General features: G+C 70.6%; 54 protein-coding genes (1 of these 54 only partly in view). 27 read left to right on the top strand and 27 right to left on the bottom strand.

What is annotated here, in order from left to right; all coding sequences use genetic code 11:
• Positions 1-319: 319 nt before the first annotated feature.
• On the bottom strand, positions 320-964 hold the full coding sequence (locus DVK07_RS02415; protein ID WP_121595551.1) for a hypothetical protein: 645 nt from the start codon (positions 962-964) through the stop codon (positions 320-322).
• 251 nt (positions 965-1,215) lie between these two features.
• Positions 1,216-1,593 (bottom strand): hypothetical protein, encoded by a 378-nt coding sequence (locus DVK07_RS02410; RefSeq protein ID WP_121595550.1) that lies wholly within the window; start codon positions 1,591-1,593, stop codon positions 1,216-1,218.
• 169 nt (positions 1,594-1,762) lie between these two features.
• Between DVK07_RS02410 and DVK07_RS02405 the strand changes: the two genes are divergently transcribed.
• The 8 genes from DVK07_RS02405 to DVK07_RS02370 all read left to right on the top strand — a co-directional run bounded on the left by DVK07_RS02405 (position 1,763) and on the right by DVK07_RS02370 (position 9,545).
• On the top strand, positions 1,763-2,812 hold the full coding sequence (locus DVK07_RS02405; protein ID WP_121595549.1) for an MBL fold metallo-hydrolase: 1,050 nt from the start codon (positions 1,763-1,765) through the stop codon (positions 2,810-2,812).
• A gap of 74 nt (positions 2,813-2,886) precedes the next feature.
• Positions 2,887-3,831 (top strand): DUF4129 domain-containing protein, encoded by a 945-nt coding sequence (locus DVK07_RS02400; RefSeq protein WP_121595548.1) that lies wholly within the window; start codon positions 2,887-2,889, stop codon positions 3,829-3,831.
• Positions 3,832-3,898: 67 nt separating this feature from the next.
• Positions 3,899-4,450 carry a hypothetical protein gene (locus DVK07_RS02395; RefSeq protein ID WP_121595547.1) on the top strand — a complete coding sequence of 184 codons (552 nt, stop codon included), beginning with the start codon at positions 3,899-3,901 and terminating at the stop codon, positions 4,448-4,450.
• Entirely contained in the window at positions 4,447-5,958 is a 1,512-nt protein-coding gene (locus DVK07_RS02390) for a DUF58 domain-containing protein (RefSeq protein WP_121595546.1), read from the top strand. Before DVK07_RS02395 ends, DVK07_RS02390 begins: the two co-directional genes overlap by 4 nt.
• Positions 5,898-6,506, top strand: a complete 609-nt coding sequence (locus tag DVK07_RS02385) for a hypothetical protein (RefSeq protein ID WP_121595545.1) — start codon at positions 5,898-5,900, stop codon at positions 6,504-6,506. The genes DVK07_RS02390 and DVK07_RS02385 overlap by 61 nt, the downstream gene beginning before the upstream one ends.
• 100 nt (positions 6,507-6,606) lie before the next feature.
• Positions 6,607-7,302: a phosphoribosyltransferase gene (locus DVK07_RS02380; RefSeq protein WP_121595544.1), complete on the top strand. Its 696-nt coding sequence runs from the start codon at positions 6,607-6,609 to the stop codon at positions 7,300-7,302.
• 12 nt (positions 7,303-7,314) lie between these two features.
• Positions 7,315-7,989: an HD family hydrolase gene (locus tag DVK07_RS02375; protein WP_121595543.1), complete on the top strand. Its 675-nt coding sequence runs from the start codon at positions 7,315-7,317 to the stop codon at positions 7,987-7,989.
• Positions 7,990-8,141: 152 nt separating this feature from the next.
• Positions 8,142-9,545 carry an FAD-dependent oxidoreductase gene (locus DVK07_RS02370; protein WP_121595542.1) on the top strand — a complete coding sequence of 468 codons (1,404 nt, stop codon included), beginning with the start codon at positions 8,142-8,144 and terminating at the stop codon, positions 9,543-9,545.
• Between the two features lie 48 nt (positions 9,546-9,593).
• On the opposite strand, the gene DVK07_RS02365 is transcribed toward DVK07_RS02370, so the two are convergent.
• Positions 9,594-11,018, bottom strand: coding sequence for an HD domain-containing protein (locus tag DVK07_RS02365; RefSeq protein ID WP_121595541.1), 1,425 nt, complete (start codon positions 11,016-11,018; stop codon positions 9,594-9,596).
• Positions 11,019-11,145: 127 nt separating this feature from the next.
• On the opposite strand from DVK07_RS02365, the gene DVK07_RS02360 reads away from it, so the two are divergent.
• From DVK07_RS02360 to mtnP, 3 genes are all read left to right on the top strand, one after another.
• Positions 11,146-11,337 (top strand): hypothetical protein, encoded by a 192-nt coding sequence (locus DVK07_RS02360; RefSeq protein WP_121595540.1) that lies wholly within the window; start codon positions 11,146-11,148, stop codon positions 11,335-11,337.
• Positions 11,334-12,332 carry a YeiH family protein gene (locus DVK07_RS02355; protein WP_121595539.1) on the top strand — a complete coding sequence of 333 codons (999 nt, stop codon included), beginning with the start codon at positions 11,334-11,336 and terminating at the stop codon, positions 12,330-12,332. Before DVK07_RS02360 ends, DVK07_RS02355 begins: the two co-directional genes overlap by 4 nt.
• 104 nt (positions 12,333-12,436) lie before the next feature.
• The gene (gene mtnP, locus DVK07_RS02350) at positions 12,437-13,303 is read left to right on the top strand and encodes an S-methyl-5'-thioadenosine phosphorylase (protein WP_121595538.1); all 867 of its coding nucleotides are present in this window, start codon (positions 12,437-12,439) and stop codon (positions 13,301-13,303) included.
• Positions 13,304-13,652: 349 nt separating this feature from the next.
• Here mtnP and DVK07_RS02345 read toward each other — a convergent pair whose 3' ends face one another.
• The 4 genes from DVK07_RS02345 to DVK07_RS02330 form a co-directional block, all read right to left on the bottom strand.
• A complete protein-coding gene (locus DVK07_RS02345) occupies positions 13,653-14,897 on the bottom strand; it encodes a glycosyltransferase family 2 protein (RefSeq protein WP_121595537.1) in 1,245 nt (414 codons plus the stop codon).
• Positions 14,898-15,001: 104 nt separating this feature from the next.
• A complete protein-coding gene (locus DVK07_RS02340; protein WP_121595536.1) occupies positions 15,002-16,015 on the bottom strand; it encodes a ScpA family protein in 1,014 nt (337 codons plus the stop codon).
• Positions 16,008-19,592: a chromosome segregation protein SMC gene (gene smc, locus DVK07_RS02335; protein WP_121595535.1), complete on the bottom strand. Its 3,585-nt coding sequence runs from the start codon at positions 19,590-19,592 to the stop codon at positions 16,008-16,010. Before smc ends, DVK07_RS02340 begins: the two co-directional genes overlap by 8 nt.
• An 18-nt stretch (positions 19,593-19,610) precedes the next feature.
• On the bottom strand, positions 19,611-20,072 hold the full coding sequence (locus DVK07_RS02330) for a bZIP transcription factor (protein ID WP_121595534.1): 462 nt from the start codon (positions 20,070-20,072) through the stop codon (positions 19,611-19,613).
• Between the two features lie 160 nt (positions 20,073-20,232).
• On the opposite strand from DVK07_RS02330, the gene DVK07_RS02325 reads away from it, so the two are divergent.
• The 4 genes from DVK07_RS02325 (at position 20,233) to DVK07_RS02310 (ending at position 23,714) form a co-directional block, all read left to right on the top strand.
• Positions 20,233-20,838: a zinc ribbon domain-containing protein gene (locus tag DVK07_RS02325; RefSeq protein ID WP_121595533.1), complete on the top strand. Its 606-nt coding sequence runs from the start codon at positions 20,233-20,235 to the stop codon at positions 20,836-20,838.
• A gap of 216 nt (positions 20,839-21,054) precedes the next feature.
• The gene (locus tag DVK07_RS02320; RefSeq protein WP_004595187.1) at positions 21,055-21,234 is read left to right on the top strand and encodes a ribbon-helix-helix domain-containing protein; all 180 of its coding nucleotides are present in this window, start codon (positions 21,055-21,057) and stop codon (positions 21,232-21,234) included.
• 4 nt (positions 21,235-21,238) lie between these two features.
• The gene (gene ftsZ, locus DVK07_RS02315) at positions 21,239-22,474 is read left to right on the top strand and encodes a cell division protein FtsZ (RefSeq protein ID WP_121595532.1); all 1,236 of its coding nucleotides are present in this window, start codon (positions 21,239-21,241) and stop codon (positions 22,472-22,474) included.
• Between the two features lie 187 nt (positions 22,475-22,661).
• Entirely contained in the window at positions 22,662-23,714 is a 1,053-nt protein-coding gene (locus DVK07_RS02310) for a zinc-binding alcohol dehydrogenase (RefSeq protein ID WP_121595531.1), read from the top strand.
• Between the two features lie 10 nt (positions 23,715-23,724).
• On the opposite strand, the gene DVK07_RS02305 is transcribed toward DVK07_RS02310, so the two are convergent.
• The 3 genes from DVK07_RS02305 to DVK07_RS02295 all read right to left on the bottom strand — a co-directional run bounded on the left by DVK07_RS02305 (position 23,725) and on the right by DVK07_RS02295 (position 26,998).
• Entirely contained in the window at positions 23,725-24,495 is a 771-nt protein-coding gene (locus DVK07_RS02305; protein ID WP_121595530.1) for a CDP-alcohol phosphatidyltransferase family protein, read from the bottom strand.
• 74 nt (positions 24,496-24,569) lie between these two features.
• Positions 24,570-24,956, bottom strand: coding sequence for a hypothetical protein (locus DVK07_RS02300; RefSeq protein WP_121595529.1), 387 nt, complete (start codon positions 24,954-24,956; stop codon positions 24,570-24,572).
• A 62-nt stretch (positions 24,957-25,018) separates the two neighbouring features.
• A complete protein-coding gene (locus DVK07_RS02295) occupies positions 25,019-26,998 on the bottom strand; it encodes an aldo/keto reductase (RefSeq protein ID WP_121595528.1) in 1,980 nt (659 codons plus the stop codon).
• A 130-nt stretch (positions 26,999-27,128) separates the two neighbouring features.
• Between DVK07_RS02295 and DVK07_RS02290 the strand changes: the two genes are divergently transcribed.
• The 4 genes from DVK07_RS02290 to DVK07_RS02275 all read left to right on the top strand — a co-directional run bounded on the left by DVK07_RS02290 (position 27,129) and on the right by DVK07_RS02275 (position 30,585).
• Positions 27,129-28,004, top strand: coding sequence for a hypothetical protein (locus DVK07_RS02290; protein ID WP_121595583.1), 876 nt, complete (start codon positions 27,129-27,131; stop codon positions 28,002-28,004).
• Positions 28,005-28,106: 102 nt separating this feature from the next.
• Entirely contained in the window at positions 28,107-28,484 is a 378-nt protein-coding gene (locus tag DVK07_RS02285) for a 6-carboxytetrahydropterin synthase (protein ID WP_121595527.1), read from the top strand.
• Positions 28,481-29,590: a glycosyltransferase family 4 protein gene (locus tag DVK07_RS02280; protein ID WP_121595526.1), complete on the top strand. Its 1,110-nt coding sequence runs from the start codon at positions 28,481-28,483 to the stop codon at positions 29,588-29,590. Before DVK07_RS02285 ends, DVK07_RS02280 begins: the two co-directional genes overlap by 4 nt.
• Positions 29,587-30,585 carry a hypothetical protein gene (locus DVK07_RS02275; protein ID WP_121595525.1) on the top strand — a complete coding sequence of 333 codons (999 nt, stop codon included), beginning with the start codon at positions 29,587-29,589 and terminating at the stop codon, positions 30,583-30,585. The genes DVK07_RS02280 and DVK07_RS02275 overlap by 4 nt, the downstream gene beginning before the upstream one ends.
• 46 nt (positions 30,586-30,631) lie before the next feature.
• Here DVK07_RS02275 and DVK07_RS02270 read toward each other — a convergent pair whose 3' ends face one another.
• On the bottom strand, positions 30,632-31,666 hold the full coding sequence (locus tag DVK07_RS02270) for a TIGR00269 family protein (RefSeq protein ID WP_121595524.1): 1,035 nt from the start codon (positions 31,664-31,666) through the stop codon (positions 30,632-30,634).
• A 666-nt stretch (positions 31,667-32,332) separates the two neighbouring features.
• On the opposite strand from DVK07_RS02270, the gene DVK07_RS02265 reads away from it, so the two are divergent.
• Positions 32,333-32,851 carry a DUF4442 domain-containing protein gene (locus DVK07_RS02265; RefSeq protein ID WP_121595523.1) on the top strand — a complete coding sequence of 173 codons (519 nt, stop codon included), beginning with the start codon at positions 32,333-32,335 and terminating at the stop codon, positions 32,849-32,851.
• Positions 32,852-32,881: 30 nt separating this feature from the next.
• Here DVK07_RS02265 and DVK07_RS02260 read toward each other — a convergent pair whose 3' ends face one another.
• From DVK07_RS02260 to DVK07_RS02245, 4 genes are all read right to left on the bottom strand, one after another.
• Positions 32,882-33,646: a response regulator gene (locus tag DVK07_RS02260; RefSeq protein ID WP_121595522.1), complete on the bottom strand. Its 765-nt coding sequence runs from the start codon at positions 33,644-33,646 to the stop codon at positions 32,882-32,884.
• Between the two features lie 105 nt (positions 33,647-33,751).
• Complete coding sequence (locus tag DVK07_RS02255) at positions 33,752-34,702, bottom strand: alpha/beta fold hydrolase (RefSeq protein WP_121595521.1); 951 nt, start codon at positions 34,700-34,702, stop codon at positions 33,752-33,754.
• Between the two features lie 84 nt (positions 34,703-34,786).
• Positions 34,787-35,998, bottom strand: coding sequence for a methylmalonyl Co-A mutase-associated GTPase MeaB (gene meaB, locus DVK07_RS02250; RefSeq protein WP_121595520.1), 1,212 nt, complete (start codon positions 35,996-35,998; stop codon positions 34,787-34,789).
• Complete coding sequence (locus DVK07_RS02245) at positions 35,999-36,418, bottom strand: cobalamin B12-binding domain-containing protein (RefSeq protein WP_121595519.1); 420 nt, start codon at positions 36,416-36,418, stop codon at positions 35,999-36,001. It abuts the gene before it with no gap.
• Between the two features lie 133 nt (positions 36,419-36,551).
• On the opposite strand from DVK07_RS02245, the gene DVK07_RS02240 reads away from it, so the two are divergent.
• Complete coding sequence (locus DVK07_RS02240) at positions 36,552-37,499, top strand: VOC family protein (RefSeq protein ID WP_121595518.1); 948 nt, start codon at positions 36,552-36,554, stop codon at positions 37,497-37,499.
• A gap of 720 nt (positions 37,500-38,219) precedes the next feature.
• Here DVK07_RS02240 and DVK07_RS02230 read toward each other — a convergent pair.
• From DVK07_RS02230 to DVK07_RS02205, 6 genes are all read right to left on the bottom strand, one after another.
• On the bottom strand, positions 38,220-39,272 hold the full coding sequence (locus tag DVK07_RS02230; protein ID WP_121595517.1) for a sodium:calcium antiporter: 1,053 nt from the start codon (positions 39,270-39,272) through the stop codon (positions 38,220-38,222).
• A gap of 84 nt (positions 39,273-39,356) precedes the next feature.
• Complete coding sequence (gene phoU / locus DVK07_RS02225) at positions 39,357-40,058, bottom strand: phosphate signaling complex protein PhoU (RefSeq protein WP_121595516.1); 702 nt, start codon at positions 40,056-40,058, stop codon at positions 39,357-39,359.
• Entirely contained in the window at positions 40,059-40,892 is an 834-nt protein-coding gene (gene pstB, locus DVK07_RS02220) for a phosphate ABC transporter ATP-binding protein PstB (RefSeq protein WP_121595515.1), read from the bottom strand.
• Between the two features lies 1 nt (position 40,893).
• Positions 40,894-42,660 carry a phosphate ABC transporter permease PstA gene (pstA, locus tag DVK07_RS02215; RefSeq protein WP_121595514.1) on the bottom strand — a complete coding sequence of 589 codons (1,767 nt, stop codon included), beginning with the start codon at positions 42,658-42,660 and terminating at the stop codon, positions 40,894-40,896.
• Positions 42,660-43,634 (bottom strand): phosphate ABC transporter permease subunit PstC, encoded by a 975-nt coding sequence (gene pstC / locus DVK07_RS02210; protein WP_121595513.1) that lies wholly within the window; start codon positions 43,632-43,634, stop codon positions 42,660-42,662. Before pstC ends, pstA begins: the two co-directional genes overlap by 1 nt.
• A gap of 57 nt (positions 43,635-43,691) precedes the next feature.
• On the bottom strand, positions 43,692-44,681 hold the full coding sequence (locus tag DVK07_RS02205) for a PstS family phosphate ABC transporter substrate-binding protein (protein ID WP_121595512.1): 990 nt from the start codon (positions 44,679-44,681) through the stop codon (positions 43,692-43,694).
• 215 nt (positions 44,682-44,896) lie between these two features.
• On the opposite strand from DVK07_RS02205, the gene DVK07_RS02200 reads away from it, so the two are divergent.
• Entirely contained in the window at positions 44,897-45,193 is a 297-nt protein-coding gene (locus DVK07_RS02200) for a hypothetical protein (protein ID WP_121595511.1), read from the top strand.
• A gap of 33 nt (positions 45,194-45,226) precedes the next feature.
• Here DVK07_RS02200 and DVK07_RS02195 read toward each other — a convergent pair whose 3' ends face one another.
• The 4 genes from DVK07_RS02195 to DVK07_RS02180 form a co-directional block, all read right to left on the bottom strand.
• Entirely contained in the window at positions 45,227-47,407 is a 2,181-nt protein-coding gene (locus tag DVK07_RS02195) for a (Fe-S)-binding protein (protein WP_121595510.1), read from the bottom strand.
• Between the two features lie 110 nt (positions 47,408-47,517).
• A complete protein-coding gene (locus tag DVK07_RS02190; protein ID WP_121595509.1) occupies positions 47,518-48,231 on the bottom strand; it encodes an energy-coupling factor transporter transmembrane protein EcfT in 714 nt (237 codons plus the stop codon).
• Positions 48,228-49,025: an energy-coupling factor ABC transporter ATP-binding protein gene (locus DVK07_RS02185; RefSeq protein WP_121595508.1), complete on the bottom strand. Its 798-nt coding sequence runs from the start codon at positions 49,023-49,025 to the stop codon at positions 48,228-48,230. The genes DVK07_RS02190 and DVK07_RS02185 overlap by 4 nt, the downstream gene beginning before the upstream one ends.
• 30 nt (positions 49,026-49,055) lie before the next feature.
• Positions 49,056-49,637: a biotin transporter BioY gene (locus DVK07_RS02180; RefSeq protein ID WP_121595507.1), complete on the bottom strand. Its 582-nt coding sequence runs from the start codon at positions 49,635-49,637 to the stop codon at positions 49,056-49,058.
• A 156-nt stretch (positions 49,638-49,793) separates the two neighbouring features.
• Here DVK07_RS02180 and DVK07_RS02175 point away from each other — a divergent pair, with 156 nt between their 5' ends.
• Both DVK07_RS02175 and DVK07_RS02170 read left to right on the top strand, forming a co-directional pair.
• On the top strand, positions 49,794-50,036 hold the full coding sequence (locus DVK07_RS02175) for a type II toxin-antitoxin system ParD family antitoxin (protein ID WP_121595506.1): 243 nt from the start codon (positions 49,794-49,796) through the stop codon (positions 50,034-50,036).
• Positions 50,029-50,748: a queuosine precursor transporter gene (locus DVK07_RS02170; RefSeq protein ID WP_121595505.1), complete on the top strand. Its 720-nt coding sequence runs from the start codon at positions 50,029-50,031 to the stop codon at positions 50,746-50,748. The genes DVK07_RS02175 and DVK07_RS02170 overlap by 8 nt, the downstream gene beginning before the upstream one ends.
• Positions 50,749-50,794: 46 nt before the next feature.
• Here the strand turns inward: DVK07_RS02170 and DVK07_RS02165 are convergent, their stop codons facing one another.
• Entirely contained in the window at positions 50,795-51,826 is a 1,032-nt protein-coding gene (locus DVK07_RS02165) for a hypothetical protein (RefSeq protein ID WP_121595504.1), read from the bottom strand.
• A 143-nt stretch (positions 51,827-51,969) separates the two neighbouring features.
• Here DVK07_RS02165 and DVK07_RS02160 point away from each other — a divergent pair, with 143 nt between their 5' ends.
• Entirely contained in the window at positions 51,970-52,701 is a 732-nt protein-coding gene (locus DVK07_RS02160; protein WP_121595503.1) for a DUF5781 family protein, read from the top strand.
• 595 nt (positions 52,702-53,296) lie between these two features.
• Here DVK07_RS02160 and DVK07_RS02150 read toward each other — a convergent pair.
• Positions 53,297-54,724, bottom strand: coding sequence for a hemolysin family protein (locus DVK07_RS02150; RefSeq protein WP_121595501.1), 1,428 nt, complete (start codon positions 54,722-54,724; stop codon positions 53,297-53,299).
• 165 nt (positions 54,725-54,889) lie between these two features.
• Here DVK07_RS02150 and DVK07_RS02145 point away from each other — a divergent pair, with 165 nt between their 5' ends.
• Positions 54,890-55,150 carry a glutathione S-transferase N-terminal domain-containing protein gene (locus DVK07_RS02145; RefSeq protein WP_121595581.1) on the top strand — a complete coding sequence of 87 codons (261 nt, stop codon included), beginning with the start codon at positions 54,890-54,892 and terminating at the stop codon, positions 55,148-55,150.
• Position 55,151: 1 nt separating this feature from the next.
• Positions 55,152-55,454, top strand: the 5' portion of a protein-coding gene (locus DVK07_RS02140; RefSeq protein WP_121595500.1) for a redoxin domain-containing protein. The gene runs 207 nt beyond the window's last position; the window shows 303 of its 510 coding nt (coding positions 1-303); its start codon is at positions 55,152-55,154; the stop codon falls past the right edge of the window.

Here is a 55,454-nt window from a genome sequence, read left to right as displayed (position 1 = left end):
GCAAGGCGCGCGAGTCGTCGCGGCTGGGGCTTTGGCGGTGTTCGCCACCGATCCGCTAGCGGTCATTTATAAACGAACGGCTTGGGATTTGGCGGTGTTCACCGCCGATCAGCTACAGTTATTTGTAAACGAACGGCTGGGGAGTTGACGATGTTCGCCACCGATCCGCTAGCAGTCATTTATAAACGAGCGGCTCTGTCGAAATCCTCAGAAATTGATATGTTTTATTCCGGCTCCGGTCAATACAGGGGACTCATGAATCGCTCAGTACAGATAAGATACCTATCGGTTAATACAATTGTGTGAGCGTCCTCTAGGTCTAGTCGTTCGTTCCCTGCATTACGAGCCTTACCGTCGCACGGTACCGTTCTGAGCCCCTGAGGAATCCCTTCGTGAAGCCTGCCCCGAACATCGCATCAACGAGAGTATCGTCTGTCTCGGGTGGCTCTTCACGGTCTACGACGGTGGCGAAGCGAAAGATGTGGGAGTTCCCGGTCGCGGTATCAAACGTTAGATTCCACCGGTACCGCCTCGTTGACCGGTCAGTACCCAAGTAAACGTTTGAGTCAGCGTTGCCATCGTCAGCTGGAACAACGTCTCCAGAGTGAGAGACGAGCGAGCCTGAGTTCCAGCCGTGTTCGACCGTTAGCGAGGCAGTCTTCCACTCGGTTCCCGTCTCATTTGCTCCTGGGATGAGTCGATACTTGGTAACGAGAGCGTAGCGGTTAGTCAATTCGAGGTCGAGGACCGATGCGGACTGTTGAACGGTACCATACATCTCGCGTCCCGCTGTCGTCGTGTCGGTGGCCACGATGGGGTCGTCCCGTTGACCTGTCGAAGGAACTGGCTCCTCGGCGTGCGTGGCTGGTGGAGTGGGGGGTTTGTTGCTGATCGCGGCTGTAGCCCCAAGGACGCCGACGCCCCCGGCGCTGGCGGCCAGTCCAAGGAGCGTGCGACGCTTCATTATTTTGAGTGAATATCTCTGGGATAGAATATCTGTTGATAGCACCTAGAGATGAACGCCTGCGTATCAAAGAGCCCAGAAAGTACGGCGCGCTCAATACGCACTCTTCGTCGACCGGCTGTTTCAGCCGATAATGTGTCTGAACAAGAGGATTTCAACAGAGCCAAACGAACGGCTTGGGATTTGGCGGTGTTCACCGCCGATCCACTAACAGTTACTTATAAACGAACGACCAGCGGTCATGTATCGGTTTATAAGAGATAGGTCACTGCGACGAACACGACGACCGTCCCCGCGACGCCGAGCGCCATCGCCTTCGCGTTGAGGCGGACCGCCTTCTTGCGGTCGGCCGCGAGCGCCGCCTCGTTTTGGATCTCGTTCGCTCCGTCGCCCACGTCGAAGACGCCCATCCCGGCGAAGCCGATACAGAAGCGCTCGCGGTACTGTAACGCCCCCATCGCGGCACCGTACAGCGGGACCACCGACGCGATCAGCGCCCACCGCGGCCACGCGAGCGCGACGACCGCGACGACGAACGCCACCGCGGCCGCGAGCGACCCGACGCCGAGCAGCAGCCGCCGTCGCTGTTGGGTCGGTCCGATGTTACACACGCCCGGTTGGTACTCCATACCGGCGGTGAGGGACGCGCGAGTAAAAGCCCTCCCGACGGCGGAAATCGGAGGCGCCGGCAGCGGTCCCGACGTCCGACCGAGAGGGGACCGGTCGCCCGAGAGCGCGTCCACCCGTCCGGCTCGCCGCGGTGGCAACCGTAAAAAGGGCTCCCGACGACGTAGTCGTGTGAAACGGATCCAACTCGGCAACACCGTCTTCGAGGGCGCAAACGACGTGTACCTGCTCGACGGGGAGACGACCGCGCTCGTCGACACCGGCGTCGCGCTCCCGGACGTGCGCGGGGAGTTGGTCGACGGCCTCGCCGAGTACGGCCGCTCGTTCGGGGACATCGACGCGGTCGTGCTCACCCACTGGCACCCGGACCACGCGGGGCTCGCCGGCGAGATTCAGGCCGAAGGCGGCGCCGACGTGTACGTCCACGAGGCCGACGCTGCCCTCGTCGACGGGTCAGAGACGCCGCTGTTCGCCGACCGCGACCTCCAGCGCGAGACGTTCGAGCGCTGGGGGATGCCCGACGCCGACCGCGAGCGCCTGACCGACTTCTTCGACGCGGTCAGCGCGGACCTCTCCGGCGAGCCCGCGGACGTGACGACGTTCGAAGACGGCGACGCGATCGAGGCCGGCGGCGTCGAGCTCGAGGCCCTCCACTTGCCGGGCCACACCGCCGGTCTCTCCGGATTCGCGTTCGACCCGCGGACGGTGCCGGACCACGACCCCGTCGCCGGCGCGGACGCGACGGAGGAAATCTTCACCGGCGACGCGCTGCTCCCGAAGTACACCCCGAACGTCGGCGGCGCGGACGTGCGCGTCGAGGGCGCGCTCGCCGCCTACGCCGAGAGCCTCGCGCGGATCGTCGACCGCGACTTCGACGCGGCCCACCCCGGCCACCGCCAGCGGATCGACGAGCCGAGCCGGCGCGCGGCGACGATCCTCGACCACCACCGGCACCGGACCCGCCGGGTGATCGAGGTCCTCGATGAGTCCGGGCCCGCGACCGCGTGGGAGGTGTCGGCCGCACTATTCGGCTCGCTGGAGGAGATCCACGTCCTCCACGGCCCCGGCGAGGCGTTCTCGCACCTCGACCACCTCGCGGACGCCGGCGTCGTCGAGCCCGACGGGACCGCGTACCGCCTCGTCGACCCCGCCCCCGACGTCGACGCGCTGTTCCCGACGACGCCGCTCGACGACCTCGTCGACGGGAGCGACGACGCGTAGGGGAGCGGTCCGGTAATCCCTCCTCTCGTCTCGGCCGGCGAAAGCTATTCCCGGCCCCCGGCGTATTCGGGGACGTGAAGCGGGACGCCATGGTCGCCGTCGCGGTCGCCCTCCTCGCCCTCGTCGCGCTCGGCGTCGCGGCCGCGACGCTGAACACCGCCGTCGACACGGGCAGCGGCGGGTTCGGCGGGGGCGGCGGCGACGCCCCGAGCGTCGGATCGGACACCGGAGACCCCGGCGTGCTCTCCCCGACGGGCGAGGCCGGCGAGTTCTCCGCGTCGGGGCTCTGTTTCCCGTCCCTGCGGGAGCCGCCGGCCGTGTTGGCGCTGCTCGTCGGACTGGCGCTGATGGCGGGGATCACCTATCGCGACACGGCGTCGGCGTTCGCGAGCGTCGCCGTCGCCGGCGTGATGGGCGCCCCGATCGCGGTCCTCTTCTGGGTGCTGTCGACGTGCCGCTCGGTGGCGCAGAGCATCTCCATCTCGCTCGGCACGGGCGGCAACGAGACGGGGATACTGCCGGGCGGCGCGGCCGGCGGCGGGTTCGGCAGCGGGGAGGGCGCGGCGTCGGCGCCGCAGATCCTGTTCGCAGTCGTCGTCGTCATGGCGGTGATCGCGAGCGTCGCCGCGCTCCTCCTCGCCGGCGGCGACGACGAGGCGGACGGGGACGCGGGCGGTCGGCCCGACGAGGCGGACGAGGAGCCGCCGTCGCTCGACGCGATCGGCCGGACCGCCGGCGAGGCCGCCGACCGGATCGAGTCGTCGGACGCGGACAACGAGGTGTACCGGGCGTGGCGGGACATGACGGACGTGCTCGACGTCGACCGGCCGGCCTCCTCGACGCCGGCGGAGTTCGCAACCGCCGCGGTCGAGGCGGGTGTCGACGAGGAGCCCGTGACCGCGCTCACCGAGGTGTTCGAACGCGTGCGGTACGGCGGCGAGGACGCGACCGACGACCGCGAGCGCCGCGCCGTCGAGGCGCTGCGCCGGATCGAGGAGCGGCACGGGGGCGACTCGTGACCCGAAAACCGACCGGCGTCGCGGCCGCGGTCGAGCGCCGCGCCGAGCCCGACGGAGGTGACCCGTAGTGCGCCCGCTCGCGGTCGTCGGGGTGTTGGCGGTCGCCGTCGGCCTCCTCGCGGCGCTCGACCGCGGCATCGCGGCCGCAATCTCCCCGACCTCGGCCGTCGTCACGCTGATCGGCGTCCTCGGCGTGGTTCAGGGGGTCCGGTACGCGAACGCGCGCCGCGACCGGCGGCGACTGCTGACCGACCCCGGCGAGCCGGAGCGGCGCGCGCCGGCCGCGGTGCCCGGGTCCGACCTCGACGAGCAGATCGCGCGGGTCGCCAGTCCGTCACCGGGCGGCTACCGCGACCGCAGGGACCTCCGCGATCGGGTTCGGGAGGTCGCGGTCGACGCCGTCGCCCGCGACCGCAACTGCTCGCGGGAGGCCGCGGCGGCGGCCGTCGACGACGGGACGTGGACGGAGGCTCCGGCTGCGGCCGCCTTCTTCGACACGCAGAGCGCGTACCCGCTCCGCCTTCGCCTGTCGGCCGGGATCCGGGGGCGCTCGAACTACTGGTACGGCCTCCGGGCCGCGATCGACGCGATCGAGCGGATCGAGGGGGGATCGTCGTGAGCGATCCCGGGAACGCGGCGGTCGCGTCCGAGTCGGACGCGTCGACGCTCGATGAGGCCGAGGCGGGCGAGCCGGAGCAGGACGACGGAGCCGAACCGAACGCGGACGACGCCGACGCGGCAGAAGGCGCAGGCGACGCGGTCGAGGGGACGAGCGACGCGACAGAAGGGGCCGGCGAGGCGGACGAAGGGGCCGGCGAGGCGGCCGAACGGGCTTCCGAGACCCCGACCGATCGCGAGCGCCGGCGCGAGGTCGCGACCGACCGCTGGCTGGGGATCGCCGGCGCGGCACTGGCGCTGGTCGGCCTCGGGGTGCTCGTCCGGCAGCCGTCGCTGGTGCTCTCGGGCGCGGTCGGCGTCGGCTACGCCGTGTACGCGCGGGCGGGCGACGCGCCGACGCCGACGCTCTCGGTGACGCGGTCCGTGAGCGACGAGGCGCCGGCCCCCGGCGACGAGGTGCGCGTGACCGTCCGCGCGGAGAACGTCGGGGAGACGGCGCTCCCGGACCTCCGCCTCGTCGACGGCGTCCCGCCCGGGCTGGCGGTCGTCGACGGCCCGGCGCGGGTCGCGACGGCGCTGCGGCCCGGGACGGCGGTGACGTTCGAGTACACCGTCCGCGCGGCGCGGGGCGACCACGAGTGGGAGCCGCTGACGGCGATCACGCGCGACGCGGCCGGGGCGCGCGAGCGCGAGACGACGCTCGACGCGCCGACCGCGATCGCCTGTACGCCCGAGCTGTCCGCCGGCGGTGACCTTCCCCTGCGCGGGCTGACGACCGTCCACCACGGGCGGGTGCCGACCGACGTGGGCGGGAGCGGGGTCGAGTTCCACGCGACCCGGGAGTACCGCCGCGGCGACCCGCTGAAGCGGATCGACTGGAACCGGCGGGCCCGGACGGGCGAGCTGTCGACCGTCGAGCTGCGCGAGGAGCGCGCCGCCACCGTCGTGCTGCTCGTCGACGCCCGCGAGTCCGCGTACGTCGCGGCCGACCCCGACGCGGAGACGGCGGTGGAGGCGAGCGTCGCGGCCGCCGGGCAGGCGTTCTCCGCGCTCCTCGACGGCGGCGACCGCGTCGGGGTCGCGGCGCTGTCGCCGCTGGACTGCTGGCTCCCGCCCGGCAGCGGGACCGTCCACGCCGCCCGGGGGCGCGAGACGCTGGCGACCGACCCGGCGCTCGCGCCGACCCCGAGCGGCGAGCGGTTCTACCGGTCGCTGTGGCTCCGGCGGTTCCGCCGGCGGCTCCCGGCCGACGCGCAGGTGCTGTTCTTCACCCCGCTCGTCGACGACACCGCGGCGACGCTCGCCCGCCGGATCGACGCGCACGGACACCTCGTGACGGTGCTCTCGCCGGATCCGACGACGACCGAGACGGCCGGCCGGCGGCTGACGACCTTCGAGCGACGCCAGCGGCTGCGGACGCTGCGGTCGGCGGGGATCCGCGCGCTGGAGTGGGGAGACGACTCCTTCCCGGTCGCCGTCGCGGCCGCGACGAGGCGGTGGTCGCGATGAGCGGGGAAGATGCGGAGAGCAGAGCGAGCGACGGCGACGACGCGTTCGTCGACTTCCACGAGACCGACGCGCGGCCGCCGACGGTCGCGATAGTCGCGAGCCTCGCGGCCGCGGGCGTCGCGGCGACCGCCGCGCTGGTCGCGAGTCCGACGGGCGGCGCGCTGCTCGGGGTCGCCGCGCTCGGGTTCCTCGCCGGATCGCTCCGGAGTTCGACGCGGGTCCTGACGTGGGGGGCGGCGGTCGGCGTGGTCGGCCTCGCGCTCGCGGGGTACCGCGGCGCGCCCGCAGAACCGCTGCTCGTCGCCGCCATCGGGCTCGCCGTCGCGTGGGACGTCGCCGACCACGGCGTCGGCCTCGGCGAGCAGGTCGGCCGGGGCGCGCGGGTCCGGCGCAACGTCGCGGTCCACGCGGGGGCGAGCCTGCTCGTCGGCGCGCTCGCGGCGGGCCTCGTCTACGGCGTCTCCCTCGCCGTCGGCGGCGGCCAGCCCGTGGCCGCGCTCGCGCTGCTCCTGGCCGGCGGCATCGCGCTGATCTCGGCGCTGCGGTGAGGGCGCGTCGAGAGGGAAAGCGCCGCCGGGAGACGAGACGAGCGCCGCGCGACGCCGGAGCTAAACCCTTATCAGCGCGCGGGTGGCAGGTACGCCCGTAATGAGCGACCTCCCGGACGACTTCGACTGCACGCTCACCAACTGGGAGTACATCTACGGGCTCTGCCGCAACGTCTCCGACGCGGTGAAGCGGGCCGACTTCGAGCCGGACATGGTCGTGGCCTTGGCCCGCGGCGGCTGGTTCGCGGGCCGGTGCGTCTGCGACTTCCTCGGGCTCAACGACCTCACCAGCCTCAAGATGGAACACTACGTCGGCGCCGCGGAGAAGAGCGACGAGCCCCAGATCCGCTACCCGATGCCGGAGGGGAGCGTGGAGGGGAAGAACGTCCTCATCATCGACGACATCGCCGACACCGGGGGCTCGATCCGCCGCGCCGAGGAGTACGTCGACGACCGGGACGCCGCCGAGATCCGCACCGCGACGCTCCAGCTGCTCGGTACCTCCGAGTTCCAGCCCGACTTCGTGGGCGAGCGGCTCGAACAGTGGACGTGGGTCGTCTACCCGTGGAACTTCCTCGAAGACATGATCGACCTCACGGAGGGCGCGATGGAGCGCGCCGACGAGTCGGCGTTCTCGCGGGAGGACCTGCGCCACTACTTGGAGGAGTTCCACGGCATCGGCCGGATCGAGATGGAGGTAGCCCAGCCCGACCGCCTCGACGAGGTCATCGACGAGATGGTCCGCCGGGACGTCGCGGAGCCCGTCGGGGAGGAGACCTGGGCGCTCGCCGAGTAGCGGACCGGAGCGATGGCCGGAGAATCGGACGACGACGCCGGTGACGACGACCGCGACGCGGACGACGACGCCGACCGTGACGCGGCGCTCGACGCCGTCCTCGCCGCTTACGATCTCAAAGACGAGCGGCGCACCGGCTGGCAGCTCCGCGGGGTCGACGACCCCGAATCCGTCGCCGCCCACTCGTGGGGGGTCGCGTACCTCGTATTGGCGCTCGGCGAGCGGTTCCGCGAGGAGCTCTCGGGGGTCGACCTCGACCGCGCGCTCCGGCTCGCCGTCGTCCACGACGCGGCGGAGGCCGAGACGGGGGACGTGGCGACCCGTGCCGACTCGACCGCCGACGCGGTCGACCGCGAGGCGAAGGTCGCCGCCGAGCGCGAGGCGATGGCGGACCTCGCCGGCCCGCTCCCGGAGCGCGTCCGGGACGCGTGGGAGGCGTACGAGGCCCGCGACTCGCCGGAGGCGGTCCTCGTCAAGGAGTGCGACCTGCTCGACACCTGTCTCCAGGCCGTGATGTACGAGCGGGACGACCGGTACGACCCGGAGCGGGGCGAGCCCGACGCGTTCCGCGAGTACGACGACCTCGACGAGTTCTTCGCGACGACCGAGCCCCGGCTCCGGACCGAGACCGGACGCGCGCTGTTCGCGGCAGTCCGCGGGCGGTACCGGGCCGCGCGGGACGAGTAGACCGGAACCACCCGAACCGCTGCGTCGACGAGGATTCGACGATCGTCGTAACCATAATCGACGTTCGTAGGCTCTCTACCCCTCGATTTCGCGCGAGGATGGTAAGAGGGTTAACGGGGGAGGTCGTCTCACCGGGTGAGCTTTCACCACGCATGTCTGACACCGATCTCGTAATCGTCGGCGGGGGGATAAGCGGGGCGTCGCTTCTGTACACGGTCGCGAAGTTCACCGACGTCGACGACGTCACGCTGATCGAGAAGGAACGGGAGATCGCGGCGATCAACTCCCACCGGACGAACAACTCCCAGACGCTCCACTTCGGGGACATCGAGACGAACTACACCCTCGAAAAGGCCGAGGAGGTCAAGGAGGGCGCAGAGCTGCTCGCGGGCTACCTCGAAGGGGAGGACCCCGACCGAGAGATGCACAGCAAGCGGAGCAAGATGGTCCTCGGGGTCGGCGACGAGGAGGTCGCCAAGCTGGAGGAGCGCTACCGCGACGAGGGGTTCGGCGACCTGTTCCCGAAGCTGCGCGAGATCGGCCGCGAGGAGATCGCGGAGCTGGAGCCGAAGGTCGTCGAGGGGCGCGACCCCGGCACGGAGCTGAAGGCGCTCCAGACGCCGGACGGCTACGTGGTCGACTACGGCGCGGTCGCGGAGTCGTTCGTCGACGCCGCCCGCGAGGAGGAGGGCGTCTCCGTCCACCTCGGGACGACCGTGACGAACGTCGACGACCGGCGCGACGGGTTCACGATCGACACCGACGACGGCGCGTTCGACGCGGAGGCTGTCGTCGTCGCGGCGGGCTCTCACAGCCTCCAGTTCGCCAAGGAGATGGGGTACGGCGAGGGGATGTCGCTGCTGCCGGTCGCGGGGAGCTTCTTCCTCGCCGACGACCTGCTGAACGGGAAGGTGTACACGCTCCAGATGAAGAAGCTCCCGTTCGCGGCGGTCCACGGCGACGCCGACGTCCACGACGACGGGATCACCCGGTTCGGCCCGACGGCGAAGCTCGTGCCCGCGCTGGAGCGCGGCCACCTCTCGACGGTGAGCGACTTCGCCGACGTGTTCGGCTTCAACCCGGACTCCGTGCTGAGCTACGTCAACATCCTCTCGGACAAGATCCTCTTCCCGTACGTCGTGCGCAACCTCGTGTACGACCTCCCCGCGGTCGGGAAGCGCGCGTTCCTGCCGAACGTCCAGAAGGTCGTGCCGAGCGTCGACGTCGACGACATCGACCGCGCGAAGGGGTACGGCGGCGTTCGCCCCCAGATCGTCGACACCGAGAACAAGGAGCTGGACATGGGCGAGGCGAAGATCGTCGAGGACGGTATCCTGTTCAACATCACGCCCTCGCCGGGCGCCTCGACCGCGCTGAAGAACGCGATGACGGACGTCGGGACCGTCCTCGACTTCTTCGAGGACGACTACGAGTTCGACGAGGCCGCCTTCCGCGACGCGACCATCGAGAACTTCCCGCGGGCCGACGAAGCGGCCGAGGCCGAGTCGGCCGACGCCGAAGCCGACGACCCCGTGCCCGCCGAGGCCGACGACTGATCCGGCCGACACCCGATCCGCTCTTCTACCGATTCGGCTAACGCCGACTTACGCGCGCGCTTCCTCCGTGACCTCTCGCTCGAACGCCTCCCGGAGCACGCGGATCGCCCGCCGCTTCATTCCGTCGGGGACGAAGACGAACGGGATCGGCACGTCGAACGCGCGGTCGCCGTACAGCCCCCAGTCGGCGACCGACCGCGTCGTGCCGCCGTACGCGATGGGGATGTCCTCTAACTCGTCGGGGTCGTAGGCGGGGACGTACGAGCGGTCGATCCACACCTCGTGGACCGGCACGTCGAGGGCGTCCGCGAGGAGTCGCTCCAAGCGGTCGTCGCCGGCGGTGAGCCACGCGGTGAACGCGTCGAGGGGGTCGCCGTCCACGGGCAGGTCGTCGCCGAGGTCGCCGCCGACCCGGTCGGCGAGCGCGATCCGGTGTTTCCAGCAGGTGGCGGGGAAGCGCCGCCCGCGGAAGCGGTCGTACATCGAGGCGAGCGTCGAGTCGGGGTGCTCGCAGGCGGCGACCCGGAGCCGTTCGAGCACCGCGTTGTCGTCGAGCTCGCGGTCCAAGATGCCGTCGACCGTGACGGGGCTCTCTCCGGTCTCCCGCTCGTACTCGCCCAAGAGCGCCTGGAGGAGCCGGTTCGCGTACACCGACTTGTGGTGCTGGGTGACCCACATGTACAGCGCGATCCGTCCCTCGAGGTAGTTGCCGATTGTCGAGAGCGCCTTCTCCGAGAGCGCCAGGCCCGCCTCGGGGTGGGCGGTGTACGCGTCGACCATGCGCTCGACGTCGAAGCTCAACACGCCCGCGCCGGTCATCTCGTTGTCCCGGGTGATGTAGTCCAGCCGGTCCACGTCGATGGGGGAGTGGAGCAGCTGGGCGCCGACCCCGTACTGCCACGGCTCGCCGCGCTCGTACGCGAGGCTGTAGCCGAGCACGTACGCGCACACCTCGAAGGGGTCCACGTCGAAATCGCGGAGGGCGTCGCCGTACTCCTCGACGATGATCACGCAGCCGAGCAGCTCGTGCGGGTTCGCCGAGCGGAGCGGTGCGCCGCCGACGCCGGCCCGATCGAAGGCGTCGACCAGCCCGGTCTCCGCGACGCGCTCACGGAGGACCCCCTCGTCGAGGAACCCCTCGGAGAGGTGCGAGAAGGGCGGATGTCCCACGTCGTGGAGCAGGCAGGCGCACGCCAGCGTGCGCTGGATCTCCTCGAGCTCGTCGACCGCGGCGTCCCGCGTGAAGTACGACTGCTGACGGAGGCTCTCGAAGACGGTCCGCCCGAGGTGGTAGACGCCGAGCGAGTGCTCGAACCGGGTGTGGTTCGCGCCCGGGTACACGAGGTGCGTCGCCGAGAGCTGGCGGACGTACCGCAGCCGCTGGAACGGCCGCGTGTCGACGACGCCCTCGACGAGCGCGTCCGGCAGCTCGATGTAGCCGTGGACGGCGTCTTTGATCTGGGTGGTGGACATCGATTGTGGGCACCACACCCTCCCGCGTCCTGCCTCTTTCGGTCGTCACCGGCCGCCGTGCGCTCCCCCGACAGCCGAGAACGCTCCGAGTCACACCGTATAAATGCGAGCGCGGCGAGGCACGCGTATGGTATCGGACGCCGCCGACGGCGCGGACGCGCGGCCGGACGCCGGGGACGGGACGGACCCGCAGTCGGACGCTCCCGACGTGGCCGGCCCCTCGCTCGTCGACCGCTGGACCGCGCTCGACCGCGGCTGGCAGGCGCTCGCGCTGGGGCTCGGGATCGTCGCCGCGCACCTCGTCGGACAGGCGCTGTGACGGGGGTCGTCGAGGCGGTCCGGGCGCACCTACCCGGCCTCGCGCTGCTCGCGGGCGGCGCGGTCGCGGCGACGCTCGTCGCGGGCGCGGTCCCGGGCCTCCAGCCGCTCGTCGTCGCCGTCGCGATCGGCGTCGGAATCGGGAACACCGTCGGGATTCCCGAGATCGCGGAGCCCGGCGTCGGCGTCGACAAGCTGTTCTTGGAGACCGGGATCGTCCTGCTCGGCGCGGCGGTCGCGGTCGAGGAGTTCCTGACCGCCGGCCCGACCGTCCTCGGCCTCGTGGTGGCGGTCGTCGCCGGCGGGCTCCTGTTCGCGGAGGTCGTCGCGCGCGGCCTCTTCCGGATCGGGTCGCCGACCTCCTCGCTGCTGGCCGCGGGCGCGAGCATCTGCGGCGTCTCCGCGGTCGTCGCGATCGGGAGGGTGCTCGACTCGCGCGGGGCCGCGATCACCTTCGCGGCCGCGACGATCCTGCTGTTCGACGCCGCGACGCTCGTCGCGTTCCCGCTGGCGGGCGAGTGGCTCGGCCTGACGAGCCGGCAGTTCGGCGTCTGGGCGGGCGTAAGCATGTTCTCGACCGGCCCCGTCGCGGCCGCGGGGTTCGCCTACTCGCCCGAGGCGGGCCAGTGGGCGACCGTGACGAAGCTGGCGCGTAACTCGCTTCTGGGCGGCGTCGCGGTCGCGTACTCGCTGGCGTACACGGCGCGCTCGGCCGCCGACCCCGGCGTCCGACGCCTCTGGGCGGAGTTCCCGAAGTTCCTGCTCGGCTTCCTCGTCGTGGCGGCGGTCGCCAACAGCGGGCTGCTCTCGCCGGCCGCGCTGGCGTCGATCGGCCGCGTCTCGGACGCGCTGTTCGCGCTGGCGTTCGTCGGCCTCGGGCTCTCGATCCGGGTCGACGACATGCGCGCGGTGGGGGCCGCGCCGGTCGGCGCCGTCCTCGTCCACCTGCTCGCCGTGAGCGCGGTCGCGCTTGCTGCGGTGCGCTGGCTGCTGTGAGCCGCGTCGGGCGCCGAGCCGTCGACCGCGCTCCGGGCCGTCGACCTCGACCCGCCGTCGATCGGGTTCACTCCTTATAAGTAGCGAGCGGGCGCACTCCGGGTATGGGAACCATCGGATTCATCGGCGGCAGCGGCATCTACGAGGCGCTCCCCCTGAACGACGTGCGCGAGGTCGAGTTCGACACGCCGTACGGCGAGCCGAGCGACGCCGTGACGATCGGCGAGTTCGGCGACACGGGCCGCGAGGTGGCGTTCCTCCCGCGACACGGCTCGGACCACGGCGTCTCGCCGACCGACCTGCCGTACCGCGCGAACATGTACGCGTTAAAGAAGGCGGGCGTCACCCACATCTTCGCGTCGAACGCGGTCGGGAGCCTGAAGGAGGAGCTTGAGCCCGGGACGCTCGTCGTCCCCGACCAGATCTACGACCGGACGAAGGGCCGCGACCTCTCCTTCTACGGCGACGGCGTCGTCGTCCACCAGCCGTTCGCGGACCCGTACAGCCCGGAGCTCGTCGACCACCTCACCGAGGCCGCCGAGTCCGCCGCGCCCGAGGACACGAAGGTCGTGAAGGGCGGCACCTACGTCTGCATCGAGGGGCCGCAGTACTCGACGCGCGCGGAGTCGGAGTTTTATAAGAGCCAAGGCTGGGACCTCGTCGGCATGACCGCGATCCCGGAGGCGAAGCTGGCCCGGGAGGCCGAGATCGCGTACGCGACGATCGCCGGCGTCACCGACTACGACGTCTGGAAGGCGGACAGCGAGGTGACGCTCGAAGAGGTGCTCGAAAACGCCGAGAAGAACCAGAAGGCGATCAAGGCCGCCGTCGAGGCGGCCGTGCGGACGCTCCCCGACGATCTGGAGTGCGAGGCGCACACCGGGCTCGAAGGCACCGTCAACACGCCGACGGAGGCGATCCCGGAAGAAACGCAGGAGCGCGTCGAGCCGCTGCTGGGCGACTACTTATAAATAAACGAGGCGGTGGCGCGTGCCGGTGAGCGCCGCATCGCGGCGCGAACCGCACGCGCGAGGGACGCCGCGAGCGACCGGAGGGAGTGAGCGGCGAGGCTGGGGAGGCGTGAGGTGTCGTGCGGTTGCGGTCGGGTGGGACTCAAAGGGGCAGTCGCGAGGCGGGCGCAGGCGACGCAAGCACTGGAGCGAGAGAGCGAACGGAGTGAGCGACCGAGTGAAGCGCGCAGCGAGCGTGCGCCCGCCTCGCGACTGGGGCTTTGAGGATGGTCGCCGCCGATTTTTAAATAGCGACGTATCGCCGAGCGACTGGGGCTTTGGAAGTGCTCTCCGCGGGAGCAGCCGCCTATTAGTCGTCGAACACGTCGAACGTGAACTCCTCGTCGGACTCCCGGACCAGTCGCTCGGAGCCGTCGTGGTCGGAGAGGGCCCCGGACTCCATCGACTCGTGGACCCGCTCGACCGCGTCCGGCGTCACCTTCTCCGTCACCTCGAAGGTCGTCACCGGGGAGACGAGTCCCCACAGCGCGCCGGCCGAGTGCGCGAGGAAGGCGACCGGCGTCAACAGGAGGTAGAGCGGCCATGTGAGGGGATGCTTGTCGTACGCGGCCGCGCCGACGAGCGTATAGACGAACAGGATCCCGAACAGCGCCAGCGACGCGGTACGGTACCACTCCATGCCGGGCGCGGTACCGGGGAAGATCAGCGACGCGAAGACGAGGAGCGGGACCAGCGGCGAGAGCGACCACGCGATGACTCGGGTGTAGTAGACGGGCCGGTACCTGAGCGGGAGGAGGTGGCCGTCGGCGCGCGTGCCCGAGATCCACCGCCGGCGCTGCTTGGCCATCGCGCGTAGCGACGGCGGCGCCTGATTGCGGAACCGGACGTCGAGGACGGCGAAGGAGACGCCGAGCTGATCCGCGGCCCGCCAGATGAAGTTCGTGTCCTCGGTGATGGTCGCGACGTCCCACGTGATCGACTGCTCTAAGGAATGCCGAACCGCGACGCCGCCGCCCCACGCGTACAGCGGGTAGCGAAGTTTGTGGAACGCGAACTGCTCGTACTGGTAGCCGACCCGAAAGATCTCGCTCAGGTACGCGACCCGCGAGCCGGTGTACAGCGGCTTCTCCGTGAACTGGACCACGTCGGCGTCGGGGAGCCCCTCGAAGCCGGCCATGATCGTGTCCTCGTCGAGGTAGAGGACGTACTCGCGGTCACAGGGTACCACGCGACGCGCCCACTCGACGGCGCGGCCCTTGTTGGTCGCGTCGCACTCGAACTCCTCGGGGACCACGTGGACGTCCGCCCCCTCGACGTCGATCGGCTTCTCCGCGATCACGCGCACGTCGTCGAGCGCCTGCGGGACCGCGTTGACGGTCGCCTGTACGACCTCCTCGGCGTCGATCGTCAGGATGCGGACCTGAACGTCGTCGTACCCCCACTCGACCTCGTCGGGCTCGACCCGGCCGCCGCGAGCGAGCACCGTCGCCTCGAAGAGCCACCAGACCGCCGAGGCGCCGTACAGCAGGAGGGCGACCCACAGCGCCGCGACGACGGCGGCGAGCGCGGGGTTCCCGGTCGCGAACGATATCACTACCAACGTGTGTCGCGATACCGGCAAGAACGTGTCGGAACGCGATCACGCTCGAGAGGAGTCCGGGGGACCGAACACGGGGGACTCGGATCGCCGCCGGCGGTTCAGTCCGCGATCGCTTCCGACTCGCCGGTCATCGCGGTCGGGTCCTTCACCCACAGGTCGCCGAACAGGTCGTCCTGCTGGAGCCGGACCGAGCCGCGGTGGGCCATGAACAGCAGCGCGAGGTACGTCATGAACGGGCGGCCGCCCGCGGTCTCGATCTCGGCGAACAGCACCTCCGTGCGCCCGCGGTCGAAGTGCGTCCGGAGCGTGTTGTCGATCTCCACGATGACCTCCTCGATGTCCTCGTCGTGGGTGCGGTCGGTCGCCTCGCCCGCGGTCGGCTCCCCGTCCTGGCGGAACTCGTCGCCGGCGTGGTAGTCGAGCGTCTGCGTGCCGCGGGCGTGGCCGTGCGGCGACTCCGAGGTGTCGTACTCGCGGGAGTCCTTCCACCACGAGCCGCGCTCCGCCTCGCGCAACTCGCGGACCAGCTCGTCGAGCGTCTCCGGCGACCCGCGGGTGTTCTTGCGGTCGAGCCGGCGGTCCATCTCCGCCTCCAACTCGTCGACGGGGTCGAAGTCGCCGTCGGCGGGGTCGGGCGCGCCGCCCTCCATCGCGACCTCCCACGGCTCCGGCTCGGGCTCGTCATCCTCGTCGTCGTCCGCCAGCATGCCGTCGCTTTTCATCCGCAGCAGGACGCTGGCGTAGAACAGCGCCCGCCCGGTCGTCCGGAGGTCCGTCTCGTCGAGCTTCTCCAAGAACGCGTCCGTCACCTGGACGATGTCGATATCCCACGGCTCGATCTCGCCCTCCTCGGCGAGCTGGACGAGGAGCTCTACGGGCTCGACCTCGTCGTCGTCGGTCTCGTCCGGAGGCGAGACGTCGGGCACCGGGTCGGATTCGTCCGCCGCGTCCGAGCCGGGTCCGTCGGTCGGGTCCGAGTCGGACTCGGCGGTCGAGTCGGTACCGCCGTCGTCCGAGGCGTCGTCGGCGAACGGGTCGGCGCCGTCGCGCTCGCTCGTCAGGTCGATGTCCGGGACGCCGCCGTCGGCGGCGCGGTCGCCATCGTCAGTCATCCGCGCTCACCCCCTCCTCGTCCGCGTCGTCGCCGAACTGCATCCCGGTCACCGCCGAGAGGTTATCGCCCTGCATCGTGACGCCGATGGCGCGGTCGGAGCGCTCTAAAAGCGCCGAGCGGTGGCCGACGACGACGAACTGGGCCTCCTGAGCGAGTTCCTCGATCATCTCGCCGACGCGCTCGGCGTTGACCGCGTCGAGGAACGCGTCGATCTCGTCGAGCGCGTAGAACGGCGCGGGGTTGTGGCGCTGGACGGCGAAGATGAACGAGAGGGCGGTCAGCGACTTCTCGCCGCCGCTCATCGCGTCGAGCCGCTGGACCGGCTTGTCCGCGGGCTGCGCCTTCATCGCCAGTCCCTCCTCGAACGGGTCCTCGGGGTTCTCCAAGACGAGCTCTCCGGTCCCGGCCGAGAGCCGCGCGAAGATGTCCTCGAAGTGGTCGTTGATCGACTCGAACGTCTCCATGAACGTCTCCTTCTTGGCCGCCTCGTACCCCTCGATGCGCTCCTCGATGGCGTCGCGCTCCTCGACGAGCACGTCGCGGCGCTCCTGGAGCTCGTCGAGCGCCGCCTGGACCTCCTCGTACTCGTCGATCGCGAGCATGTTCACCGGTTCGAGCGCCTCCATCTCGGCCTCTAACTCCTCGATCCGCGACTCCACCTCGTCGAGGTCGGGGATCTCGTCGGCGTCGTAGGCGCCGACCTGCGACTCCAACTCGTCGATCTCCCACTCCAAGCGGTCGCGGCGGTCGGTGAGGTCCGAGAGGTCCGACTCCGCCTCCGAGACGAGCGACCGCTGCTCGTCGCGCTTCCGGGTCGCCTCGCGGATCTCCTCGCGGAGCTCCTCCCGCTCTTCTTTCAGCTCCGTGAGCTCCGCTTCGAGGTCGGCGATCGCTTCCTTCTTCTCGGCGAGCTCCGCCTCCTTCTCCTCGATCGCGGCTTCGTGCTCGGCGATCGCCTCCTCTGCCTCCGCCTTCGCGTTCTGCGCCTCCTCGACGTCGTCGTGGAGGTCGTCGAGGGCGTCCTCGGCGTACCCCTTCTCCAACTCCAGCTCGTTGATCCGGCCGTCGAGCGAGTCCATCCGGTCTTCGAGGTCGTCGATCTCCGCGCGGATCTCGTCGGCGCGCTCGGAGAGCTCCGGGATCTTCGAGTCGGCGAGCTCGGCCTCGATGTCGTCGATCTCGGCCGCGAGCTCGTCGATCTCCGCGTCGGTCTCCGCGAGCTCCTCGTCGAGCGCCGTCATCTGCTCGTCGACGGACTCGCGTTCCGCCTCCAGCTCCTCCAGTTCGTCTTCCAGCTCCTCGATCCGATCTTCCGCGTCCGACAGGTCGTCCTCGGCGCGCTCGACGTCCGCCTCAAGCGAGCGGACGCGCTCGGCCGCGTCCGCCTTCCGGTCGCGCGCGTCCTCAATGTCGTCGTCGAGCGCGTCGATCTCCGACTGGACCGACTGCCGCTCGTCCTCGAGGTCGGATATCTCCGTCGCGAGCCGCTCCAGTTTGCCGCCGCCGGACTTCGTGAACGAGTAGCGGGAGCCGCCGCCGGAGCCGCCGGTCATCGCGCCCGACTTCTCGACGAGGTCGCCGTCGAGCGTGACCATCCGGTAGTCGCCCATCAGGTCGCGGGCGGTCGACATGTCCTCGACGACGAGCGTCGAGCCGAGCACGTACGAGAAGATCGAGTCGTACTCGGCGTCGTAGTCGACGAGGTTGCGCGCGAAGTCGACGACGCCCGGCACCGACGGCTTCCGCGGGAGGCTCCGGTCGTCCATCTTCGTGATCGGGAGGAACGTCGCCCGCCCCGCGTTGCGCTGCTTGAGGTAGTCGATACAGGTCGAGCCGACGCCGTCGTCGTCGACGACGACGTTGGCCAGCCGGCCGCCCGCGGCGGTCTCGCAGGCCTCGGCGTACTCGGCCTCGACCGAGCCCAGCTCGCCGACGGCGCCGTGGACGCCGTCGATGCCGCCGTTCTTCACTTCGGTGACCGCGCGGGGCCAGGAGGCGTCGCCGCGCTGGTCCGCGGCCGCCTCCAGCTTGGCGTACTCGTTCTGCTTCTCGCGGAGGGTGTCTTCGATCTCCTCCAAGCGCTCCTCCGTCTCGGCCTTCTCGGCGAAGAGATCCGCGACAGCGTCCTCGATGGTCGCCTGGTTCTTCTCGGCCTTGTCGAGCTCGCTCTTCAGCTCGGAGATGCGCGCCTTGTGCTCCGGGAGCGACTCGCGGGCCGCCTCTAACTCCTCGCGGGCCTCGCTCACGGCGTTCGAGCGGCGGCGGGCCTCGTCGAGCAGCCGGTCCTTCTCGCGTTGCGTCTCGTTCTTCTCCTCGCGGAGCGACTCGATCGCTTCCTTCTTCTCCGCGAGATCGCTTTTTAGCTCGTCGAACTCCGTGTCCGCGCCCTCGATCTCGGCCTCGACGTCGGCGAGCTCGGAGCGCTTCGTCGCCAGCTCCGACTTCACCGACGCCTTCTCCACCTTCGTCTCGCGGATCTCGGCGTCGAGCTCCTCGACCTTCTCCTCCTTGCGGTCGATCTGGACGAACGCCTGCCGCCGGTCGTTCTCCGCCGACTCGGCGCGCGACTCGGCCGACTCGATCCGGTCCTCCAGCCGCGAGACCTCGCCTTTGATCTCCTCTATCTCCGAGCGGATCTCGATCTGCTCCTCCTCTCCCTTCGTCTCGATCTCGTGGTTGAGGTCCGCGAGGTCCTCTTCGAGGCGCGTGAGCTTCCCCTGTCTGGCGTCGAGCTCCTCGCGGAGGTCGTCGAGGTCCGCTTCGGCCTCGTCGACCTCGCCCTCGACGTCCGCGAGCGCGTCGCGCTTCTCCTCTAACTCGGAGGCCTTCCGGAACCCGCGGTACTCCTCGAGCTCGTCGCGGAGCTCCTGGTACTGGAGGGCGGTCTCGCGCTCGTCGGCGAGCTGGTCGAGGCGGTCCTCCTTCTCGCCGATGCGGAGGTCCGCCTCGCCGATCCGGTCCTCGACCGTGTCGAGCTCCTCGTAGGCGGCCTCCTTCTTCTCGTCGAACTCCGCGACGCCCGCGATCTCGTCGATTATCCCCCGCCGCTGGTAGGGGGTCATGTTGATGATCTCGGTGACGTCGCCCTGCATCACCACGTTGTACCCCTCCGGGGTCACGCCCGCGGCCGCGAGCAGGTCCTGAACGTCCGAGAGGTTCACCGAGCGCCCGTTGAGGTAGTAGTACGAGTAGTAGTTGTCCTCGGTCTCCTTCACGCGGCGCTTGATCGTGATCTCGGAGACGTCGCCGACGTTCTCCGTGCCGGCCGCGGAGACGACCTGCGACCGGTCGAGGGTGCCGTCCTCGTTGGAGAGCACGACCGTGACGGAGGCCTCGCTCGGCCCGGCGGCGGCCTCGCCGTCGTCGTGGCCGGGGTTGTAGATGAGGTCGGTGAGCTTCTTCGCGCGGATCCCGCGGGTGCGGGCGAGCCCGAGCGCGAACAGCACGCCGTCGATGATGTTCGACTTCCCGGAGCCGTTCGGGCCGGTGACGACGGTGAAGTCCTCGTAGAAGGGGATCCTCGTCGTTCGCCCGAAGCTCTTGAACCCGTCTAAAACGACTTCAGTGATGTGCATGGGGGCGGAGGCGACCGCTTACGCGACGATGATGTCGTCGCCCTCGCTCGACTCGCCGTCGTCCTCGGCGGCCTCCTCGGCCTCGGCGTCGGGCGTCGTCGCCGACTGCTCGGGGACGACGACGTCGTCGCCCTCGCTCGCGTCGTCCGCGGTCGCCGCCTCCCCGTCGCCGCCGTCGGACGGCTCCTCGACCGACTCGAAGACGTCGACGTGGTCGTCGGAATGGGTCGTCCGCTCGCCCCCCGACACCTCTGACGCGTCGTCGGAGGCGGACTCCTCGCTCGCGGGCTCGTCGGCCGCGGCGTCCGCCGCTTCGGAACCGGCCGTCGCCTCGGCGGCCGACTCCTCCACCGCGACCGACCGCTCGTCTTCCAGCTGTCGGACGCGCTCTTTCATCTCGACGAGCTCCTCGGTGAGCCCGTTGACCGCCGCCTGTAGCTCCGCGACCTGCCGTTCGAGGTCCTCGACGCGGTTACTCATTATATACACGCATGCTCGCGCGACGCGTATAAATCTGCGTCAGACACATGTGTGACCAAACCGCACGATCCGGGCGTCGTCCGCTCGAACGTTTCGGCGCCGTGAAACGTGTCAGACAGCAGGAGAAGATACTTATACCGACCGGAGATACTCCTTCGGTATGAGCAAGATCACCTTCCGGGCGGACGACGACCTCGTCGACCGGCTGGAAGCGTGTGACGCTTCCAAAAGCGAGGTGATGCGGGAGGCGCTCCGGACGCACCTCGACGGGGAGGGGGACGCGTCCGACGCGTCCGACGCGGCGACCGGGAGCGTCGACGACGCCCTCGCGGACCGCGTCGACGACCTGATCGCGGAGCGGCTCGACGCCGCGCTCGACGAGCGGCTCGGTCCGGCGGGCGGTGCCGCGACGCGGGCGTATACGTCCGAGACTACCGGCGATATCAACGTAAACGTCACGCTCGACGCCCCGAGCACCGAATCCGACGATCGAGACGACGAGGTGCGTGTGACGCGTGAGACGGCCGGCGAGACGGAGCCGAGCGCGCGTAAGACGGACCCGAGTCCGGGCGCGCAAACGCGCGAAAACGCCTGCGGCGGATGTGGCGAAACCGTCCCGTCTGACCACGTATACTGCCCGAACTGCGGTGAAAAGCAGTCGCACAGGGCCTTCTGCGAGTGCGGCGACGAGCTCCGAACCGACTGGGCGTTCTGCCCCGGCTGCGGGCGGCGGACCCCTGCTGCGGACGTTTTGAAAGATCAGTAACGTGGCATAGGCGGCCGTATACGCCTCTTTTCGGCCGTTTTCACATTCTGTCTTACAGTGGCCGGTAGTTTTATAATGGTTCGCTCGGTGACTTCATCTGCGTAAGACGGTCGTCTTACAGCGGGCGTCCGGTGCGGGGTGTCGCCCCGCAGTCGGGCGGTTTCGCGCTGTAAGACACACGCGTCGCGTGTTCGCCGTCTTACCGGGGGAATACCAATGGAGCGTGTGACACTACGAATCCCGAAACAGCAGATCGACGAGGTCGAACAGATGGTGGAGACGGGCGAGTTCCCGAACCGGAGCGAGGCGATCCGGTCGGCCGTCCGCGACATGTTGAACGAACAGGACGGCGAGCGCGACGAGCGCGGCCGCAACCGCAACTGGGCGAAGGTGTAAACTGATGCAAGATCTCGTTCAGGACGCCCTCGACAACGCGGAGGCGGAGAAGCGCGACATGGATGACGTCGACATGGGCGACGACGAGTTCGGGGACCCCCGGATCGTCATCGTCGGTGCCGGCGGCGCCGGGAACAACACGGTCAACCGGCTCTACAACATCGGCGTCGACGGCGCCGACACCGTCGCCATCAACACGGACAAACAGCACCTCAAGATGATCGAGGCCGACACCAAGATCCTCGTGGGCAAGTCGCTCACGCAGGGGCTCGGCGCCGGCGGCGATCCCAAGATGGGCGAGCGCGCCACCGAGATGGCCCAGGGCACGATCAAGGAGGTGCTCGGCGACGCGGACCTCGTCTTCGTCACCGCCGGCATGGGCGGCGGCACGGGCACCGGCGCGGCGCCGGTCGTCTCGAAGATCGCCAAAGAGCAGGGCGCCATCGTCGTCGGGATGGTCTCGACCCCGTTCAACGTCGAGCGCGCCCGCACGGTGAAGGCCGAGGAGGGCCTCGAAGACCTCCGCAACGAGGCCGACTCGATCATCGTCCTCGACAACAACCGCCTGCTCGACTACGTCCCGAACCTGCCGATCGGGAAGGCGTTCTCCGTGATGGACCAGATCATCGCGGAGACGGTGAAGGGGATCTCGGAGACGATCACCCAGCCGAGCCTCATCAACCTCGACTACGCGGACATGTCGACGATCATGAACCAGGGCGGCGTGGCGGTCATGCTCGTCGGCGAGACCCAGGACAAGAACAAGACCCAAGAGGTGGTCAACGACGCGATGAACCACCCGCTGCTCGACGTCGACTACCGCGGCGCCTCGGGCGGGCTCGTCCACATCACGGGCGGCCCGGACCTCACGCTGAAGGAGGCCGAGGGGATCGCGAACAACATCACCGAACGCTTAGAGGCGAGCGCCAACGTGATCTGGGGCGCCCGCATCCAGGAGGAGTACAAGGGGAAGGTGCGCGTCATGGCGATCATGACGGGCGTCCAGAGCGCGCAGGTTCTCGGTCCCTCCACCCAGAAGCAGGCCGACAAGTCCCGCGCCGCGGTCGACGCGGACGACCTCGGCGACTCACGATCTCGGGCGGCCGAGGCGAACGAGAGCGCGGGCGCCGCGGGCGAGAGAGGCGAGCCGGCGGTCTCCGGCGGCACCGAGCGCGGCTGGGAGTCCGACGGCGGCAGCGACCCGATCGAGAAGAACAACGGGCTCGACGTCATCCGCTGAGCGTCACGCGACCGCTGCGGTTCGTTTTCGGTTCCGTTTTCCGTCGGTACTGTTCCGACCCGCGCACGGCGCGAGGACTTAACATCACACGGTCCGTGTAGACCTACGTGTCACGTCACCAGCCGAGCCGGGGGGCGCGGGGTCACCCCGGCCCCGTCCGCGGACGGACCAGATTCGCGACGACACGATGACCGACGCGGCGCTCTACTTCACGGGTCCGGAGACCGTCGAGGTGCGGGAGACGTCGGTCGGCCCGCCGGACGCCGACGAACTGCTCGTCGACACCCGGGCGTCGGCGATAAGCGCCGGGACGGAGCTGCTCGTGTACCGCGACCAGACGCCCGACGGTCTCCCGGCCGACGAGGCGCTCGACGCGCTCGACGGCGACCTCTCGTACCCCCTCCAGTACGGGTACGCCGCGAGCGGGGTCGTCAGCGAGGTCGGCGCGGACGTCGACCCGGACTGGGTCGGCCGGTCGGTGTTCTCGTTCGTCCCCCACCAGACGAGCTTCCGGACCACCCCCGACTCGGTGGTCGCGCTCCCGCCGGGGACGACGCCGGCCGTCGGGTCGCTCCTGCCCTCGGTCGAGACCGCGACGAACATCGTCCTCGACGCCGCCCCTCGGCTCGGGGAGCGGGTCGTGGTGTTCGGCGCCGGCGTGATCGGGCTCTGCGTCACCCGGCTGCTGGCCGCGTTCCCGCTGGAGTCGCTCGTCGTGGTCGACCCGGTCGAGCGTCGTCGGGCCCTCGCGGCGTCGTTCGGCGCCGACCGGACGACGACGCCGGCGGCTCTCGGCGACGACGCCGACGCGGGCCTCGCCGGTTCGGGCGACGCGCTCGACGCCGCCGGCTCGGACGCCCGCCTCCGCGACGCCGACCTCGCGGTCGAGCTCTCCGGCCAGCCGAGCGCGCTCGACGACGCGCTCGGCGTCGTCGGCTACGACGCGCGGATCGTCGTCGGGTCGTGGTACGGCACCAAACGCGAGCCGATCGGGCTCGGCGGGCGGTTCCACCGGGACCGCATCGACATCGTCTCCAGCCAGGTGTCGACGATAAGCCCCGAGCTCCGGGGGCGCTGGGACCGCGACCGACGCATGGACGCGGCGCTCGAACGGCTCGACCGGGTCCCCGCCGACGAGCTGATCACCCACCGGATCCCGTTCGAGCGCGCGTCGGAGGCGTACGAGCTGCTCGACTCGACGGCCGACGAGACGGTTCAGGTGATCTTGGAGTACGAGTGAACGGTCGCGGTCACCGGCGCTCGGAGAGGTGCCCGCTGACGAAGAGGTAGTCGCGCGTAAACACCGCGAGCGACGGGAGGAGGACGACGGGCGCGACGGTCCGCACGAGTCCGGTCGGGACCGGCGGGACGAGCGCGACCGTCACGAACACCATCTGGACGCCCGCGAGGTACTTCCCGAGGTCGCTGTCGGGGAGGTCGCCGACGGGGAGCCCGCGGACGCGGCGCAGCCACACGGCGCCGCGGAAGACGTAGCGCGCGGCGGAGATCGAGAGGTACCAGACCGGCAGCAGCCCCCACAGCACCGCCACCAGCGGCGCGGCGACGAACCCGAAGGTGTCGAACGCCATGTCGAGCCGGCGGCCGATCTCGGTCTCCCGGCCCACCGTCCGGGCGAGGGTCCCGTCGAGGTTGTCGAGCGCGACGCCGGTCCCGTAACACAGCGCCGGCACCCACGCGAGCGACGTCCCCGGCGGGACGACCGCGAACCCGGCGACGACGGCGTACAGCGCTCCCCGGACGAGCGTGACCCCGTTCGCCAGCCCGAACAGCCGCCGCCAGAACGGCCCGGCCAGCCGCTCCGGGTCGAGCCGGTAGCCGACGTACCAGAGCTGTCCGGCCCAGCAGCCGCCCGCGACGACGGCGGGAGAGAGCCCCCACCGGCCGGTCGCGTCCATCGGGAACAGCCGGAACAGGAGCGCGGCGAGCGCGACCGCGGCGACGAGCGGGAGCCCGACGCCGACCCCGACGCGGAGGGAGCGCCGCTGCCGTACGCCGGCCATCTACCCGTCACCTCCGGTGTCGGCGACCCCGGCGGCGCGCCCGCACCGCGGTCGGCGCTTCCGAGTCGACACGGCTATCGGCGGAGCAGGGCGACCAGCACGGCGATCAACACAACCTGTGCGATCTTGTCGACGGCGCCGAGCGTTCCCACGTCGGCCGGGAACGACTTCCCCCCGCCCGCGAAGTTGAAGACGTACCACAGGACGATCTGGACGAGCGTGAAGGGGATCCCGACGGCGTACACCGCCCGGCGGCGGTAGTCGAGCAACACCAGCACGACCGCTCCGAGGAAGCCGAATCCGGCGAGAAGGAAGCTGACCCGAAGCGGCAGCGGGAGCCCCCCGACGCCGAGGCGGATGTGGACGGCGGCGGTGATCAGCGCGGCGGCGATGCCTACCCAGTGGAGGCCGCTCAGCGACCCGACGTCTATCGCCGGCCCCCGCGATTCGGTCGTTGCCATATCACACAGACGGGCTTCACTCACAAAGAAATACCGCCGGTGCCCGATCGGCACCGACCGCCTCACCGCTCGAAGTCGGGGTCTCGAAGGGCGTCGATTCGCGCGATCTCGTCGTCGGTCAGCCGCTCGCTCCCGGCCGCCAGGTTCGAGACGACGTGCGACTCGGCGGTGCTCGACGGGATCGGGACGACCCCCTGCGAGGCGTTCCACGCGATCACGACCTCGGCCGGCGAGAGCCCCCGCTCCGTCCCGATCGCGTTCAGGACGGGCTCGTCGAGGAGGCCGGGCGCCGACAGCGGCGAGTGCGCGACCACTCGGATCCCGCGCTCGCGGCAGAACTCGACCAGATCGTTCCGGGGGCGGTAGGGGTGTCGCTCCACCTGCACGAGCGCCGGGTCGACCGCCCCCGCCTCCAGGACCGTCTCCAACCCCGCCCGCGAGACGTTACAGACCCCGAGCGTCCGCGCCCACCCCCTGTCGTGAACGGCCTCTAAGTTCTCCCACGCGGTCGCGAGCGACACGTCGTCGGTCGCGGGCTCGCCGTCGGCGTCCTCGGGGAAGGTGAGCGACTCCTGCCGCTCGACCGGCTTCTCGGCGAGGCGGCGAAGCTCGCCCCGGTGTTCGAGCGCCGAGGGCCAGTGCAGCGCATAGCAGTCGAACGCGTCGATCCCGAGCTCCTCGCGGCTGCCCGCGCAGGCGGCGAGCAGGTGCTCGCGGCGGTGGTTCGTGCGCCACGCCTTCCCGAGGAGGAACACGCGCTCGCGGTCGGGCGCGCCCGGCGCGGCGAGCAGCTCCCCGATCCGGTGTTCGTTTCCGTACAGCTCGGCGGAGTCGAGGAGGCGGTAGCCGGCGTCGAGCGCGGTCGCGATCGAGTCGGCGCGCTCGACGTACTCCCCGTCGCGGTAGCGCGAGCAGCCGAAGCCGACGGCGGGGAGTCGGAGCGCGGCGGCGCCCGCCCCGGTCTCCCCTCCAATCTGCTTCTCCGGCCGCACCACCGGCGCCGGCGGCGGGTCGGCGGTCGCGCCGCAGTCGTCGACCGCGACCGGGCCGTCCCCCTCGGCGGCGGCCTCGATCGCGTTACAGACGGCGACGACGTGGGCGCCCCGTCGTCCGCCGGCCCGCGACGGCGACCCGGCCTCGACCGACGCGGCGAGGGGCTCGACGGCGTCGACGTACTCGTACGGTTCGGTCGGCGAATCTGGCGGCGCGCTCACGTACTCCCGCCCGACGCGGCCGAACCGGACGTGATCGCGGCCGGAACCCATCGCGCCGGTCCCCTTCAGGTACAGCGAGCCGTCGTCGCCGTGGAGCTCCAGCCCGTAGAACTCCCGGCTCCGGTGGGGCGCGTAGAAGCTGGCGGTGAGCCTGACGGTCGGCCCCGCCGCGAACGCGAGCGTCGCCTCGACGTGGCTCGGCGTCGACGGTCGGCGCTCCTCGCGCTCGGGCCACACGTCGAGCGCGTCGGCGACGCGGACGCGTTCGACCGGGCCGAACCACGTCACCAACAGCGCGAGCGGGTACACCGCCCCGTCGTACAGCGGCCCGATCTCGAGGAAGGAGTCGGGCCGGTCGTGCCAGTCGGTCACGCGACCGACGTGGGCGTGGGCGTACCCCAGCCCAACCGGCCCGAGTCGGCCGTCGGCGAGGAGTCGGCCCGCGCGGCGCTGCGAGGGCGCCCGCGGCGTCCCGGGCGCGCAGCCGAGCGCGAGTCCGCGGTCGCGGGCGAGCGAAACCAGCGCGCGCGCCTCGTCGGCGTCGAGCGCGAGCGGCTTCTGCGAGTAGACGTGGCGGTCCGCTTCGAGCGCGGTCCGCGTCACCGGCGCGTGGGCCGCGTGGCTCGTCAGGTTCACCACGAGCGGCGCGTCGACGCGCTCCAGCGCGGTCTCGAGGTCGGTGAACGACGGGCAGCCGTGGTCCGCGGCGAGGGCGGCGGCGCGGTCGGCGTCGAGGTCGACGACGCCGGCCAGCGACAGCGAGCTCTCGGACAGGCCGGCGGCGTACTCCGGCGCGATCGCTCCCGCGCCGACGAACAGGCAGTTCACGGTCGTACCGAGGCGGCGAGACGTATAGGTGTCCCGACGGCGGCGGGGCGTCGCCGGGGGCGACGGTGGCGCTCCCGCCGGAGCGGTTTAGTCGCCTCGCGCCGAACTCGCGAGCGTGACGGAGCCGGGCATGGGCCGCCTCGGGACCGCCTACCTGCGGGGGTTACAGGCGATCGGTCGGCGGCTCGACTACGGGACGAACGCCTTCGACCGCGAGTGGGACGTCCTCGTCGTCCTCGACGCCTGTCGGGCCGACCTGCTTCGGTCGGTCGCGTCCGACTTCGAGTTCCTCGGCGGTGTCGAGACGGTTCGGTCGGTCGGGAGCTCCTCCTCGGAGTGGCTGGAGAACACCTTCGTCGACCGCCCCGAGACGGCGCGGACGGCCATGGTCACCGGCAACACGTGGACCGACCGCTACCTCGACGCGGGCGCGTTCGCTGCGCTCGATGAGGTGTGGAAGTACGCGTGGGACGACGAGGCGGGAACCGTGCCGGCCGCGGCCGTGACCGACCGGGCGATCGGGCTCGCCCGCGAGCGCGACCCCGACCGGCTCGTCGTCCACTACATGCAGCCGCACCACCCGTTCGTCCCGGACCCCCTCGACGGCGACGACGGGCTGGCGCGGACCGGGAGCCACAGCAACGCGGGGAATCCGTGGGTGCTGCTCCGGCGCGGCGAGGTCTCGGTCGAGCGCGTCTGGACGGCGTACGAGGCGAACCTCCGACACGTCCTCGGCGAGGTCGAGTCCCTCGCGGCGAACGTCGACGGGCGGATCGCGGTCACCGCCGACCACGGCAATCTCTTCGGCGAGTGGGGGTTGTACGGCCACCCGATGCACGCGCCCGTCCCCGCGCTGCTCGCGGTCCCGTGGGCGACGATCGACGGCGCGGACGAGGAGACGCGCGAGCCGACCCTGACGCCGCCCGAGCCGCTACCGGTGTCGCGGGTCCACGGCGCCGAGGGCGAGACGGACCGGGACCGGCTTCGCGCGCTCGGCTACTTATAAACGGCGTCGCCGCCGCTCGCCGCTCCATATAAATGACCCGACGCGTCGAGCGTCCTTCCGCCGCCCTCCGGCTTTAGGTTGCTCGCGCCCGTGGATCGGTTCATGTACGCGACGACGGTGCTGACGGACTTCGTGGCCCAGCACTACCTCACGGTCGTCGACGAGGGGTCGGAGAGCGTCCCGCACTCCCACCACTTCGAGGTGGAGCTGACCTTCCGCGGCCCCGAGCTGAACGAGCACGACTACCTCGTCGACATCGACGACGCCGAGGCGGCGCTCGGCGACCTCGCGGACCGCTACCGCGACGAGCTGCTCAACGACCTGCCCGAGTTCGAGGGGTACAACCCCAGCGTCGAGCGGTTCGCCCGCGTCGTCTTCGAGCGCGTGACCGACGCGGTGACCGACGACGCCGTGAGCGAGCTGGCCGTGACGGTCTGGGAGGACGACGCGGCCGCCGCGACCTACGACGCGCCGGTATGAACGTCGGGCTCGCGCTGTACGGCGGCCTCGACGAGCGGTCGGGCGGGTTCCGCTACGACCGGAAGCTCGTCGAGGGGCTCCGCGCGGCCGGCGACGCCGTCGAGGTCGTCGAGCTCCCGTGGCGGGCGTACCCGCGCGGGCTGCTGGACAACGCGCTCTCGGAGGTCCGCGACCGCCTCCGCGTCGACGTCGACGTGATGCTCCAAGACGAGCTCGCGCACCCCTCGCTTTTCCGCGCCAACCGCGACCTGCCGTACCCGGTCGTGAGCGTCGTCCACCACCTGCGCGCGAGCGAGCCGCGCCGCCTCTCGCCGCTGTACCGCGCCGTCGAGCGCCGCTACCTCGCGACCGTCGACGGCGTCGTCTGCAACAGCGCGGCGACCCGCGACGCCGTCGCCGCCCTCGGCGTCGACCCCGAAGCGACCGTCGTCGCCCCGCCCGCCGGCGATCGGTTCGACCCCGCGATCGACGACGACGCGATCGGGGCGCGGGCCGCGTCGCTCGGCAGTCCCGACCCCGATCCGCTCCGCGTCGCGTTCGTCGGCAACGTCGAGCCGCGGAAGGGGCTCGACACGCTCGTCGAGGGGGTCGCCCGCGCCGACGCCCACGTCGACCTCACGGTCGTCGGTCGGGCGGTCGACGAGTCCCACGTCGCCGACGTGCGGCGACTGGTCCGGGAGCGGGGGCTCGGCGACCGCGTGCGCTTCGCCGGCCGGCTGTCGGACGCCGAGCTGGCCGACGCGCTCCGCGAGAGCCACGTCCTCGCCGTCCCCTCCCGGTACGAGGGGTTCGGAATCGTCTACTTAGAGGGAATGAGCTTCGGCCTGCCGGCGATCGCCTCGCGGGCGGGCGGCGCGAGCGAGACGGTCGCCGACGGCGAGACGGGCGTCCTCGTCGACCCGGACGACCCGGCAGCCGTCGCCCGCGCGCTCGACGGGTTCGCGGCCGACCCAGACAGGCTCGCCCGGATGGGTCGCGCCGCGAGGCGGCGGTACGAGCGCCACCCGGACTGGGGGGAGACGACGGCCCGCGTCCGTCGGCTCCTCGCCGACGTCGCCGACGCGCCCGACGCCGTCGACGCGGCCGAGCCGGAGGTGACGACGTGACGGGGACCGACGGCGGTCCCGCGGACGGCGACGCCCTCGCCGCCGACGACGCCGCCTTCCGACGCTACCTCTTAGCGAAGCGCACCGTCGACGACCGAGCGCTCGACCGGCGGCTCGTCGGGATCCTCCGAGAGCGGCTCGCGGACCGCGCGGCGGCGCGCGACGGCCCTCTGCGCGTCTTGGAGGTCGGCGCCGGTGTCGGGACGATGGTCGCCCGGCTGATCGACTGGGAGGTGCTCCCGCCCGGGGAGACGCGGTACGTCGCGGTCGACCGCGACCCGGACGCGCTCGCCGGGCTGGGTCCCTTCCTCCGGGAGTGGGCGGCGGAACGAGACGCACCGACGTCCGTCGACGATGGCGGCAGCGGCGACTACGCGCTCGTCGTCGAGACGGATGAGCGCGTCGTGGCGGTCGAGCCCGTCGCCGCCGACGCGCCCGCGTACGCAGCGGCGCACGCGGGCGAGTCCGACGCGCTGATCGGGATGGCGCTACTGGACGTGCTCGGGCTCGACCGGCTCGATCCGCTGCTCGACGCGCTGGCGCCCGGCGGGACCTACTACTTCCCGATCACCTTCGACGGCGGGACCCGGTTTCGTCCGGCACATCCCGACGACCGGGCGATAGAGACGCTATACCACCGACACATGGACGAGAAGCCGGGCGGGAACAGCCGCGCCGGCGGCGCCGCGCTCGTGCGCCTGCGCGAAGCGGACGGCTCGACGCTCCTCGGGGCCGCCGGCTCCGACTGGATCGCACGTCCCGCCGACGGCGAGGCCGGCTATCCGGGCGACGAGGCGTTCTTCCTCCGACACATTCTCGACACCGTGGAGGCGGCGGTCGGCGAGGTGATCGCCGGCGGGGACGAGACCGCGTCCGTCTCGGCCGCCGACCTCGACGCGTGGCTCGAAATTCGCCGGCAGCAGGTCGACGACGGGGAACTCGTTTACCTCACCCACCAGCTCGACCTCATCGGCCGCGTCGAGGGCGACGCGTGAACGGCGACTCGGCCGCGTCGACGGCGGCGCGTGAACGGCGCCCCGGTCACGTCGCCGCCTCGATCGACTCCAGCAGCCGGCACTTCCGACAGACGTCGCGGCTCGTCTGCGAGCCGCAGCGCTCGCACTCGCGGAGGCCGGAGTCGTCGCCCTCGTCGCCGGCGTCCCCCTCGTCGCCGGCGTCCCCCTCGTCGCCGCCGGCGCCCTCCCCGTCGCCCCCGCGGTACGCCTCGGCCGCGAGCGCGGAGAGCTCCTCGTAGCCGGCCATGATCGAGTGGCGCGCGCCGGGGTGGTTCTCCTCTAACTCGTGGATCGTCGACTGGATCTCGCCGCGGTACGCCTCCTCGGCGTGCGGGCACTCGGCCATGTGGGTCGGGAGGTCGCGGACGTGGCAGTACAGGGCGATCTCCTTTTCGGGCACGTCGCGGAGCGGCTTGGCGCGCGGGACGAACGCGTCGGTGGCCTCGCGCTCGTCGAACGGGCCGAGCGAGGCGTCGAAGTGTTTCGCGACCTGCCGCACGTCGCCTTCGAGGAAGTTCATCATGGCCGTCTGCGCCTCGTCGTCGAGGTTGTGGCCGGTGAGCAGCTTGTCGGCGTCGAACTCGGCGGCGTACTTCTCGAGGAGGTCGCGGCGGAACACGCCGCAGTACGCGCAGGCCGCCATGTCCTCGGGGTCGTCCTCGACGACGTCGTCCATCCGCACGTCGAACTCCTCCTCGTAGGAGACCAGCTCGTGGCGCAGGGAGAGCTCGTCGGCCAGCTCGACGCAGGCGTCGACGCTGGCGTCGCGGTACCCCTCGATCCCCTCGTGGATCGTCAAGGCGAGCATCTCGACGCGGGGGTCCTTCCCGAACACGTCGTCTAAGATCCGCGTCAGGGCGACGCTGTCTTTCCCGCCGGAGAGCCCGATCACCCAGCGGTCCGGGTCGTCGGGCGTCGCGTCCGGGTCGAGGAGGCCGTCCTCGCGGATCCGACGCTTCACGCGCTTCTCGACCGACTCCCGGAGGTGGTGGCCGCAGAGGTGCGCACCGGAGTAGGCGGCGTGGTGGATCGCGTCGCTCCCGCACTTGTCGCACTCCATCGGTGTCGGGTTGCGGTCGCGCGGGGATACCCGTTTCGGGCCGGCTACGTGAGGGGAGTATCGGAGGTGGGCGGAAGCGACATCGATTCGAACGCTCCCGAGGCGACGGCCATTTATAAATAAATAGTCGCTGGCGGAGCGACGGCAAACGCGGTCGAAGCCACAGCCGATCGCTTATAAATGCCTCCCGGCAGATCAGCTGAAAACGCCTCCAAAGCTCCAGCCGCTCATTTATAAATAATTACTGGTAGATCGGCAGACAACACCTCCGAAGCCCCAGCCGATCGCGTATAAATGAGTGCTGACAGATCGGCAGACAACACCGCCAAAGCCCCAGCCGCGAGGACTCGCGCGGCTCGCTGCGGTCCTCAGTCGCTCGCTTCGCTCGCTCTTTGTGGTCCTTGCATCGCCGTGCTTCGTCCTCGCGGCTGCCCCTTTGAGTCCCGCCCCGCTCCGCGACCGCAGCCTCACGCCTCCCCAGCCTCGTCGGCGGTCCTCCGCTTCGCTCCGGACCACCGACTCCCTCGCGCGGTGCTGTTCGCGCCCTTCGGGCGCTCACAGGCACGCGCCACGAGGTTAATATAAACGAGCGTTCGAGAGCGACAACCCCCGGTCGGTTGTCGCCGGTTCCGACACCGGTTTGTCGCCGGCCCGTCGCGGATCGCCGTGAGCGATTCCCCGACCGGGGTCGACCGCGACCCCGACCCGCGACCCCTGCGCGAGGACCCGCCGGCGGAGAGCCGCCGAACGCGGCTCTGGCGGCTCGGGTTCAACCTCCTCCCCGCGTACCGGGGCACGGGCGCGCGCGTCGACCACATCGCGGCCGACTGGCGCTATATTCGAATTCGACTGCCGCTGAACTGGCGCACCCGCAACGCGGTCGGGACGATCTTCGGCGGCAGCATCTACGCCGCGATCGATCCGGTGTACATGATGATGCTGCGGCGGATCCTCGGCGACGCGTTCACGGTGTGGGACAAGTCGGCCGCGCTGGAGTTCATCGAACCCGGCCGCGACACGCTGTACGCCGAGTTCGAGGTGCCGACCGCCGAGACCGAGGCGATCCGCGAGACGCTCGAGCCGGGGGAATCGACCGACCGCGAGTACCTCGTCTCGCTGGTCGACGACGAGGGGGAAGTCCACGCGGCCTGCGAGAAGACGCTGTACGTGCGCCGGGACGGGTGAGGCGGGCGGGGTTCTGCGGTTCGCGCCCGCTCAGTCGTCGGCGACCGGCCGTACCGCGTCGAGCGGCGACACCGAGATGACCAGCCGGTCGTCCGCCGTCGCGCTCACCATCTTCGACTCGGCGAACCGGCTGCCGTCCGCCCGGAGCCCCGTGCTCGCCCCCGTCCACCGCTCACCGTCGGTCACGGCCGGGATGACGTTCGTCTCGATGTGTTCGACCTCGGTCTCGGGATGGAGCCGCTGCCACGGCTCTCCCTCTAACTCCTCGGGGGCGTAGCCGTACAACGCGCCGTACTCCTCGCCGACGAACTCGAAGGTCCCGTCGGGCGCCACGGTACAGACCCCGTCGAGCGCCACGTCCGCCTCGGTCAGGTCGTCGGCGTCCCGAGCCCCGAAGCGCCCGTTCTCGCCGGCTGCGGTCCGCTTGACGCGCCGCAACAGCGCCGTGTAGCCGTCCGCGCCGCCCCGCTTCGAGACGTAGTCGCTGACGCCGGCGCGGACCATCTCGGCCGCGATGTCGGCCGGGCCGGTCGCGGAAAACAGGAGGAACGGGAGGTCCGGGTCGACCTCGCGGGCGGCCGAGAGCAGTTCCACGCCGGTCAGGCGGGGCATGTCGTAGTCGCTGACGACGCAGTCGAACGACTCGCGCTCGATCCGGCGGAGCGCGTCGTCGGGGCGGGTCTCGACCGCGGTCTCGCAGTCGAGGTCGGCGTCGCGTTCGAGGTGGGTCGCGACGAGCCGCGCGAGTCCGGGCTCGTCGTCGACGCACAGCACGCGAAACGTCTCGTTCGTCATACGCGTCTTCGGCGGAGGACGCACTTATTCGTGTTCGCCCGATGCTCAGCGCTGAGAACCGGGGGCGACGGCGACCGAAGAGCGTCGGCCGACGGGCCAGCCGAGCTACGCCGCCGCGGCCGCGACGAGCGCCTCCTCGACCGTCTCGACGAACCGCTCGGGGTGTTCGACGTGGGGGAGCAGCCGCGCGCGGTCGAAGACGACGAGGCGCGCGTCCGCTGCGTCCGCGAGCTCGCGGCCGTCCGTGAGCGGGCTCACGGTCGCCTCGCGGCCCCAGACGATCGTCGGGGGCACGTCGAGGTCGCCGAGCGCGGCGGCGAGGTCGATATCGCTGTTGAGCGTCCCCGAGATGAACGAGGCGGGCGCGAAGCGCGCGTTCTCGACGTGGGTCGTGCGCCACTCGTAGTCGGTCCACTCCGCGCTCGGGTTCGCGGGGTCGTCGTAGCCGTGGTCGGCGTTGAAGTACCGGATCGCCGGCTTCGACGTGATGCCGTTGAACAGCGCCCGTCCGACCAGCGGCGCGCGGAACAGCTCCCGCAGCCACCCCTTCGCCGGACTCGGCCCCGCGGTCGCCGTCGGACAGACGGCGACGAACCCGCTCAGTTCGACGCCGCCCTCCGCGCCGCCGTCGACCGCCGCGAGCGCGTACGCGGCCGACAGCGAGGAGGCGACGACGGCCGGCTCGTCGAACTCGGCGAGGAAGTCGTGGACGAAGTCCTCGTACAGCGCGGCGGAGTAGCGGAGCGGCGGCCGGTCCGAGCGGCCGTACCCCGGGAAGTCGGGCGCGACGACGTGGTAGTCGGCGGCCAGGTCATCGAACACCGCGCGCCACTCCCCGGAGGAGCCGGCGGCGTTGATCCCGTGGAGCAGGAGGAGGTCGGGGTCGTCCGGGTCGCCCGCCTCGGTGTAGGCGACGTCCATCCCGCGCCAGCGGAAGGTGCGGTCGTCGCCGTCGAGCGGGGACTCCAACTCGCCCTCGTACCGGAGGCCGGTGTTGATCGCGGCGAGCGCGCCGGTGCCGAGGACGGCACCGCCGAGGAGGTTTCTGAGCTTCATGGAAACCTGTTGGTTCGCTGGCGACTTATACCCGTGGGACGCGGTCGCGGCCGCGGTCCGCGCGACCGCGAACAGGCCCGACCGTCAGTCGTCGCGCTCGTCGTCGTCGGCGCGCTCCTCGTCGACGCAGTCGGCTATCGGGCCGACGATCGCCTCCGCGACCGCGTACGGGTCCGTCTCTCGGTCCCGGACCCGCTCCGCGAGGCGGTCGATCCCGCCGTGTCGCTCGATCTCGGCGGTCGCGAGCGCCCCTACGTCGGCCCGCACGAGCGTGCGGATCTCCTCGGCGTACCGGCGCCGCTCGGTCGTCTCGATCTCGCCGGACTCCCGGAGGTGCGCCGCGTGCGCGTCGAACGCCTCGATCAGCGCCGCGACCCCATCGCCGCTGTTCGCGACGGTCTCTAACACGTCCGGCGTCCACGAGTCGTCGGAGTCGCCCGCGTGCGCGTCGGAGTCGCCGTGCCCGGAACCGCTCGCGCGATCGCCGTCGTGGTGGCCGTCGCCGTGGTTGCCGCCGTCGTGGTGGCCCGTTGCGGAGCCGCCCCCGCCGGTCGAGGCCATCGAGGCCGCGCCGTGATGGCCGGCGCCGCGGCCCGTGGTCCCGCCCTCGCGGCGGTGGACCATCTCCTCTAACTCCGCGACGGTCCGCTGTGCGCCGTCCATGTCTGCCTTGTTGACGACGAAGACGTCGCCGATCTCCAAGATGCCGGCCTTCAGCGTCTGGACGTCGTCGCCGGAGCCGGGCTGGACGAGCACCGCGACCGTGTCGGCGGTGCGGACCACGTCCACCTCGTTCTGCCCGGCGCCGACGGTCTCTAGGACCACGACGTCCTTCCCGAAGGCGTCGAGCGCCTTCACGGCGTCCGCGGTCGCGGTCGAGAGACCGCCGAGCTGCCCGCGCGCGCTCATCGACCGGAAGAACACGTCCATGTCGCCGACGTTCGACCCCATCCGGATCCGGTCGCCGAGGACCGCCCCGCCGGTGTACGGCGAGGATGGGTCGACCGCGATCACGCCGACCGTGTCGCCGCGGTCGCGGTAGGCGGCGGCGAGCTTGTCGACGAGCGTCGATTTCCCGGCGCCGGGCGAGCCCGTGATCCCGATCACGTCCGCGCCGCCGGTGTGCTCGTGGAGCGCGGAGACGATCGCGCGGTAGCCGGGCGTCCGGTTCTCGATCTTGGTGATGACGCGGGCGAGCGCGCGGTGGCTCCCCGAGAGGAGGTCCTCGACGAGCGCCGCGTCGTCGTCGGTGAGCGTCGGCGCGTCCGCGAACGCGGGTGCGTCCGGCCCGGCCATCTACGCGCGCTCCGGGACGTTGTTCCGGATGAACTCGATCGTCTCCTCCATCGGCGTCCCGGGGCCGAACACCTCGGCGACGCCCAGCTCCTTCAGGTCGGCCTCGTCCTCGTCCGGGATGATCCCGCCGACGAGGACGAGGGTGTCGTCGAACGCGTCGTACTCCTTCAGCCCCTCGATCACCTTCGGGACGAGCGTGTTGTGCGCGCCCGAGAGGATCGAGATGCCGAGCACGTCGACGTCCTCCTGGACCGCCGCCTGGACGATGTCCTCCGGCGCCCGGTGGAGGCCGGAGTAGACGACCTCGAAGCCGGCGTCGCGGAACGCCCGCGCGATCACGTGTGCGCCCCGGTCGTGGCCGTCGAGTCCGACCTTCGCGACCAGACACCGGACGGCCCGCTCCTGCTGTTCGGCGCTCATACACCCTTCTGTGTCGCGTGCGGGTTTGATTCTAACGGAAGATGGGGAAGGTTCGGGCGGCCGGCCGGGTCGGTCGCTCGGTTCGGCTTCCGCGACCGACGCGTTGAACGCGCGAGCGACCGTAGTCCGCCCGATGACCGACAGCGACGACGATTCTGCGGCCGGCGCTCCGGGAACCCCCGAGAGCTCGCTCCCGGCCGAGACGCGTATCGGCCGCGCCGCGCTCCGGGTCGCAGACTTGGACGAGACGACCGCGTTCTACCGGGACGTGGTCGGCCTCGTCGTCCTCGACCGCGACCCCGAGCGCGCGACGCTCGGGGTCGACGGGACGCCCCTGCTCGTGTTGGAGCGCGACGCCGACCGCCCGGCCCGGGCCCGAAGCGAGGCCGGGCTCTTTCACACCGCGTTCCGGGTCCCCTCGCGGGCCGCGCTCGGCGAGGCGCTGGGGCGCGTCCGGGAGCGGTGGCGGCTCGACGGCGCCTCCGACCACCTCGTCAGCGAGGCGTTATACCTCGACGACCCCGAGGGGAACGGCGTGGAGATATACCGCGACCGCCCCCGCGAGGAGTGGCCCGTCGACGACGACGGCACGGTGCGGATGGCGACCGATCCGCTCGACGTCGAGGGGGTCGCCGCGGCGGCGGCCGGCGAGGGCAAGGAAGGCGGCGCTGACTCCGCCGCAGTCGTCGACCGCGCCCCCGCCGACACCGACGTCGGCCACGTCCACCTCGAAGTGACCTCGCTGTCGGCGTTCGAGGCCGTGTACGTCGACGGTCTCGGCTTCGAGGTCGGGATGAGCGGCCCGGACGTGCAGTTCGTCGCGGCCGGCGGCTACCACCACCACCTCGGCGCGAACACGTGGCGGGGGCGGACGACCCCGGCCGCGGGGCAAGGGCTCGCGTGGTTCGAGGTCGTCGTTCCCGACGCGGCCGCGCTGGAAGCGGCTCGGACGCGACTCGACGCGGTCGCGGGCGAGAGCGACGTCGAGTTCGCTGTCGCGGAGCGAGCGGACGGGTTCGCCGTCACCGACGCCGACGGGATCGAGGTCCGGGTTCGGGCAGCGGAAACTCAGTCTTTATAAAGGAATGCGGTGGCGCGCGCCTGCGAGCGGCCGCCGAAGGCGGCCGCGAGACAGCGCGTGCGAGGGAGTCAGTCGCCGGAGCGAAGCGGAGGCGACTGACGAGGCTGGGGGGGCGTGAGGTTGCGTTCCCGCGAGCGACCAGCGGGAGCGAGCGGGAGCACGGAAGTCGCAGCCCGCGCAGCGAGCAAAGCGAGCGAGCAGGACCGTCTTCCGGTGGTGCTGTGCGGGGTGGGACTCAAAGGGGCAGTCACCGGCGGCGAAGCCGCCGGTTGCCCGTGGCGCGTCGCGCCACGCTGCCGCGAGGACGAAGCACGGCGATGCAAGGACCACAAAGAGCGAGCGAAGCGAGCGACTGAGGACCGCAGCAAGCCGCGCGAGTACTCGCGGCTGGGGCTTTGGCGGTGTTGTCTGCTGATCTGTCAGCACTCATTTATAAGCGAGCGGCTGGGGCTTTGGAGGTGTTCGTCGTCGATCTGCCAGTGTCGATTTATAAGTATACGGCTGGGGCTTTAGCGGTGTTCGCCGTCGATCCGCAAGCAACCATTTATAAACGAGTCGCTGGGAGTTTGGAAGTCTCCACGGTCGATCCGCGGTCAATCACTTATAAATTGAGAACTCGAGCGTTCGGAGGTAGCGGCTGTTGCTCCAGGTTTAACCATTTATAAGTGCGTACTCGAGCGCTGTCGGATGTCGCGAACCGAGCAACCGCTGTGTCAGTCGTCACCCGACGATCGTCCGGAGCGTCGACTCGGTCAGGAACGTGGTGATCCCGAACGCCTCGGCCGTCATCCAGCCGAGGAAGGCGACGTACATCGCGAGGAAGACGTACCCCTCCTCGGTGGTGATCTCGAAGTCCGTCGCGGCCATCACCACCACGACGAGGGTCGTGTAAAACAGGAACAACAGGAGCGGCACGGAGGTGAGGAAGCCGATCGAGACGCCGCCGGCGAGGATGACGCCGATCGGGAGCGCGGCGACGAGGTTGAACGTGTTCGTTCCGAAGACGTTGGCGACCGCGGCGCGCTTGTCGCCGGCCTTGCCCATCTTCACGCCGACGAGCAGGTCAGGGAAGGAGCTCAGCGCCGACAACACCGTCACGGAGATGAGGAACGACGGCGCGTCGAGCGCGTCTGCGATCTGTACCGTCATGGTGACCATCGACTCGACGCCGACGAGCACGACGACCAGCCCGACCGCGAACAGTCCGGCCTGTTTGGGGATGTTCGTCGATTCGGCCCGCTTGAGGTCCGAAGCGCCGCTTTTCCCGCCGGCGAGGAGAATGACGTACACGCCGTACAACACCACCAGGCCGACGCCCATCTGCGGGGTGATCCGCGCGATCTCCCGCCCGTCGGTCCCGAGGACGCCCAAGGCGATCACGCCGAAGAGGGCGAGAACGGCGACCATGTAGAAGATGGCGTCGCGGTAGACGATCCCCTGCGTCGTCGTCGTGTCGCCGCTCGTGATGGAGACGGCCGCCGGGATGACGAGTATGTTGAACACCGCCGTCCCGATGAGCGCCCCCGCGCCGACGCCGAAGTCGCCGAGCACGAGCACCGAGATGAGGATAATCGCGAGTTCGGGGAACGACGTCGCGGCCGCGACGATGAGTCCGCCCTGAATCGCCTGCGAGACCCCGAAGTGGTCGCTGATCTTCGAGGTCGTCGACTCGATGACGTTCGCGCCCTTCCAGGTCAGCAGGAACCCGATCGCGCCCAAGGCGATCCAAACGGCGAGCGACTGGTCTCCGACGAGCTCCTGCAGTACGGTCACGTTCGGTCAGTGGGCCCGGAGTCGATTATGGGTTCCGGAGACGCCGAGACGGAAGCCGGTCGCCCGCGGCAGGCCGAGCCGCGCTCAGTAGATCAGCTCGTCGTCGTTCTCGATCATGTACAGCGTCCGCGCCGCGACGTTGACCGCGTGGTCCGCGACCCGTTCGAGGTCGCGCACCGCGAGCAGCGCCTGCGACACCTCGTCGAGGGAGGCTTCGAGCGCCTCGCCGCCCGTCGTCGCCGGGCCGTCGCGCGCCGCGTCGCGGGCGCGGTCGGCCTCTAAGAGCTCGCGGACGACCGCCTCGCTCGCCTCGCGACAGCGCTCGTCGAACGCGTCGTCGCTGGCGGCGATCTCGCGGCAGGCGTCCGGGTCGCGCGCCGCGTAGGCGGCGACCGCGTCGGCGACCATCTCCCGGGCGCCGTCCCCGAGGTCGCGCACGTCGACGGCGTCGTGGACGCCGCCCTCGGGACCGCCGTACGCCGCGACGTTCGTCGCGAGGTCCGCGACGCGTTCGAGGTCGGTGATGATCTTGAACGAGGCGGTGACGAGCCGGAGGTCGCCGGCCACCGGCTGCTGGAGCGCCAACAGCTCGGTACACTCGTCCTCGAGGGCGAGGTACGTCTCGTTGACCTCGTGGTCGGTCTCGATCACCGACTGTGCGAGCTCGTCGTCGCCGGTCACCGCGGCCTCGATCGCGTCGTCGAGCCGGGCGCAGACGGTCTCGCCCATCGCGACCACGCCCTCGCGGAGCTCGTCGAGGCGCACCCGGTAGTTCTCGCGGGGCATCTATCCGAACTTCCCCGTGATGTAGTCCTCGACGCGCTGTTCCTCGGGGTCCTCGAAGATCTTCGCGGTGTCGTCGTACTCGACTAACTCGCCGCCCGTGAGGAAGACGGCGGTCCGGTCGGAGATGCGGGCCGCCTGCTGCATGTTGTGCGTGACGATGATGACGGTGTACTCCTCCGCGAGGTCGTCGATGAGGTCTTCGATCTTCGAGGCCGCGACGGGGTCGAGCGCCGAGGTCGGCTCGTCCATCAGGATGACCTCCGGGTCCGGCGCGATGGCGCGGGCGATACAGAGGCGCTGCTGTTGGCCCCCGGACAGTTCGAGCCCCGAGGAGTCGAGCTGGTCTTTCACCTCGTCCCACAGCGCGGCGCCCTTCAGCGACTCCTCGACGCGCGCGTCGACGTCGCCGTCGAAGTCCTGGATCTTCAGGCCGTACGCGACGTTGTCGCGGATCGACTTCGGGAACGGGTTCGGCTTCTGGAACACCATCCCGATCTTGCGGCGCAAGGCGACGGGGTCGACGTCGTCGTCGTACACGTTCTTGCCGCCGAACTCCACGTCGCCCTCGACGCGGCAGATCTCGATCATGTCGTTCATCCGGTTGATACACCGGAGGAACGTCGACTTCCCGCAGCCCGAGGGGCCGATGAGCGCGGTGACGCGCTTCTCGGGAATCTCCATCGTCACGTCGTCGATCGCCTGCTCGTCGCCGTAGAAGACGTCGAGGTCGCGGGCCGCCACGGCGGTGCCGGCGGCGGGCGCCGCGCGGCCGTCGTTCGAGTCCGTCTGTACCTCCGTCGTGATGAGCGAGTCGTCCGTTGTGCTGTTACTCATGTTAGCTCCCCCGTTCCGCGCGGTTCCGCAGCAGAATGGCCGTGCCGTTCATGCCGACGAGAATGATAAGCAGCGTGATAACGCCTGCGGCGACGACGCCGTACCGGAAGTCGGCCTGCGGGAAGCCGGCCCACGTGTAGATCTGCATCGGCATGGCGCTGAACCGGCTGAACAGGCTGTCCGGCGCCCTGAACACGGTCGTCGCCGCGCCGATCATGATCAGCGGCGCCGTCTCGCCGATCGCCCGGCCGAGCGCGAGGATCGTCCCGGTGAGGATCCCCGGCATCGCCTCGGGCAGCACGACGTTCTTCGTCGTCTGCCAGCGCGTCGCGCCCATGGCGTCGGAGCCGCGCCGGAGATCGTCCGGGACCGACCGGATCGCCTCCTGGGCGGAGATGATCGTGATCGGGAGGATGAGCAGCGACAGCGTCAGCGCCGCGGTCACCGCCGTCCCGATCCCGAGCCCGAGGAGGTTCGCGAACAGCCCCAAGCCGAGGAGCCCGTAGACGACCGACGGGACCGCCGCGAGGTTCGCGATGTTGACCTGGAGGATCCGGGTCAGCGTCCCGAGCGCCCCGCTCTCCGGGGTGTACTCCTCCAAGAAGACGGAGGTCCCGACGCCGAGGGCGAACGACAGCACCGCGACCATCGCGATGATGATGACGGAGCCGACGATGGCCGGATAGAGGCCGGCCTGCTCCGGCGTCCGAGAGGGCGCCTGTGTGAGGAACGACGCGTCGAGCCACGGGTTCGGCGCCGGGACGCCCAACGCCTCGACGATCAGCGCCCCGGCGATCGCGCCCGCGGCGAGGAGCAGCGGGAGCCCGAGCCCGGCGAGCCCCTCGCCGCCGTCGACGACGCGGGAGACGTACACGGCCGTCGGCACGCCGGTCAGGACGATCGCGAGGAGCACGGTCGGAGCCGGCAGCCCGGCGCCCGCGGCCAAGAAGCCCCCCGCGGTCGCCGCGGCGAGCGGGACGCCGCCGACGACGGCGCCGGCGGTGCGCCCCCTGCGGCCGGCGACGAGGAACGCCCCGGCGGCCGCAACAGGGATCGCGATCGTCCAGAGGTAGATGATGAGGTCCGACGGGTACGTCGCGACCACGTCGCGGAGGAACACCGCGGCGGTCAGTCCGACGAGGCCGACCGGCGCCGCCGCGGTCCGCGCCCGCGGCGACGAGCGAACCCGGCCGAGCGCGTACAGCCCGACTGCCGGGAGGACGCCGATCGTGTACGCGAGGAACCACAGCAGCGCGTCGAGCACCAAGAACAGCGTGCCGACCGCGAGACCGACGGCGACCCCGCCGACGAGCCGGCCGAGAAGTCCGAAGCCGACCGCGCCGAGCCGACCGCGGCTCCCGACGTAGGCGAGGTACGCCGTGACGGGGGCGGCGACGACGAAGAGGTACGCGAGCTGCCAGTTGAGCCGCGGGATCGGGACGAGAAGGGCCTCAATCGCGGAAAACAGCACGGCGACGGCGACGAGCCCGCCGCCGAGCGCGACGAGCGCTCGCCGAGTGACGTCGCGGTCGTTCGCGCTGTACAGGCAGAAGGCGAGGAACGGGACGACGAGCGTGAGGAAGTACGTCAACAGCCACTCGGGGCTGGCGTTCGCCAGGTCGAAGGCGTCGATGGCGACGTACACGAGCAGCACGCCGAGCGCGACGAGGCCGAACACGCTCGCGCCGAACGAGAGGTACTCGAAGAGGATCCCCCGCACCCGGCTGACCTCGCCGAACCCGTCCGCGTTCGGATTTTCGGTCGCCATCAGTACTCCTCCCGGTAGCGTTGCGCGATGATGTCGCTTATCACGTTCATAACGAGGGTTACCACGAACAGCGCGAGGCCGAGCGCGAACATCGAGTTGTACGGCAGCGTGCCGCCGGTGAGGTCGCCGCCGGTGATCTGGACCATCGCGACGGTGATCGTCATCCCGGACTGGAGGAGGACGTCGGCGGGGTTAACGAACGGGATCCCGAACAGCGCCTGCTGGACCTCCGGCATCCGCGCCTGCGCCCCCATCGCGACGACGACGATCATCGTCTCGCCGATGGCGCGGGAGACGGCGAGGATGTACGAGGAGGCGATCCCGGAGATCGACGCCGGGACGACGATGCCGGTCGACACCTCGAACTTGGTCGCGCCGAGCCCGTAGCCGGCCTGCCGCAGTTCGTCGGGCACCGCGCTCATCGCGTCCTCGGAGATCGACGACACCATCGGGATCGTCATGATCCCGACCATGATCGACGCCGCGAGCGCGTTGAACGTGCTCATCTCCGGGAACAGCGTCGCCTTCAGCGCCGGCGTGACGTACACTAAGGCGAAGTACCCGTACACGACCGTCGGGATCCCGGCGAGGATCTCCAGTAGGGGTTTCAGGATCGACCGGGCGTTCGGGGTCGCGTACTCGCTGAGGTAGATGGCGGTGAGCGTCCCGATCGGGATCGAGATGAACGCCGCGGTGATCGTCACCGTGAGGGTGCCGATCAGCAGCGGGATGATGCCGAACGCCTGCCCGCCGCCGGCCGGGTTCGGGCTCCAGTTAGTGCCGGTGAGGAACTCGGCTATCGGAATCGACCGGAAGAACACCACCGCGTCCGACAGGAGCGTGACGAAGATCGCGGCCGTCGTCAACAGGGTGATCGCCGCACAGGCCGCGAACAGGCCGCCGTAGGTTCCCTCCTTCAGTCGTGTGAGCCCGCCCCGCCGGGTCAGGTCGGGACTCTCTGTGCTGTCAGTCACGAACGGTCGGGTATCGAACGCTGTCGTAAATCAATACACCGGTTCATCGCGGGCGAACTACTCCTGCGCCTGCTCGATCGCGTCCTCGAGCTTCCCCATCTGCTCTTCCTGCGTCTCCTCGGTGGCGGGGACGTAGCCGACGTCGCCCGCGACGAGGTCCTCGTTGGTCGTCTGCTCGACGAAGTAGCGGGCGAACTCGGCGATGTGCTCCTCGCCCAGCGACTCGATCGACGGGTACGTGAACAGGGGCCGGGAGAGGGGGGTGTACTCGCCCGACGAGGCCGTTTCGAGGCTCGGCTCGACGGGGCCGTCGCCGTCGTCGATGCCGAGCGCCTTCAGCTGGTCGGGGTTCTGGAAGTAGTACGCGAAGCCGAAGTAGCCGATCGCGTACTCGTCGCCGGCGACGCCGTTGGCGATGCTGTTGTCCTGCTCGGTCGCCTGGTAGTCGCTGGTGTGGCCCTCCTCGCCGAGGATCGCCTCGATGAAGTAGTCGTAGGTGCCGGAGGTGTCGGCGGCGCCGAAGCGGTTTATCTCCTCGTTCGGGAACTCGTCGCGGACCTCGTCCCACGTCTGGACGGGGTCGGCCCGCCAGATCTGCGCGAGCTCGTCGGTCGTGAGCGAGTCGATCCAGTCGGCGTCGGGGTTGACGACGACGGTGAGCGCGTCGGTCGCCGCGATCAGCTCGACGTACTCGACGCCGTTCTCCGCGCACAGCTCCTCCTCCTCGGGCTGAATCGGGCGGCTCGCGTTGTTGAAGTCGGTGTCGCCCGTACAGAAGAAGTTCGAGAACCCGCCGCCGGACCCCGTCGAACTGATGTCGGGGTCGATCTCCGGGTACTCCTCGGCGAAGTCCTCCATGACCGCGCTCATCAGCGGGAACACGGTGCTCGACCCCGCGATATTGATCGGGCCCGACAGCGAGCTACCGCCGTCGGAGCCGCCGGACTGCGTACAGCCCGCGAGCCCGAGCGCCCCGGCACCCGCGATCGCCGCGAGCGATTTCCGCCGCGTGATTCCCGCTGTGTCCGCGTCGTGGCTGGAAGCCATCACCTGTTGGTGGGCGAGTTCCGGTTAAGTAGTATGCTATGAGGGGTACGGGGTGACGCGTACGGCCCCGTACGACTATGTTCTACTATATACGCTATATAGCTGCGCGCGTTCGGCGGACCGCCGCCGTCGGGTCGAGCGCGGGGCCTCCGGCCCGTCCGCGGTCCCGAACCGAGACGTGGTTTTAAGTACCCGTACCGGGAGAACCCGGACGAATGACCCCTCCCACCACCGACGGGCCGCCGGCGCCGACCACCTCCCGGGAGGAGGCGTGGGTGGCTCACGCCGCGCTGCTCGACGCCGCGCGGCGCGCGACCGACGAGGACGTCGCGTACCGCCGTCCGATCGAGTCGATAGAGCGGGGCGCGGCGCTCGACGACGAGGACATCGCGCTGCTCCGGGACGCCCTCGTCGACTACCTCGGCGACGCGCCGGTCCGCGACCGAGCCCCCGGTCGCGCGCTGTTGCGCCGCACCGACGACGCGACGGACGCGCGGTCGCGGCGCGCGTAGCGTCGACGACCGCGGGAAAAGAACGCCCGACCGCTACGAGCCCGCCTCCACCGCCTCGATCAGCAGCTCCGCGACGTCGACGATCTCGACGTCCTCCTCGAAGTTCCCCGTCTTCCGGCCGTCCTCGAACATCGTCGTACACATCGGGCAGGCGACGACGAACTTCTCGATCTCCGACCCCGCGTCGGTGTCCTCGACCGCCTCGCGGAGGCGCTCCTCGCTCGGCTTCACCTCCTCGTCGTGCTCGGTCCAGAGGCCGCCGCCGCCCCCGCCACAGCAGAAGGAGTCGTCGCGCGAGCGCGGCATCTCGTGGAGGTCGGCGCCGGTCGCGCGGATCAGCTCGCGGGGCGCCTCGTACTCGTCGTTGTACCGGCCGAGGTGACAGGGGTCGTGGTAGGTGACGGTGTAGTCGAGCTCGTCGCCGGCGAGGTCGAGCCGGCCGTCCTCGACCAGTTCCTCGACGACCTGCGTCCAGTGGAACACGTCGACCTCGCCGTCCGGGTTCCACGGGTCCTCGCGGTCGAACGGCATCATCGGGTCGTCCGCGAACTCGGCGAAGTCGACCTCGGGGTACTCGTTTTTGATGGTGTTGTACGAGTGCGGGTCGGTACAGACGATGTTCTCGAACTCGCAGTCCGCGAACGTCTCGACGTGGTGGCCCGCCAGTTCGAGGTAGAGGAACTCCTCGCCGATCCGGCGGATGTCGTTGCCGTCGGTCTTCTCGTCGTCGAATAAGATTCCGAACGACACGTCCGCCTCGTCGAAGAGGCGGGCGAGCGCGCGAGCGACCTTCTTGTTCCGGTCGTCGAAGCTCGGGTAGTCGCCGACGTACCAGAGGTACTCCACCTCGGTCTCGCGGGCGTCCGGGACCTCGACGGCGTCGTCGAGGTCGTCCGCCCAGTCGCCCCGCGCCGACTGCGACTCCCCGAAGGTGTTCCCCTTCTGCATCACGTCTTGGAACACGTCCTGGAGGTTCGAGTCGACGGCCCCCTCGTCGACGAGCTGGCGGTTCATCTTCGTGAAGGAGGTGAGGTGTTCGATGTCGACCGGGCAGGCGTCCATACACGCCATACAGGACATACACGACTCCATCGACTCGGCGTCGATGACGCCGCCCTCGTCGGCGACGATCGGGACGGTGCCTCCATCCGCGCTCGCGACGCCGCCGTCGGTGGCGACCGCTCCGCCGCCCGACCCGGCCACCGGGTCGTCGCTCACCGATTCCCGGTACGCCTTCAGGTCGAGGATGACGTTCCGCGGGTCGAGGTTACGGCCGACCGTGTCGGCGGGGCAGGCGTCGGTACAGCGGCCGCACTTCGTGCAGGCGTCGCCGTCCATCAGCTCCTTCCACGTGAAGTCCTCCAGCGACTCCGCGTTGGAGTGATCGAGGTCCGCGGGGACGTTCGGGAGCCGCGCGCCCGCCTGCTCGTCGCGGGCGACGACGTTCGCGAACGAGGAGATCATGTGGAACGGCTTCGCGTACGGGATCCACGCGACGAACGCGAACGCCAGCAGCGAGTGGCTCCACCAGAGGACGCCGTACGTCGCCTCCGCGCCCGCGGCCGTGAGTCCGGCCGCCTCGAACCCGGTCGCGAGCGCCATCCCGACGAAGCTCACGGTCTCGGTCGCACGCTGCGGCTGGCCGACCATGCTCACGCCCTCGACGACGAACCCGCCGACACCGAGCAGGAAGAGGGTCCAGACGAACGCGTCGTCCTCCAGCGAGGTGTGTTTCCCCCACAGCCGACCCTCGCGGGTCCGGTAGCGCCGGTAGCCGGCCATGCCGACGCCGACCACGAACAGCAGGCCGAACGCGTCGACGGCGAACTGGTAGGCGAGGTAGAAGTCGCCGACCCAGAAGGACTCGCCCGTGAGCGGGCGGTAGAGGTCGATGTCGATCCCGAGGATGGTCGTCGCGACGAGGAGGACGAGGAACCCCCACAGCACGAACGTGTGCATCACGCCGGTGTACAGGTCCCCGTCGAACTGGTTCTCGTTCGCGAGGACGGTCTTCGTGGCGTCGGCGACTCGTCCGGGGAGGTTCGACAGTCTGTCTCGCGGGTCCGCGCTCCCGCGCGCGTACGCCGCGAACCGGGCGTAGACGCCGTACAGGAAGACGAGGACCGCGACGGCGGCGAGCCAGTAGAACGCCGCCTTCCCCACCGGACCGATCGTCCAGAAGGTCTCTCGGGTGGCAGCCTGCAGGGGAGTCATGATCGATCAGCCGGATACGGTCGGGTTAAAACTTGCCACAACGCGGAGTTCGTCGCTCGGCGTTCACGCGGTTCCCGGATCGGGCCGCGCTCCGCCGACACGCGGCCGCCTCACGCGACCCGAAGGACCGCGGCCGCGAACATGGCCGCCGCGAGCGCCAGCGCCGGCGCGTCGACGCGGCGGAACGCTAAGCGCGGGAGCGTCGGGTTCCACGCGAAACAGCGGGCGACGAGGGCCGTCCCGAGCCGGTCGGCCCGGGAGAGCGCCCGCGAGAGCCCGCCGACCGCGACGAGCCGCATCCGCTCGCGGCGGGAGCGTTCAGCGCCGAGCCGGGTCCGGACCGCCTCGCGCGTCGCGACGAGGTCCCGCTTCAGCAGGGGGAGGAACCGAAAGACGAGCGCGACGCCGACGCCGAGGAAGACGCCCGGGCGGCCCGGAACCGTCCGCTGGAGCGCCGCGCGCGACTCGCGGACCGGCGTCGAGCGCACGTACGCGGCAGCGACGACGAGCAGCAGGAGGACGCGGTAACTGGCGAGTCCCGTCGTCGCGGCGCGCTCGACCCGAAACCACGGCGCGCCGAGCGTCGCGCCCGCGACGAGGGGGGCGAAGAGCAGGACGGGAAACGCGACGCGGTAGCTCCACAGGTCCCGCGGCCCCCCGTCGGCGGCGAGCAGGCAGCCGACGGCGACGAGCGTGAGGACGACGAGCCCCCGCGGCGTGGTGTACGCGTACGCGACCGCGGCGAACGCGACCTGAACGAGCAGCTTCGACCGCGGGTCGAGCCGGTGGGCGAGCGAGTCGCCGGGGGCGAAGGACAGCGTCATCCGGTCGGCTCGTCGAGTCCGCGTCCCTCCGGCACCCGTACGTCCAGCCCGGGGAGCGCCGAGACCGCACCTTCGGGCGGGGCGTCGACCGCGACTCGCCCGTCCGCCAGCCCGACGATCCGGTCGGCGAGCGCGGCGACGTCGCGGAGGTCGTGGGTGACGACGACGACGCTCGTCCCCTCGCGGTGAAGCGCCCGAAGCCGCGCCACGACCGACCGCCGGGCGGGCTCGTCGAGGCCGGTGAACGGCTCGTCCAACACGAGGTGGTCGGGTTCCATCGCGAGCGCGCCCGCGATCGCGACGCGCTCGCGCTCGCCCCCGGAGAGGGAGTCGATCCGGTCGCGCCCCCGGCCCGCCATGTTCACGGCCGCGAGCGCCTCGTCGACGCGCCGCTCGATCTCGTCGTGCGCGAGTCCGAGGTTCTCCGGCCCGAACGCGACGTCCGCGCCGACGGTGGCGGCGACTAACTGGTCTCGCGGGTCCTGGAACACCATCCCGACCGCCGAGCGCGCGGCGACGAGGTCCTCGTCGACCGGCGTTCCGTTCACCGAGACCGTTCCGGCGTCCGGCTCGACGAGTCCGTTGAACGTCCGGACGAGCGTCGTCTTGCCCGACCCGTTCGCGCCCGCGACGACGAGGAACTCGCCGTCGGGGACCGAGAGGGAGGCGTCGTCGACCGCGACGGTGGCGGCGGAGCCGTCAGCGTCGTCGGAGTCGCTGTCGCCGTCCGCCCCGTTACCTCCCTCGCCCCCGCCCCGGCCGTACCGGCAGGTGACGCCGTCGAGTTCGATCACGGTTCCGCCTCGCGTGCGCTCACGAGCGCCTCACGCCGCGGCGATCGCGTCGGACCGCACGACGCCGACGGCGGCGGCGATCTTCAGGGCCTCGGCCGGGAGGAACGCGGCGGCGCCGGCAGCGATCGCCTCGATCGGCCCGAGCGACAGCACCAGCATGAGGCCGGCCACGCCGAACCCGTAGATGACGACGGTGCCGAGGACCATCGCGCCGACGAGCGTCGGGAGGCCGACGGAATCGAGGTCGCGGAGCGTCGCGCCGCGGTGGACGACCGCGCCGACGACCGCCGCGGCGACCGGGTACGACCAGAGGTAACCGGCCGTCTGGCCGACGAGCTGGCCGAACCCGGCCGACCCGCCCTCGAAGACGGGCGCGCCGAGCGCCCCGGCCGCGAGGTAGAGGACCAGCGACGCGCCGCCCCACACCGGACCGAGGAAGATCCCCGCGAGGAAGACGCCCAACACTTGAAGGGTCACGTCCACGGGCGAGACCGGGTTCGGGAACGTGACGTACGCGAACGCCCCGACGAGCGCCGCGAACAGCGCGGCGCGCGCGAGGTTCGTCGCCGCCTCGTCGCCGACGAGGTCGACGGACTCCGTGTTCGTTGCCATACCCGAACGGATTCGTAAACTCACTTCAACGTAGCGGTTTACGAGTTCGGAGGAGCCGGGACCGAGCCGACACGCGGCCGTCCCGAGCATCCGTGGACTCCCTCGATAATCCTCGGATAATAACGTTCATGCCCGGCCGGCGTCCACGACGCGAGTATGCCCAAGATAAGCGTCGAGATCCCGGCGGAGCTGCTCGCGGACCTCGACGAGCACGTCGGCGACGACGGGAAGTTCGTGAACCGCAGCGACGCGGTGCGCGCGTCGATCCGGAAGAACCTCGACCTGCTCGACGAGATCGACGCCCGACACGACCGCCTCGACGAGGACGCGCCGTCGACCGCCGCCGGATCGGCCGCGGGCACGGAGACGGGCGGGCCGGCGGAGGAGACCGATGAGTAGCCGGACAGCTGGCGGTCGGGACGGCCCCTTCCGGACCGACCCGCTGGACCGGTCCGCGGTCGCGGCGGTCGCGCTCGTCACGCTGTTCACGGTCGCGCTCGCGACCGCGCAGCTCACCGCCGCGAAGGTGCTCGCGCTGCCGCTCCCGTTCGCGCTGCCGGTGGTCGGCCCGGAGATCCTGCTGCCGGGCGCCGCGCTCGCGTACGCGCTCACCTTCCTCGCCTCCGACTGCTACGCCGAGCTGTACGGCCGGCGGGCCACGCAGGTCGTCGTCAACGTCGCGTTCCTCGCGAACTTCCTCGTGTTAGCGCTCGTGTGGTCGACGCTCGCGGCGCCCGGAGTCGACCCCGAGGTGTCGGCCGCCTTCCAGACCGCGCTCGGGCCGGCGGCGAACATCGTCGCGGGCAGCCTGCTGGCGTACGTCGTCAGCCAGAACTGGGACGTGTTCGTCTTCCACGCGATCCGGGACCGCACGGGCGAGGGGCTGCTGTGGCTCCGCAACATCGGCTCGACCGCCACGAGTCAGGCGATAGACACCGTCATCTTCGTCGGCGTCGCCTTCTACGCCGCGCCGACCCTGTTCGGCGTCGGCGTCGCGTTCGAACCGCCGGCGCTGCTCGCGCTGGGGCTGGGCCAGTACCTGCTGAAGCTCGCGATCGCCCTCCTCGACACGCCGGTCGTCTACCTGATCGTCGGCGCGGTCCGGAACTGACCGGCGCGCCCGCGTCCGGCCCGCTTCGCTCCGCTTTCCGCAGATCTCAGCCGACCGCCAGCGCCCGCGCCGCTCGGTCGGGGAGGTCGACCGGGACCTGCTCGAAGGAGTCGCCCGCGTCGCGGGTGACGAAGAGCCCGCGGTTCGAGAGCGCCCAGACCTCCCCGGCGGCGCGGCCGGCGGCCAACACGGCCCGATAGGTGCCCTCCCCGGTCGGGAACCCGCGCTCGTCGAGCCGATCAAATCCTTCGTTGCGGCGGTAGCGGTACAGGTACGCCTCGCCGCGGCGGTGTGCGGCCGTCGCGCTCTCGGCCGCGCTGACCAGGGCGGTGTCGGGGTCGCCGGGGTCGACCGCGAGCCCCCAGACGTAGCCGTGGTCGAGGCCGGCGTCGCGGACGCGCCACGAGTCGCCGCGGTCGCCGCTCTCGGCGAAGCCGTCGCCGGCGGCGGCGTAGACGCGGTCGGGCGCGTCCGGGTGGGTTGCCATCGCGTGCGTGTCGCGGCGCGACCCCGGCGGGCGGTCGGTCCACGTCTCGCCGCCGTCAGCGGTCACGGCGAGCGCGCCCGCCTCGATGCCGAGGAGCCACCGCTCCGGGTCGGCGGGGCAGGGCTCGATCCACCGGACGTGGTGGGTGTCGGGCCGCGGCGGGAACGACCACTCCTCGGCGGAGGGGAGGTCGGTCAGCCCGCCGACGCGCTCGGCCGTCTCGCCGCCGTCCGCGGAGCGGTACGCCCGCGAGGGCTCCGTGCCGATCCAGACGACGTCGGGGTCGTGCGGGCTCGTCGCGACCGCGGTCACCGCGTCGGGGCCGGACCCCTCGGGGCCGAGCGTCGCGGCGGCCGCGCGGGCGAACCGGCTCCCGCCGTCGACGGAGCGGAACAGGCCCGCGTCCGACGTCCCCGCGAGGACGCGCGGAGCGGAGTCTCCGGCACCGTCCGTACCGTCCGCGTCGGCGTCCGCCTCGCCGCGCGCGACGGAGAGGCACTCCACGCGCTGGCCGGAGAGGCGCGTCTCGACCGCGCCGGTCGCGGGGTCGACGACCCGGAGCCCGTCGTCGTAGGCCGCGTAGATGCGCATGGGTCGGCGTTCGGCGGGGAGGGCCAAAAGCGTACGCCGGGGCGCCGGAGCGCCGAGCCCTCGGCGGGCCGAACCCCCGTCGCGGCGACCCGGGTTCCACGAGCGCAAGAGACTTACCGCCGCCGCCCGTGCGAACTGTACGCATGGATCTTCGCGTTCAGGGGGACGTTCCCCCCGACCCGTTTCTCGGCGCCGCGGACCTCTTCGAGACCGAGCGCTCCGTGGAGGCGCCGGTCCGCGTCGTGGTCCGCGAGGACCCGGACGAGCGGACCTGGGCCGGCCACTACGACGACCACCACGTCCTGAACGTCTCCCGGCGGGCCGCCACGAGCGCGATGGCGCGCGAGCTGGCGATCCACGAGCTCGCGCACATGGCGCGCTACGAGGAGGGCCATCCCTCGCACCTCCAGTCGACGGAGGAGGCGTTGTACCTCGGTCTCTCCGGCGAGAAGGTCGAGCGCCGGAAGCTCGCGCACTGTTACCAGATCGCGAACCACATGAAGGACATCTACGCCGACGACATCACGCTCTCGGTGGCGCCCGCGGACAAGCTCCTTGGGTTCCTCGAATCGACGCTGGCGGCCGCCGTCGCCGACCGCCCCGACGTGTCGCGCACCGGCTCGCCGCCGGTGACGGCGGGCGCCGACCCCGAGATCACGGCCGTCAACGCGGCGTTCGCGCTCGCCCTCGTCGAGCGGCACGACATCGCCCGCCCCGACCACCGCATCTACGACCTCGCGCGCGCGGCCGGCAGCGACACCGAAGCCGTCGACGTCGACGCGTTCAAGAACAGGTTCCTCGACCTCGGCCACGACCCCTCCGAGAGCGACTACCGGAAGGCGCTCGTCGCCGCCGCCCGCGCCTACGCGGTTTAAAAACGAAACGCGGCACACGACGGTCAAGTTGCGGATGACGCCTTTTTCCAGACGAGACCGATCTCGGCGATTACTTATAAATAAAACAGCGGTGGCGTCGCCGGCGGCTCTGCCGCCGGCTGCAAGAGGCGCGTCGCGCCTCCCTGCGCGCCTCCGAGCGGCCGTTTTTAAACGGCCGCGAGGAGCGCGTGCGAGGGAGTCGGCCGGCCGGAGCGAAGCGAAGGCCGGCCGACGAGGCTGGGGAGGCGTGAGGTGCCGTGCGCGGAGCGGTACGGGGTGGGACTCAAAAGGGGCAGCCGCGAGGCGGGCGCACGCTCGCTGCGCGCCTCGCTCAGTCGCTCGCGCTGCTCGCTCCTTCGGTGCGGTGCTTACGTCGCCTGCGCCCGCCTCGCGGCTGGGGCTTTGGCGGTGTTCGCCGCCGATCTACGGTCGGTTATTTATAAGCGAGCAGCTGGAACTTCGGCGGCGCTCTCCATCCTCCCGCTGTCGATTGTTTATAAATAAACGGCTGTGGCTTGGGCCGTATTCGCCGCTAAAACGCCGTCTGCCGTTTATACACAACCGCTCCGAGCCCCGAAACGTCGTACTCCGCGTCCTATTCCGCGTCGTTCTGCGCGGGTTCGCCGTCGCCGTCCGCCTCCGCCGTCCCGCCCTCGTCCGTCGAATCGGCCGCTTCGACCGGCGCGCTCGCGTCCTCCGCCTCGGCGCCGCCGTCGAGGACGGTCACGCGAGCGGACATGATACGGGTGTTATCGACGCGCTCGATCCGAATGCGGACGCCGTCGAACTCGATCTCCTCGCCCTCCTCGACGAGCCGTCCCGCGCGGTTGAACACGAAGCCCGCGAGCGTCTCGAACTCCTCGCCCTCGGGCAGTTCGATCCCGAGGATCTCGTTCACCTCGTCGATGTTGACCTGGCCCTGAACCACCGCGACGTCGTCGTCGACGAACTCGACGGGCGCGGACTCGTCGCCTTCGAGGATCTCGCCGACGATCTCCTCGGCCACGTCCTCCAGCGTGATGATCCCCTCCGTGGTGCCGAACTCGTCGATCACCGTCACCATCTGGAGGCGGTTCTCCTGCATCTCCGCGAGCAGCTCGTCGGCGTTCTTCGACTCGGGGACGTGGAGCGTGGGCTTGACGACGCGTTCGAGGGAGGGCGTCCCCTCGGAGTAGCGCAGCTCGCGGACTAAGTCGCGTACCGTGACGACGCCGACGATGTTGTCGAGGTTCCCCTCGTAGACGGGGACGCGCTCGTGGTCGGCCTGGATACACGTCTCGATCGCCTCCTCGACGGTGTCCTCCTTCGCGACCGCCGTGACGTCGAGCCGCGGCGTCATCACCTCCTTGGCGATGGTGTTGTTGAATCGGAAGATGCGGTCGAGCATCTCCCGCTCCTCCTCGTCGATGACGCCCTCGCGTTCGCCCGTCTCGATGATGTCCTGGATCTCGTCGCGGGTGACGTACGACGACTCGATCGCCGAGCGGCCCCCGGTGATCTTGTTGACCACCCGGGTCAGGTAGTCGAACAGGATCACGAGCGGGAGGAGGACGTACTCGGAGAGCTTCAGCGGGCGGGCGATGCGTAACGCCCACGACTCGGTGTTCTCGACGGCGTAGGACTTCGGCGCGCTCTCGCCGAACAGCAGGACGAGCGCCGTGATCCCGAAGGTGGCGATGGTCACGGCCTGCCCCTGGCCGAGGCCGAGGTAGACGAGCAGCCCGGTGGAGATCGACGACATCGCGATGTTGACGATGTTGTTGCCGACGAGGATCGTGATGAGGAGGCGGTGCGGGTCGGTCTTCAGCGCCTTCACCGTCTCCGAGCCTGGCACCCCGTCCTCGACGAGGCTGTCGATGCGGTGCTGCGGGAGGGAGAACATCGCGATCTCCGACGAGGAGAAGAACGCCGACAGCGCGATCAACACGAGGATCGTGAGCGCGCCGAGCGCGGCGACGACGGTGTCGCCGGGCATCTGTATCTGGAGGAGACCGGCCGTCAGCGTACTCGACCACAAGCCCATATTCGTTTGTCATCCGTCGGCCCACGATTAAAGGGTTCCCTTCGCTGAGCCCCGCGGCGGGGCGGCGGGGTGCCGCCGACGCGCGTGCCGCCGCCGACGGGAGCCCTCGTCGACGCGCGTGCCGCCGCCGACACGGTTACCCGTCTCGCGGGCGAACCGCGGGACATGAGCGAGCCACAGATCACCCTGTACCGGCTCCAGGCGTGTCCGTTCTGCGAGCGCGTCGTCCGGACCCTGAACGAGCTCGACGTGGAGTATCGCTCCCGGTACGTCGAGCCGATGCACTCCGAGCGAAACGTCGTCAAGCGCGTCTCCGGCGCCCGGAGCGTCCCGGCGATCGTCGACCGCGAGACCGGCGTCACCATGTCCGAGAGCGCCAACATCGTCGAGTACCTGAAGGGAACGTACGGCGAGGGAGGTGCCTGAGATGGTCGACTTCGACGTCGTCTCACTGCCGGAGACCGACCACGTCGCCGAGGGCGACACGGCGCCCGACTTCACCCGCCCGCTCGTGAACGGCGAGTACTGGGAGGACCGCGCGCTCGACGACGTCGTCGACGGCCCGACGCTCCTCCTCTTTCACCCCATGGACGGCACCTTCCAGGGGACGTACCTCTACAACACGGTCGACGACCACGGGTGGAGCGACGACCTCGACGTCCTCGGCCTCTCGGTCTCGACGCCGTACGCCCACAAGCGCCTGCTCGCCGAGCGCGGCGACGGCGTCCGG

It is taken from the genome of Halorubrum sp. Atlit-26R (assembly GCF_003666015.1).
GTDB lineage: Archaea > Halobacteriota > Halobacteria > Halobacteriales > Haloferacaceae > Halorubrum.
The sequence above is the reverse complement of the archived record's forward strand: the minus strand, read 5'-3'. Positions and strand labels throughout refer to the sequence as shown.

Excerpts from the sequence above, each read along its gene's own strand:
- DVK07_RS02330 (WP_121595534.1), bottom strand. The coding sequence starts at position 20,072 with ATGAGTAACCGCGTCGAGGACCTCGAACGGCAGGTCGCGGAGCTACAG.
- ftsZ (WP_121595532.1), top strand. The coding sequence starts at position 21,239 with ATGCAAGATCTCGTTCAGGACGCCCTCGACAACGCGGAGGCGGAGAAG.
- DVK07_RS02240 (WP_121595518.1), top strand. The coding sequence starts at position 36,552 with ATGACCGACAGCGACGACGATTCTGCGGCCGGCGCTCCGGGAACCCCC.
- DVK07_RS02320 (WP_004595187.1), top strand. The coding sequence starts at position 21,055 with ATGGAGCGTGTGACACTACGAATCCCGAAACAGCAGATCGACGAGGTC.
- DVK07_RS02165 (WP_121595504.1), bottom strand. The coding sequence starts at position 51,826 with ATGCGCATCTACGCGGCCTACGACGACGGGCTCCGGGTCGTCGACCCC.
- DVK07_RS02365 (WP_121595541.1), bottom strand. The coding sequence starts at position 11,018 with ATGTCCACCACCCAGATCAAAGACGCCGTCCACGGCTACATCGAGCTG.
- DVK07_RS02175 (WP_121595506.1), top strand. The coding sequence starts at position 49,794 with ATGCCCAAGATAAGCGTCGAGATCCCGGCGGAGCTGCTCGCGGACCTC.
- DVK07_RS02180 (WP_121595507.1), bottom strand. The coding sequence starts at position 49,637 with ATGGCAACGAACACGGAGTCCGTCGACCTCGTCGGCGACGAGGCGGCG.
- DVK07_RS02150 (WP_121595501.1), bottom strand. The coding sequence starts at position 54,724 with ATGGGCTTGTGGTCGAGTACGCTGACGGCCGGTCTCCTCCAGATACAG.
- DVK07_RS02410 (WP_121595550.1), bottom strand. The coding sequence starts at position 1,593 with ATGGAGTACCAACCGGGCGTGTGTAACATCGGACCGACCCAACAGCGA.
- smc (WP_121595535.1), bottom strand. The coding sequence starts at position 19,592 with ATGCACATCACTGAAGTCGTTTTAGACGGGTTCAAGAGCTTCGGGCGA.
- DVK07_RS02195 (WP_121595510.1), bottom strand. The coding sequence starts at position 47,407 with ATGACTCCCCTGCAGGCTGCCACCCGAGAGACCTTCTGGACGATCGGT.
- DVK07_RS02415 (WP_121595551.1), bottom strand. The coding sequence starts at position 964 with ATGAAGCGTCGCACGCTCCTTGGACTGGCCGCCAGCGCCGGGGGCGTC.
- DVK07_RS02290 (WP_121595583.1), top strand. The coding sequence starts at position 27,129 with ATGGGCCGCCTCGGGACCGCCTACCTGCGGGGGTTACAGGCGATCGGT.
- DVK07_RS02300 (WP_121595529.1), bottom strand. The coding sequence starts at position 24,956 with ATGGCAACGACCGAATCGCGGGGGCCGGCGATAGACGTCGGGTCGCTG.
- DVK07_RS02205 (WP_121595512.1), bottom strand. The coding sequence starts at position 44,681 with ATGGCTTCCAGCCACGACGCGGACACAGCGGGAATCACGCGGCGGAAA.
- mtnP (WP_121595538.1), top strand. The coding sequence starts at position 12,437 with ATGGGAACCATCGGATTCATCGGCGGCAGCGGCATCTACGAGGCGCTC.
- DVK07_RS02340 (WP_121595536.1), bottom strand. The coding sequence starts at position 16,015 with ATGACTGACGATGGCGACCGCGCCGCCGACGGCGGCGTCCCGGACATC.
- meaB (WP_121595520.1), bottom strand. The coding sequence starts at position 35,998 with ATGGCCGGGCCGGACGCACCCGCGTTCGCGGACGCGCCGACGCTCACC.
- DVK07_RS02375 (WP_121595543.1), top strand. The coding sequence starts at position 7,315 with ATGGCCGGAGAATCGGACGACGACGCCGGTGACGACGACCGCGACGCG.
- DVK07_RS02160 (WP_121595503.1), top strand. The coding sequence starts at position 51,970 with ATGGATCTTCGCGTTCAGGGGGACGTTCCCCCCGACCCGTTTCTCGGC.
- DVK07_RS02325 (WP_121595533.1), top strand. The coding sequence starts at position 20,233 with ATGAGCAAGATCACCTTCCGGGCGGACGACGACCTCGTCGACCGGCTG.
- pstB (WP_121595515.1), bottom strand. The coding sequence starts at position 40,892 with ATGAGTAACAGCACAACGGACGACTCGCTCATCACGACGGAGGTACAG.
- DVK07_RS02200 (WP_121595511.1), top strand. The coding sequence starts at position 44,897 with ATGACCCCTCCCACCACCGACGGGCCGCCGGCGCCGACCACCTCCCGG.
- DVK07_RS02305 (WP_121595530.1), bottom strand. The coding sequence starts at position 24,495 with ATGGCCGGCGTACGGCAGCGGCGCTCCCTCCGCGTCGGGGTCGGCGTC.
- DVK07_RS02190 (WP_121595509.1), bottom strand. The coding sequence starts at position 48,231 with ATGACGCTGTCCTTCGCCCCCGGCGACTCGCTCGCCCACCGGCTCGAC.
- DVK07_RS02280 (WP_121595526.1), top strand. The coding sequence starts at position 28,481 with ATGAACGTCGGGCTCGCGCTGTACGGCGGCCTCGACGAGCGGTCGGGC.
- DVK07_RS02260 (WP_121595522.1), bottom strand. The coding sequence starts at position 33,646 with ATGACGAACGAGACGTTTCGCGTGCTGTGCGTCGACGACGAGCCCGGA.
- DVK07_RS02245 (WP_121595519.1), bottom strand. The coding sequence starts at position 36,418 with ATGAGCGCCGAACAGCAGGAGCGGGCCGTCCGGTGTCTGGTCGCGAAG.
- DVK07_RS02380 (WP_121595544.1), top strand. The coding sequence starts at position 6,607 with ATGAGCGACCTCCCGGACGACTTCGACTGCACGCTCACCAACTGGGAG.
- pstA (WP_121595514.1), bottom strand. The coding sequence starts at position 42,660 with ATGGCGACCGAAAATCCGAACGCGGACGGGTTCGGCGAGGTCAGCCGG.
- DVK07_RS02360 (WP_121595540.1), top strand. The coding sequence starts at position 11,146 with ATGGTATCGGACGCCGCCGACGGCGCGGACGCGCGGCCGGACGCCGGG.
- DVK07_RS02285 (WP_121595527.1), top strand. The coding sequence starts at position 28,107 with ATGTACGCGACGACGGTGCTGACGGACTTCGTGGCCCAGCACTACCTC.
- phoU (WP_121595516.1), bottom strand. The coding sequence starts at position 40,058 with ATGCCCCGCGAGAACTACCGGGTGCGCCTCGACGAGCTCCGCGAGGGC.
- DVK07_RS02370 (WP_121595542.1), top strand. The coding sequence starts at position 8,142 with ATGTCTGACACCGATCTCGTAATCGTCGGCGGGGGGATAAGCGGGGCG.
- DVK07_RS02310 (WP_121595531.1), top strand. The coding sequence starts at position 22,662 with ATGACCGACGCGGCGCTCTACTTCACGGGTCCGGAGACCGTCGAGGTG.
- DVK07_RS02145 (WP_121595581.1), top strand. The coding sequence starts at position 54,890 with ATGAGCGAGCCACAGATCACCCTGTACCGGCTCCAGGCGTGTCCGTTC.
- DVK07_RS02270 (WP_121595524.1), bottom strand. The coding sequence starts at position 31,666 with ATGGAGTGCGACAAGTGCGGGAGCGACGCGATCCACCACGCCGCCTAC.
- DVK07_RS02170 (WP_121595505.1), top strand. The coding sequence starts at position 50,029 with ATGAGTAGCCGGACAGCTGGCGGTCGGGACGGCCCCTTCCGGACCGAC.
- DVK07_RS02255 (WP_121595521.1), bottom strand. The coding sequence starts at position 34,702 with ATGAAGCTCAGAAACCTCCTCGGCGGTGCCGTCCTCGGCACCGGCGCG.